General features: G+C 65.8%; 59 protein-coding genes (1 of these 59 cut by a window edge). 25 read left to right on the forward strand and 34 right to left on the reverse strand.

Features of this window, described 5'->3' with window-relative positions; all coding sequences use genetic code 11:
* Window positions 1-262 precede the first annotated feature (262 nt).
* The 10 genes from EA472_RS12000 to EA472_RS12045 form a co-directional block, all read right to left on the reverse strand.
* Window positions 263-979, reverse strand: a complete 717-nt coding sequence (locus EA472_RS12000) for a hypothetical protein (protein ID WP_124191759.1) — start codon at window positions 977-979, stop codon at window positions 263-265.
* Window positions 980-1,193: 214 nt separating this feature from the next.
* Window positions 1,194-1,862, reverse strand: coding sequence for a helix-turn-helix domain-containing protein (locus EA472_RS12005; protein WP_124191760.1), 669 nt, complete (start codon window positions 1,860-1,862; stop codon window positions 1,194-1,196).
* A gap of 128 nt (window positions 1,863-1,990) precedes the next feature.
* The gene (locus EA472_RS12010) at window positions 1,991-2,806 is read right to left on the reverse strand and encodes an ABC transporter permease (RefSeq protein WP_207891157.1); all 816 of its coding nucleotides are present in this window, start codon (window positions 2,804-2,806) and stop codon (window positions 1,991-1,993) included.
* A complete protein-coding gene (locus EA472_RS12015) occupies window positions 2,803-3,756 on the reverse strand; it encodes an extracellular solute-binding protein (protein ID WP_124191761.1) in 954 nt (317 codons plus the stop codon). Before EA472_RS12015 ends, EA472_RS12010 begins: the two co-directional genes overlap by 4 nt.
* 147 nt (window positions 3,757-3,903) lie before the next feature.
* Window positions 3,904-4,524, reverse strand: a complete 621-nt coding sequence (locus tag EA472_RS12020) for a molybdopterin-guanine dinucleotide biosynthesis protein B (RefSeq protein WP_124191762.1) — start codon at window positions 4,522-4,524, stop codon at window positions 3,904-3,906.
* A complete protein-coding gene (locus EA472_RS12025) occupies window positions 4,521-5,354 on the reverse strand; it encodes a TorD/DmsD family molecular chaperone (protein ID WP_124191763.1) in 834 nt (277 codons plus the stop codon). The genes EA472_RS12020 and EA472_RS12025 overlap by 4 nt, the downstream gene beginning before the upstream one ends.
* Before the next feature lie 14 nt (window positions 5,355-5,368).
* Window positions 5,369-6,562 (reverse strand): 4Fe-4S dicluster domain-containing protein, encoded by a 1,194-nt coding sequence (locus EA472_RS12030; protein WP_124191764.1) that lies wholly within the window; start codon window positions 6,560-6,562, stop codon window positions 5,369-5,371.
* Window positions 6,562-10,092: a molybdopterin-dependent oxidoreductase gene (locus tag EA472_RS12035; protein ID WP_124191765.1), complete on the reverse strand. Its 3,531-nt coding sequence runs from the start codon at window positions 10,090-10,092 to the stop codon at window positions 6,562-6,564. Before EA472_RS12035 ends, EA472_RS12030 begins: the two co-directional genes overlap by 1 nt.
* Before the next feature lie 266 nt (window positions 10,093-10,358).
* Window positions 10,359-11,666 (reverse strand): P-loop NTPase, encoded by a 1,308-nt coding sequence (locus EA472_RS12040; RefSeq protein ID WP_124191766.1) that lies wholly within the window; start codon window positions 11,664-11,666, stop codon window positions 10,359-10,361.
* 104 nt (window positions 11,667-11,770) lie between these two features.
* On the reverse strand, window positions 11,771-12,436 hold the full coding sequence (locus tag EA472_RS12045; protein ID WP_124191767.1) for an MBL fold metallo-hydrolase: 666 nt from the start codon (window positions 12,434-12,436) through the stop codon (window positions 11,771-11,773).
* Between the two features lie 141 nt (window positions 12,437-12,577).
* Between EA472_RS12045 and EA472_RS12050 the strand changes: the two genes are divergently transcribed.
* The gene (locus tag EA472_RS12050) at window positions 12,578-13,234 is read left to right on the forward strand and encodes a molybdenum cofactor guanylyltransferase (RefSeq protein WP_124191768.1); all 657 of its coding nucleotides are present in this window, start codon (window positions 12,578-12,580) and stop codon (window positions 13,232-13,234) included.
* A 70-nt stretch (window positions 13,235-13,304) separates the two neighbouring features.
* Here EA472_RS12050 and yqeC read toward each other — a convergent pair whose 3' ends face one another.
* Window positions 13,305-14,054 (reverse strand): selenium cofactor biosynthesis protein YqeC, encoded by a 750-nt coding sequence (gene yqeC, locus EA472_RS12055; protein WP_124191769.1) that lies wholly within the window; start codon window positions 14,052-14,054, stop codon window positions 13,305-13,307.
* A 168-nt stretch (window positions 14,055-14,222) separates the two neighbouring features.
* On the opposite strand from yqeC, the gene EA472_RS12060 reads away from it, so the two are divergent.
* A complete protein-coding gene (locus EA472_RS12060) occupies window positions 14,223-15,461 on the forward strand; it encodes an iron-containing alcohol dehydrogenase family protein (RefSeq protein WP_124191770.1) in 1,239 nt (412 codons plus the stop codon).
* A 213-nt stretch (window positions 15,462-15,674) separates the two neighbouring features.
* Here the strand turns inward: EA472_RS12060 and queC are convergent, their stop codons facing one another.
* The 4 genes from queC to EA472_RS12080 form a co-directional block, all read right to left on the reverse strand.
* Window positions 15,675-16,400 carry a 7-cyano-7-deazaguanine synthase QueC gene (queC, locus tag EA472_RS12065; RefSeq protein WP_124191868.1) on the reverse strand — a complete coding sequence of 242 codons (726 nt, stop codon included), beginning with the start codon at window positions 16,398-16,400 and terminating at the stop codon, window positions 15,675-15,677.
* 166 nt (window positions 16,401-16,566) lie between these two features.
* Window positions 16,567-17,391 (reverse strand): 7-carboxy-7-deazaguanine synthase QueE, encoded by an 825-nt coding sequence (locus EA472_RS12070; RefSeq protein ID WP_124191771.1) that lies wholly within the window; start codon window positions 17,389-17,391, stop codon window positions 16,567-16,569.
* A gap of 1 nt (window position 17,392) precedes the next feature.
* A complete protein-coding gene (locus tag EA472_RS12075; RefSeq protein WP_124191772.1) occupies window positions 17,393-17,881 on the reverse strand; it encodes a 6-pyruvoyl trahydropterin synthase family protein in 489 nt (162 codons plus the stop codon).
* A 185-nt stretch (window positions 17,882-18,066) separates the two neighbouring features.
* Window positions 18,067-18,417, reverse strand: a complete 351-nt coding sequence (locus EA472_RS12080; protein WP_124191773.1) for a winged helix-turn-helix domain-containing protein — start codon at window positions 18,415-18,417, stop codon at window positions 18,067-18,069.
* Between the two features lie 158 nt (window positions 18,418-18,575).
* Here EA472_RS12080 and EA472_RS12085 point away from each other — a divergent pair, with 158 nt between their 5' ends.
* Window positions 18,576-19,259, forward strand: coding sequence for a competence/damage-inducible protein A (locus EA472_RS12085; RefSeq protein WP_124191774.1), 684 nt, complete (start codon window positions 18,576-18,578; stop codon window positions 19,257-19,259).
* A gap of 10 nt (window positions 19,260-19,269) precedes the next feature.
* Here the strand turns inward: EA472_RS12085 and EA472_RS23240 are convergent, their stop codons facing one another.
* Window positions 19,270-19,395, reverse strand: a complete 126-nt coding sequence (locus EA472_RS23240; protein WP_279387175.1) for a hypothetical protein — start codon at window positions 19,393-19,395, stop codon at window positions 19,270-19,272.
* A 92-nt stretch (window positions 19,396-19,487) separates the two neighbouring features.
* Between EA472_RS23240 and EA472_RS12090 the strand changes: the two genes are divergently transcribed.
* From EA472_RS12090 to EA472_RS12115, 6 genes are all read left to right on the forward strand, one after another.
* A complete protein-coding gene (locus tag EA472_RS12090) occupies window positions 19,488-20,603 on the forward strand; it encodes an ATP-NAD kinase family protein (RefSeq protein ID WP_124191775.1) in 1,116 nt (371 codons plus the stop codon).
* 103 nt (window positions 20,604-20,706) lie between these two features.
* Window positions 20,707-21,738, forward strand: coding sequence for a phosphate signaling complex PhoU family protein (locus EA472_RS12095; protein ID WP_124191776.1), 1,032 nt, complete (start codon window positions 20,707-20,709; stop codon window positions 21,736-21,738).
* Between the two features lie 78 nt (window positions 21,739-21,816).
* Window positions 21,817-22,002, forward strand: coding sequence for a DUF7525 family protein (locus EA472_RS12100; RefSeq protein ID WP_124191777.1), 186 nt, complete (start codon window positions 21,817-21,819; stop codon window positions 22,000-22,002).
* Window positions 22,003-22,137: 135 nt separating this feature from the next.
* Window positions 22,138-22,362 (forward strand): DUF7123 family protein, encoded by a 225-nt coding sequence (locus EA472_RS12105; protein ID WP_124191778.1) that lies wholly within the window; start codon window positions 22,138-22,140, stop codon window positions 22,360-22,362.
* A gap of 73 nt (window positions 22,363-22,435) precedes the next feature.
* Window positions 22,436-22,876 (forward strand): SRPBCC family protein, encoded by a 441-nt coding sequence (locus EA472_RS12110; RefSeq protein WP_124191779.1) that lies wholly within the window; start codon window positions 22,436-22,438, stop codon window positions 22,874-22,876.
* A 1-nt stretch (window position 22,877) separates the two neighbouring features.
* Window positions 22,878-23,726: a carbon-nitrogen family hydrolase gene (locus EA472_RS12115; protein WP_124191780.1), complete on the forward strand. Its 849-nt coding sequence runs from the start codon at window positions 22,878-22,880 to the stop codon at window positions 23,724-23,726.
* 484 nt (window positions 23,727-24,210) lie between these two features.
* On the opposite strand, the gene EA472_RS12120 is transcribed toward EA472_RS12115, so the two are convergent.
* Together EA472_RS12120 and EA472_RS12125 are read right to left on the reverse strand one after the other, a co-directional pair.
* Complete coding sequence (locus tag EA472_RS12120; RefSeq protein WP_124191781.1) at window positions 24,211-25,746, reverse strand: aldehyde dehydrogenase family protein; 1,536 nt, start codon at window positions 25,744-25,746, stop codon at window positions 24,211-24,213.
* Between the two features lie 104 nt (window positions 25,747-25,850).
* Window positions 25,851-26,660 (reverse strand): RIO1 family regulatory kinase/ATPase domain-containing protein, encoded by an 810-nt coding sequence (locus tag EA472_RS12125; RefSeq protein ID WP_124191782.1) that lies wholly within the window; start codon window positions 26,658-26,660, stop codon window positions 25,851-25,853.
* Window positions 26,661-26,797: 137 nt separating this feature from the next.
* Here EA472_RS12125 and EA472_RS12130 point away from each other — a divergent pair, with 137 nt between their 5' ends.
* The 3 genes from EA472_RS12130 (at window position 26,798) to EA472_RS12140 (ending at window position 29,395) form a co-directional block, all read left to right on the forward strand.
* Window positions 26,798-27,946 carry a DUF7544 domain-containing protein gene (locus tag EA472_RS12130; protein ID WP_124191783.1) on the forward strand — a complete coding sequence of 383 codons (1,149 nt, stop codon included), beginning with the start codon at window positions 26,798-26,800 and terminating at the stop codon, window positions 27,944-27,946.
* A gap of 87 nt (window positions 27,947-28,033) precedes the next feature.
* Window positions 28,034-29,176, forward strand: a complete 1,143-nt coding sequence (locus EA472_RS12135; protein ID WP_124191784.1) for an acyl-CoA dehydrogenase family protein — start codon at window positions 28,034-28,036, stop codon at window positions 29,174-29,176.
* A gap of 3 nt (window positions 29,177-29,179) precedes the next feature.
* Window positions 29,180-29,395: a hypothetical protein gene (locus EA472_RS12140; RefSeq protein ID WP_243637836.1), complete on the forward strand. Its 216-nt coding sequence runs from the start codon at window positions 29,180-29,182 to the stop codon at window positions 29,393-29,395.
* Between the two features lie 159 nt (window positions 29,396-29,554).
* Here the strand turns inward: EA472_RS12140 and EA472_RS12145 are convergent, their stop codons facing one another.
* The 4 genes from EA472_RS12145 to EA472_RS12160 all read right to left on the reverse strand — a co-directional run bounded on the left by EA472_RS12145 (window position 29,555) and on the right by EA472_RS12160 (window position 33,319).
* Window positions 29,555-30,304: a DUF6517 family protein gene (locus EA472_RS12145; protein ID WP_124191785.1), complete on the reverse strand. Its 750-nt coding sequence runs from the start codon at window positions 30,302-30,304 to the stop codon at window positions 29,555-29,557.
* A 150-nt stretch (window positions 30,305-30,454) separates the two neighbouring features.
* Window positions 30,455-30,898: a DUF2062 domain-containing protein gene (locus EA472_RS12150; protein ID WP_124191786.1), complete on the reverse strand. Its 444-nt coding sequence runs from the start codon at window positions 30,896-30,898 to the stop codon at window positions 30,455-30,457.
* 73 nt (window positions 30,899-30,971) lie between these two features.
* Window positions 30,972-32,228 (reverse strand): Glu/Leu/Phe/Val family dehydrogenase, encoded by a 1,257-nt coding sequence (locus tag EA472_RS12155; protein ID WP_124191787.1) that lies wholly within the window; start codon window positions 32,226-32,228, stop codon window positions 30,972-30,974.
* Between the two features lie 224 nt (window positions 32,229-32,452).
* A complete protein-coding gene (locus EA472_RS12160) occupies window positions 32,453-33,319 on the reverse strand; it encodes an HpcH/HpaI aldolase/citrate lyase family protein (RefSeq protein WP_124191788.1) in 867 nt (288 codons plus the stop codon).
* A 43-nt stretch (window positions 33,320-33,362) separates the two neighbouring features.
* Here EA472_RS12160 and EA472_RS12165 point away from each other — a divergent pair, with 43 nt between their 5' ends.
* The 4 genes from EA472_RS12165 (at window position 33,363) to EA472_RS12180 (ending at window position 35,848) form a co-directional block, all read left to right on the forward strand.
* The gene (locus tag EA472_RS12165) at window positions 33,363-33,896 is read left to right on the forward strand and encodes a MaoC family dehydratase (protein WP_343205506.1); all 534 of its coding nucleotides are present in this window, start codon (window positions 33,363-33,365) and stop codon (window positions 33,894-33,896) included.
* Window positions 33,893-34,546 carry a PH domain-containing protein gene (locus EA472_RS12170; protein ID WP_124191790.1) on the forward strand — a complete coding sequence of 218 codons (654 nt, stop codon included), beginning with the start codon at window positions 33,893-33,895 and terminating at the stop codon, window positions 34,544-34,546. The genes EA472_RS12165 and EA472_RS12170 overlap by 4 nt, the downstream gene beginning before the upstream one ends.
* Complete coding sequence (locus EA472_RS12175) at window positions 34,539-35,144, forward strand: PH domain-containing protein (protein ID WP_243637837.1); 606 nt, start codon at window positions 34,539-34,541, stop codon at window positions 35,142-35,144. The genes EA472_RS12170 and EA472_RS12175 overlap by 8 nt, the downstream gene beginning before the upstream one ends.
* Window positions 35,145-35,233: 89 nt before the next feature.
* Window positions 35,234-35,848, forward strand: a complete 615-nt coding sequence (locus EA472_RS12180; protein ID WP_124191871.1) for a GNAT family N-acetyltransferase — start codon at window positions 35,234-35,236, stop codon at window positions 35,846-35,848.
* Window positions 35,849-36,015: 167 nt separating this feature from the next.
* Here the strand turns inward: EA472_RS12180 and EA472_RS12185 are convergent, their stop codons facing one another.
* Window positions 36,016-36,366 carry a DUF5658 family protein gene (locus EA472_RS12185; RefSeq protein WP_124191791.1) on the reverse strand — a complete coding sequence of 117 codons (351 nt, stop codon included), beginning with the start codon at window positions 36,364-36,366 and terminating at the stop codon, window positions 36,016-36,018.
* A gap of 150 nt (window positions 36,367-36,516) precedes the next feature.
* On the opposite strand from EA472_RS12185, the gene EA472_RS22535 reads away from it, so the two are divergent.
* A complete protein-coding gene (locus EA472_RS22535; RefSeq protein ID WP_165874879.1) occupies window positions 36,517-36,660 on the forward strand; it encodes a hypothetical protein in 144 nt (47 codons plus the stop codon).
* A gap of 26 nt (window positions 36,661-36,686) precedes the next feature.
* Here EA472_RS22535 and EA472_RS12190 read toward each other — a convergent pair whose 3' ends face one another.
* The gene (locus tag EA472_RS12190; protein ID WP_124191792.1) at window positions 36,687-38,468 is read right to left on the reverse strand and encodes an acyl-CoA carboxylase subunit beta; all 1,782 of its coding nucleotides are present in this window, start codon (window positions 38,466-38,468) and stop codon (window positions 36,687-36,689) included.
* A gap of 557 nt (window positions 38,469-39,025) precedes the next feature.
* Between EA472_RS12190 and EA472_RS12195 the strand changes: the two genes are divergently transcribed.
* Entirely contained in the window at window positions 39,026-40,255 is a 1,230-nt protein-coding gene (locus EA472_RS12195; protein ID WP_394341344.1) for a hypothetical protein, read from the forward strand.
* A 52-nt stretch (window positions 40,256-40,307) separates the two neighbouring features.
* On the forward strand, window positions 40,308-40,553 hold the full coding sequence (locus EA472_RS12200) for a hypothetical protein (RefSeq protein WP_124191793.1): 246 nt from the start codon (window positions 40,308-40,310) through the stop codon (window positions 40,551-40,553).
* Window positions 40,554-40,586: 33 nt separating this feature from the next.
* Here the strand turns inward: EA472_RS12200 and EA472_RS12205 are convergent, their stop codons facing one another.
* From EA472_RS12205 to EA472_RS12215, 3 genes are all read right to left on the reverse strand, one after another.
* Window positions 40,587-41,450 carry a class 1 fructose-bisphosphatase gene (locus EA472_RS12205; protein ID WP_124191794.1) on the reverse strand — a complete coding sequence of 288 codons (864 nt, stop codon included), beginning with the start codon at window positions 41,448-41,450 and terminating at the stop codon, window positions 40,587-40,589.
* Between the two features lies 1 nt (window position 41,451).
* On the reverse strand, window positions 41,452-42,246 hold the full coding sequence (locus EA472_RS12210) for a class I fructose-bisphosphate aldolase (RefSeq protein ID WP_124191795.1): 795 nt from the start codon (window positions 42,244-42,246) through the stop codon (window positions 41,452-41,454).
* Window positions 42,247-42,529: 283 nt separating this feature from the next.
* Entirely contained in the window at window positions 42,530-43,087 is a 558-nt protein-coding gene (locus EA472_RS12215; protein WP_394341345.1) for a hypothetical protein, read from the reverse strand.
* A gap of 195 nt (window positions 43,088-43,282) precedes the next feature.
* On the opposite strand from EA472_RS12215, the gene EA472_RS12220 reads away from it, so the two are divergent.
* Entirely contained in the window at window positions 43,283-44,137 is an 855-nt protein-coding gene (locus EA472_RS12220; protein WP_124191796.1) for a 3-hydroxyacyl-CoA dehydrogenase family protein, read from the forward strand.
* 253 nt (window positions 44,138-44,390) lie between these two features.
* Here EA472_RS12220 and EA472_RS12225 read toward each other — a convergent pair whose 3' ends face one another.
* Window positions 44,391-45,437, reverse strand: coding sequence for a phytoene/squalene synthase family protein (locus tag EA472_RS12225; RefSeq protein ID WP_124191797.1), 1,047 nt, complete (start codon window positions 45,435-45,437; stop codon window positions 44,391-44,393).
* A 153-nt stretch (window positions 45,438-45,590) separates the two neighbouring features.
* Between EA472_RS12225 and EA472_RS12230 the strand changes: the two genes are divergently transcribed.
* The gene (locus tag EA472_RS12230) at window positions 45,591-46,736 is read left to right on the forward strand and encodes an acyl-CoA dehydrogenase (protein ID WP_124191798.1); all 1,146 of its coding nucleotides are present in this window, start codon (window positions 45,591-45,593) and stop codon (window positions 46,734-46,736) included.
* Between the two features lie 54 nt (window positions 46,737-46,790).
* On the opposite strand, the gene EA472_RS12235 is transcribed toward EA472_RS12230, so the two are convergent.
* Both EA472_RS12235 and EA472_RS12240 read right to left on the reverse strand, forming a co-directional pair.
* On the reverse strand, window positions 46,791-47,084 hold the full coding sequence (locus EA472_RS12235; protein ID WP_124191799.1) for a PadR family transcriptional regulator: 294 nt from the start codon (window positions 47,082-47,084) through the stop codon (window positions 46,791-46,793).
* Window positions 47,085-47,174: 90 nt separating this feature from the next.
* Complete coding sequence (locus EA472_RS12240) at window positions 47,175-48,071, reverse strand: DUF3267 domain-containing protein (RefSeq protein ID WP_124191800.1); 897 nt, start codon at window positions 48,069-48,071, stop codon at window positions 47,175-47,177.
* A 137-nt stretch (window positions 48,072-48,208) separates the two neighbouring features.
* On the opposite strand from EA472_RS12240, the gene EA472_RS12245 reads away from it, so the two are divergent.
* Both EA472_RS12245 and EA472_RS12250 read left to right on the forward strand, forming a co-directional pair.
* Window positions 48,209-48,571, forward strand: coding sequence for a DUF7111 family protein (locus EA472_RS12245; protein WP_124191801.1), 363 nt, complete (start codon window positions 48,209-48,211; stop codon window positions 48,569-48,571).
* A gap of 235 nt (window positions 48,572-48,806) precedes the next feature.
* Window positions 48,807-50,228 carry a heme o synthase gene (locus tag EA472_RS12250; RefSeq protein WP_243637838.1) on the forward strand — a complete coding sequence of 474 codons (1,422 nt, stop codon included), beginning with the start codon at window positions 48,807-48,809 and terminating at the stop codon, window positions 50,226-50,228.
* 98 nt (window positions 50,229-50,326) lie between these two features.
* Here EA472_RS12250 and EA472_RS12255 read toward each other — a convergent pair whose 3' ends face one another.
* Window positions 50,327-51,331, reverse strand: a complete 1,005-nt coding sequence (locus EA472_RS12255; RefSeq protein WP_124191803.1) for an aldo/keto reductase — start codon at window positions 51,329-51,331, stop codon at window positions 50,327-50,329.
* 200 nt (window positions 51,332-51,531) lie between these two features.
* On the opposite strand from EA472_RS12255, the gene EA472_RS12260 reads away from it, so the two are divergent.
* Window positions 51,532-52,791, forward strand: coding sequence for an RNA-guided endonuclease InsQ/TnpB family protein (locus EA472_RS12260; RefSeq protein ID WP_124191804.1), 1,260 nt, complete (start codon window positions 51,532-51,534; stop codon window positions 52,789-52,791).
* Between the two features lie 163 nt (window positions 52,792-52,954).
* Here the strand turns inward: EA472_RS12260 and EA472_RS12265 are convergent, their stop codons facing one another.
* From EA472_RS12265 to EA472_RS12275, 3 genes are all read right to left on the reverse strand, one after another.
* Window positions 52,955-53,344, reverse strand: a complete 390-nt coding sequence (locus tag EA472_RS12265; protein ID WP_124191805.1) for a PIN domain-containing protein — start codon at window positions 53,342-53,344, stop codon at window positions 52,955-52,957.
* Window positions 53,341-53,586, reverse strand: coding sequence for an antitoxin VapB family protein (locus EA472_RS12270; RefSeq protein WP_124191806.1), 246 nt, complete (start codon window positions 53,584-53,586; stop codon window positions 53,341-53,343). The genes EA472_RS12265 and EA472_RS12270 overlap by 4 nt, the downstream gene beginning before the upstream one ends.
* Window positions 53,587-53,695: 109 nt before the next feature.
* Window positions 53,696-54,652, reverse strand: coding sequence for a TIGR03557 family F420-dependent LLM class oxidoreductase (locus tag EA472_RS12275; RefSeq protein ID WP_124191807.1), 957 nt, complete (start codon window positions 54,650-54,652; stop codon window positions 53,696-53,698).
* A 136-nt stretch (window positions 54,653-54,788) separates the two neighbouring features.
* Here EA472_RS12275 and EA472_RS12280 point away from each other — a divergent pair, with 136 nt between their 5' ends.
* A protein-coding gene (locus EA472_RS12280) for an ABC transporter ATP-binding protein (protein ID WP_124191808.1) crosses the window boundary here: on the forward strand, window positions 54,789-54,921 show its 5' end (the start). It continues 881 nt past the right edge of the window; 133 of the gene's 1,014 nt are visible here — the first part of the coding sequence; its start codon is at window positions 54,789-54,791; its stop codon lies off the right edge, out of view.

The raw sequence follows: 54,921 nt of genomic DNA on the forward strand, positions 1-54,921 counted from the left end.
TTTCGACCGCGCCCCGCGGTTTCGGATTCGAACCGAAACCGACTCGAGTTCCGCCGGGACGGACCGCTGTGGGTCAGTACCGGTGCAACCGTCGGGCGGTCGCGGTTGCATGGGTATGGGATAGCGTACGAGCAAACCGAACGGCTCGCAGCGCGCGACGATCGACCGACTGACGCCTCGAGACGGCGGATGGGGCGGAAAAACGAACGATTCTGAGAGTCGGTAGCGCCGACGGATTGCGTCGCCTCAGCGAGCCGCGGAGTTACGTATCGTCGCCGATGAGGTCGTCGTCGTCATCGTCGTCCATTAGGCCTCCGTCGTCATCGTCGTCCATTAGGCCTCCGTCGTCATCGTCGTCCATTAGGCCTCCGTCGTCATCGTCGTCCATTAGGCCTCCGTCGTCATCGTCGCCGATGAGGTCGTCGTCATCGTCGCCCATCAGGCCTTCGTCGTCATCGTCGCCGATGAGATCGTCGTCGTCGTCCATCACGCCGCTCTCGTCGCGCGTCCGCCGGTCGTCATCGTCGCCGATGATACTATCGTCGTCGTCCATCAGTCCCTCGTCGTCGTCGCCGATGATGTCGCCGTCGTCGTCTCCGATCAACTCGTCGTCGTCGTCCATCATCCCCTGGTCGTCGTCCATCACTCGGTCGTCGGAGCGTCGGTTCCCGTCGCCGGTCCCGGAACCGGCGTCGGTGTCCATTCCGGCCGTTCCGCCTGCTCCGGCGTCGGTTCCCGAGAGTTCTCGCTCGAGGCGGACCTCGTCGTCGGTCACGCGGGCGACCGACTCCTCTTGAAGGGGGTAGGCGTCCCCGTCGGTTCCGCCCCAGCCGAGTTTCGCCTTGATCGTGTCCGTGACGCCGGGATCGGGTTCGACGTGTGCTGTGCCGTGTTCGACCGCCGCGACGATTCCGACGTCGTCACCGTCCGCGTTGACGACCGTCTTTCCGACGTCGTCGTCTGTAAACTGGTGAACCATTGCGCTCCAACTAACGGCAACGCCGACCATGATGGTGGTGCTTGCTGTGGCTTGCGATTCGAAGGCCGGACGTCGTCGGGGATGTCCCGTGGCTGGAGAAGGTCGAACTCGAGTCGTGAAAACGACTACCGTCTCGGCGCGAACCGGGGCCGGACCGTCTGTGGGTGTGAGCGGTCGGTTCCGTTGTGATCGCCTCCGGCGATCGAGTGTGCGGTCAGTCGGACGGAAGCGGAGGCGCGGTCGCTTCCTCTTCGGTGACGTTGAGTTCGGACGTCACGAGCGCGCGGTAGGCCCGGCGAAGACGCTCGGAGAGCGCCTGATGCGAGATGTCGAGTTCGTCCGAGAGCTCCTGCATCGATACCTCGCGCGGAATTTCGAAGTAACCGTGATCGACGGCCGCGACCAGCGTCTCGTACTGGCGTGCGGTGAGACCGCACTGGGTGCGGCTCTCTTCGGATAAGTCGAACAGGCGGACGATCGTCGGCGAGACGTCCTGCTCGACGAGCCGGTCGTACAGCGTACTGACGTTCTCCCGTTCGACCACGCGAACGCTCAACAGCCACGAGCCGTTCGACGCCGACGCGCTCAGTACCGTTCCGTTCTGCTCGAGGACGACCTCGAACGGGTCGACCGTGTCCGGATCGAACTCGATGTCGTAGAGGAACCGCTCCTCCTCGTTGGTGATACACGAGTACGTGCCGATCGCTGACGCGTCCGTCAGTGCGTCCTCGATCTCCGGCTGCGTGTCCCCCGACAGCCAGAGCCCGTGTCCGCTCGAGGCGATCACACGCTCCATCTCACACGTTAGCGACGGAACTGCCTCGAAGAGCTCGCCCAACCCGGTTCCATCGGCCGGAATTTCGATGTCTGCGATCGATGTCATAGGTCTCACTCACGGATACACCAGCGACCGCATTAACCCCGTTTCCAAAGAGATTAGCGACGCCAATAGCGACTTTCTCCGAATCTGGACGTTTTACTCTCCGTCCAGGATCAAAAAGAAAATCACGTTCAGTGATGGGTCGGCGTCCGACCGAGAACCTGGACGAGTCCGACCACGACGAGCGTGATCGCGAGCAGCGCGAGCGCGATCGGAACCACCGGCTCGAGGCCCCGGGAGACGAACGAGACCCAGATTCGGGTCGGCATCGTCCGCGGATTGTACGCGACCATCATCGTCGCGCCGAACTCGCCGATCGCGCGGACGAACGTCAGCACGATCCCCGCGGCGATGGCGTTGCGCGCGAGCGGCAGCGACACGAGCCGAACCGTCTCGACGGGACCGTACCCCATCGTTCGAGCGGCTTCCTCGAGGCGACGGTCGACGCCGTCGAACCCAGCTTTCGCGGCAACGACGAGAAACGGGGCGGCGACGAACGTCTGTGCGAGAATCACGCCGATGTGGCTGTCGGTCAGGGGAACGCCCACTCTCGCCGCGGCGGACCCGAGTGGCGTGAACTGCCCGAGGACGCTCAACAGCACCGCTCCGCCGACGACGGGCGGCAACACGAGCGGGATCAGAACCGCCGCCTCGACGAGCCGTTTACCCCGGAACTGACCCCGCGAGAGGACGTACGCGAGCGGAACGCCGAAGACGGTCGCGACGAGCGTCGCGATCGGCGCCGTCACGAGCGAGGTTACGATCGCAGCCCGCGTCGCGGGTGCGCCGAGTTCGCCGACGACGTCGACCGCCCCCGCCTGCAGGAGGAAGACGACGAACGGGACGACGAAGTACGCGAGCAACACGCCGCCGAGGAGCGCGGGAATCACGACGGTGCGGTCGATGCGTGCAAGTCCGGTTCCGAACGCGCCGCTCGAGCCGCTCACTGGTGGACCTCCCCAGGGACCCGACCTCGCGTTCGTGGGAGCTCGTCGGGCACCCGGAGTCCGCAGTGCTCGAAGGGTGCTGTCCGCTCGAGCAGAAACGAGACGAACCGTTCGGCCTCCGCCGGACGATCGGCGTGAGAGAGGACCGTTCCGTTGTACACGACGGGCGAGCCGTGGACGACGTGGCCGTCCGCGGTCGTGTACGAGGCCCGTTCGTACTCGGACGCGCGCTCGGGGTTTCCGAAGTTGTAGCCGTCGGACAGCCGGTAGAACGGCAGGTCGCGATCGACGGCCATGCTTCGGTAACAGATCGCACACGCCCTGTTGCCGGCTTCGACGCCTCCTAGCAGCTGTCCGTCGCCGCCGTCGACGGACGCACGGTCGACCATCGTTTCGCGAAATCCCTCGATCTCGTGTCCTCGCTCGGCCAGCTCGAAGAGGTGGACGGCCCGGTAGCCGACCGGACTCCGATCGGGATCGCCGATGCCGACCGCTCCCTTCTCGGCGTCCGAGAGGACGTCGTACCACGGCTCTCCGGCCTCGAGACGGGTCCCGAGTTCCGTGGACGGTTCGTAAACGACGCCGACCTCGTTGCTCGCGAACTCGACGTCCCAGTTCGCGTGATCGGGATAGAGCCGCTCGCGAAGCAGCGCCACGTCGACGCCGAGGACGACGTCCGGTCGCTTGCGCTCCGTTTCGACCATCTGCAGGATCGCGTTCGTCCCGTGATACTCGCCGTCGAACCGGACGCCGTGTTCGGCCTCGAAATCCGGCCCGAGGTGTTCCTCGAGGGCGACGGCGAGACTGGCCGCAGCGAGCACCTGGATCCTGTCGGCGCTTGCGAGACAGCCCGACGCACCGACGGCTCCGGCGACCGCTCCGCTCGCGGCGACGAGGAGCGACCGTCGGCTCGCGCGGGGCGTCCGGACGCCGTCGCCGTCACGTTCCATACGTCGTCTTGGCGTTCGTCCCTAATATAACTACTTTCGGTTCCTTTTGAAGGGGATGGTCACCGAATGTGGTTTCATCTCGTCGTCACGGACCGGTCGTCCCCGTTCGTGACGACGAGCGAAACCGTTCGTCGTTGCGAACGGGTCTCACGGGGACGATTTCGAGTCGAGCCCCGTTCCACGGCCGGCGGTTCCTGGATTGGGCCGATCGCCACGCTCCGACTCGCGCGGTTCGGAGCGGAGCACCGACCGGGATTCGAGATCCTCGATCGTCTCGACGAGATCGTCGACGTCGTCGTCGCCGCGGGCGACGACCGTTCCCCCGACGGCCGAGCGATCGCGGTCGCCGACGAGAATCGTCGGCAGTGACGCGGCCGCGAACCCCTCGACGAGCACGACGTCGTATCCCCGTCGCTCGAGTCGAGCGAGCGTGCTCGCGAGCGCCCGCCGCTCCCGGCGGTCGGCGTCACCGTCGAAGCCGGGATCGCGAAGGGAGTCGGGGTCGACGCCGGACTCGCCGTCCGGCGGATCTCGCTTCCCGCGGCCGGTGATTTCGAACGTGACGTCCGGGGTGACGCCGACGACTGCCTCGGCGCCGGCGGTCCGGTGGCGGTGAGTGTCGGTTCCCGGCGTGTCGATCTCGACGGCGTGGTGGATCGACTTGACGGTCGCGACGCGGCGGCCGCGATCGGTCAGCCGCGGGACGAGCGCCTCCACGAGCGTCGTCTTCCCCGCGTCGCTCGGACCGGCGAGACTGACGACCTTCATCGCCGTTCGCCACCGTTCCCGAACTCGTCCGTCCGCGAGGGGCTCCCCGGAGCGTTCGTCGTCGCGGTCGGGTCCTGACCCGGCATCGATGAGATGCCACAGCCGTTACAGCGGAAGTCGCCGTCCTCGTCGTCGCCGAGGAACTGCTCGGTCGGCGACGGCGGCGTCTCCGGAAAGACCGTCGGCTCGACGCCGAACCGGTCTGCGTCCGCCGCGACCAGTTCGTCCGTGACGCCGGCGAGCGCCCGGTAGAACGAGTCGTTGGCCTCGGCCTCGACGGCTTCGCGAAACCGCGGAACCCATCGACCGAGGTGATCCTCGAGGAAGTCCGCCTGGGCGTTCTCGAGGACCGACACGCCCGTCTCGTCGCCGTCCAGGTGCAGGGCGGCGGTCTGTAGCGCGAGGTGAGAGCAGAACTCGAGTTCGAAACAGAGGTGGTCCGACCGGTCGCGGTAGCCGTCGACCTTCTCGAGGCCGAACGCCCGGTAAAATCCCGACAGGTCCGCGATCGTATCGGTGCTGGTCAGGACGGTTCCTGGGCCGTACTCGATCTCGTACTGCGAGATTTCGCCGCCGTGTTCGAACCCGAATCGCGTCGCGTATCGCTCGGTGAGCGCCTCGAGTTCGTCCTCGCTCGACGGACAGCGATCGGCGGCCGATTCGGCGCGGTCGATCAACGGCTCGCACTCGAGCGCTCGCGCCGATTCGACGAGCTGTCGTTCGAACGTTCCGGACGTGAACGCGCCGCGAAGTTCCTCGTCGGGGCGGTCGAACCCGAGCGAGGCGAGTTTGTACAGGCGAGCGCGGTGGACGTGAGCTTCTGGATACATCGTTCGTTCTCTCCTTACGTGACGTCGAGTCGGTAGACGTCGTTTCTCTCGTCGTACGAGTCCCGTTCGTACTGGGGTTCTTCCATCGGGACGCGGGCGACGGTCGAGCCGGAGCCGTCGTAGCCGACCGCCTCCTCGTCGGTCACCTCGAACGCTTCGATGCGCCACTCGGTCGATCCCATCAGGTGCAACAGTCCGCGGAGTTTCCGGTACTCCTCGTCGCCGCGCATGGCTGCCCGATAGGTCTCGACGGCGTCCTCGACGCCCGGTCCGAACATCTGGAACAGGTAGTCGGTCGGGACGTTGATCGGCGGGACGTAGTAGACGTTGGGCTCGAGTCCGAGTTGCGGGTACAGCGGGAGCGCGACCTCGACGTCGTGGACGAGGTAGTCGACGGGATTCGACGAGTCGTACTCGTCCGGCGGGTTGATCCAGCCGTGCTGGCGGAGCTTTCCGAGGCAGTTCTCGAAACACTGCGGGACGAGCCCTTCTTCGATCTTCGGGTAACAGCCCACGCACTTCTGGGAGACGCTTTCGGCCGGGTTGTACACCGACTTGCCGTACGGACAGGCCCGAACGCACTCCTGGAGGGCCTGACAGCTCTCCTGATCGATGAGGACGATCCCGTCCTGGGATCGCTTGTAGGCCGCCTGGACCGGACAGCCGCCGGCGCAGGCCGCGAACGTACAGTGGTTGCAGATCCGCGGAAGGTAGAAGAACCACATCGGGTGGGGATTCTCCCGGATGTGGGTGTCCGCTTCGATCGCTTCCCCGGCGGGTTCGTCCTCCCCCAGGTTCGGGTAGGCCCAGTCCTCGGCGTCCGGGCGGTACCCGTCGATCTCTTCGCCGTGGAAGTTCTGCGGATCGTCGTCGACCAGCATGTCCTCCCAGTCGACGTCGTTGGCCTCGAAGATCGTGTCGCCCTCGTAGACGCCATCGGAGCCCCACTCCTGATAGTCGAGCATCTCGAGGATCTCGACGTCCCAGCCCACGGGGTGGGAGCCGTAGGGCTTCGTCTCCACGTTGTTCCAGAACATGTGCTCTTGACCCTCGCCGTGGGTCCACGTGGTCTTACACGAGAGCGTACACGTCTGGCACGCGATGCACTTGTTGATGTCGAACACTGCGCCCCACTGCCGGTCCGGTCGGGACTCGGCGTAGGGGAACTCCATCTCCCGTCCGATCTGCCAGTTGTATACTTCTGCCATTAGCTGTCACCTCCCTCCGATCCGCTCACGAAGCCGCCGCTCAGATAGTCTCGCATTCGATCGTCCTCGTTCGCCGGACGCAGCCCCTTCCTGTCGGGCATCCAGCGCTCTTCGTCGTCCTCGTGGGCGGCGTCCTCCGCCTTCTCGACCTTGACGAACGCCTCCTTCGGCGCGCCGTTCGCGACGTGGACGTCCATCTCGAAGCCGACGTCGACGTTCTGGCCGCCGTAGTTCTTGCGGGCCATGTCGTCCGTCAGCAGGGTCGGCCGGAACCAGGTTCGGGTCGCGCTCTGGTGGCTCCCCTGTCGGTACAGGGAGACGTAGTCCGTCTCCTCGTTTTTCGCCAGTCCTTCGCCCTCGCCGTCTTCGGGCCGGTGTGCCTCGACGGTGCCGTGTGAGGCACCGTTCAGGTTCATCCAGCTCCGGGTGACGCCGCGAGGCATCGCCGGCTGACTGCGCACGCGCATCTTCGCGCGGGCGTAGTCGTCCTCGTCCCCGGCGTCCGCGCCGCGGTACGGCCGATCTTCGGGGTCGGCGTCGACCCACACGTAGTCGCCGTCGTTGAATCCCTCCGCTTCCATGTCCTCGGGGTTCATCTCGATGTACCCCTCGCCGTAGTAGGGACTGCGCTCGTCGTGGCGCTCCATGTCGCCGAAGGGTCCCCACCAGACCGCGATGTTGGGAAGCGAGTTCGCGAAGGTGTGGGTGCCGTGTCGGTACTTCGGCGTCATGTAGCTGTAGTCGTAGCCCTCGTCGAGCTCCTTCAGCGGGTGCTCGGTATCGACGAGTTCGGAGGGCGTGTAGATCCGGTTTCGAACCTGCCGGGCGTCGCCGTCGCGGCGGTCCTCGCTCCAGCCGAGGTCCTCGGGCGTGTCGGGATCGATGACCGGACTGTCCGCGCCCGCGACGATCGCGTTCGGCTCGTAGAACGTCCCGTCCATCGGCTCTCGGTGCAGCGGGATGTTCTCGCCGGCCTCCGCGAACATGTCCTCCTCTCGGAAGAACTCCATCCGACCCGTCTTCGTGTACCACGGCCGGTCGTCGAGCGCCTGCTCGGAACCGACCTTCTTCGGGTACGTACGGGTCTGGATGATCTTCGGGATTCCCTCCCTGGCGTCCTCGAGCATCTCGTCGACGTCGTAGCCTTTGACCGTGTTCGAGTGATCGACGATCCGCTGGAGATACGGGCGAGCGGTGTGCTCGTCGTCGATGAACGCCCAGTAATCATCGAATCGGTCGTCGTCGAGCAGGTCGCCGAGCGCTCGCGCGACGCCCGCGTAGATCTCGGCGTCGTTGCGGGTGTCGTAGATGCGCTCCATCTCCGTCGTGGGCATCGCCATCACGAACGGGTTCGTCACGGCGGCGGTGAGGTCGTTCTGGTGGTGTTCGGCCCACGAGTCCGCCGGGAAGACGATGTCGGAGTACTCGCAGGTCCCCGTCCACCACCACTCGTTGGTGAAAAAGGCCTCGATCCGGCCGGTGCGAAGCATGTTCTCGATGATGTCGTAGGACCCCTTCGCGTTGCCCAGGATCGAGTTCGAGCCGGACACCCACAGCAGCTTCGTGGGCGTCGGCATGTGCGAGTCGCCCATGTGGTACTCGCCTTCGATCTTCAGCGGGCGGTCGCCGTGGGAGTACCAGTGGGCGGACTGGCCCGTCGTCGTGTTCCGGATGTCGACGTCCGTCACGTCCGGATCGGTCTCGGGATCGAACGGGTCCTCGTAGATCCACTGGTCACGGCCGTTGAAGTACGCGCCGCGGTAGTTGCCGGCGTAGCTGCCGACGTTTCCCGCGTGCTGGCCGACGTTGCTCGTCAGCGACGCAAGCAGGAAGACGGCGCGATCCTTCTGGTCCTGGTTGGTGTAGTGGTTCGGCCCCATCCCGGTGAGGATGAGGGTCTCCTCCTGATTGTTCGCGCAGTCGGACGCGAGGTTCTCGACCGCCTCGGGCGAACAGCCCGTAACCTCGGCGACGTCTTCTGCGTCCCAGGTGTCCTCCAGGTGCTGTTTGATCAGATCGAAGACCGGGCGGACCTCGACGGTCTCGCCGTCGACCGTCTCGACGGTGAACGTGCCCTCGAGGCTGGCCGGGACGTCGAAGTCGTCGCCGATCTCGTCGCGCGTGACCGGCTCGAACTCGTCGGTGTCGGCGTTGTGGACGACGAAGTCGCCCCAGTCCTCGCGGAGGTCCTCGGTGAGGATCTGTTCCCAGACGTCCGTCGTTCCCTCTCTCGGGCGCTGGTCGTCGTCGCGGACGACGTTCGTCTTCTCGAGGCTCTCTGGCTCGTAGCCCTCGATCACGTCGCTCGCCCGGAGGAGTTTCTTCTCGTCGAGGCGGACGAGCATCGGGAGGTCCGTGTTCCGACGGACGTAGCCCTCGTCGTAGAGATCCTCCTCCATGATGATCTTGGCCGCACCGAGGAACAACGCCGAGTCGGTCGCCGGCCGGATGATCATCAGCTCGTCGCACTTCGAGGACGTGGCGTTGTAGTCGGTGAAGACGCCCGTGACTTTCGTGCCCTTCAGCCTGGCCTCGGTCAGCCAGTGGCAGTCGGCCATCTTCGTCGTCAGGAAGTTGATCCCCGCGAGCACGACGTGGTCGGCGTACTCGACGTTCACGAGGTCGAAGTCGACCGTCTGCTGGCCGGTGACCATCGTGTGCCCCGGCGGCAGGTCGGTGTGCCAGGAGTAGTTGTCCAGTCCGACGCCGCCGACGGCTTCGTCCTCGCTGACGCCCCGAACGTGCTGGTCGACCAGCGCCATCTGGTTCGCGACGCGGTACATACCCATCAGCCGGATCATTCCCAGCAGGGGCATCCCGCCGCGGAACTTCAGCGTCTGGGTCCCGACGCCGCCGGTCTCCTCGACGACCCGCTCGTCGTAGTCCTGTGCGAGCAAGTCCTGTACACCCGAGTCGCCGCCGTAGTGGTCGGCGATCTCTACGATCGCGCGGGCGGCGAGTTCGTACGCCTCGTCGAAGTCGACCTCGAGCCAGTCGTCTTCCCCGCGGTTCGCGTACTCCGCGGGCATCGAGCCGTCGGCCTCGCGGGGGAAGCCGTCTTCGACCCACTCCCGGAAGCCTTCGCGGACCATCGGTGCTTGAACCCGCTGGTCGCTGTAGAAGCGTTCGATCATCGCGAGCCCCTTGTTACAGACCCGCGGATCCCAGCGCTGGCTCGCCCGCTCGCCCTCGAGACCCTCGGCCTCGCCGTAGTTCATCGACGGACCCAGCCGGGTGATCTCGCCGTTCTTGACGGAGGCCTCGAGGTAGCAGTTGTGCGTATCGTTGGGGGTGCACGTCAGGACGTACGAATCGTCGCGCGCCCACACGTCGCGGTACTGATCCTCCCAGCCCTCGTTCGGATACTCCTCGAACGGGTTCAACGGTCCGTCGTCGTCGGCGGCCGTCGTGCCCCCGAGTCGACGGTAGCCGAGCAGTCCCAGTCCGGTCGCGCCGGCGACGCCGGCGGCCGCCGCACCGAGTTCGCGACGGGTCAGCTCGAGTCCGTCATCGCCACCGTCGTCGCTCATTCGGCCCACCTCGTTCGTGACGCCAGCGCCCGAGGCGGCGGCGTGGCGCAACCGTCGGTCGAGCGATCGGCCGTTCGCAGTGAGTCGTCCCTGTGCATACACTGAGGACTCCACGTTCCGGACGTAAACTGCCACGGACCGTTCCCAGCCGCTGGGGAGCGAGCGCCGGTTTCCCTCCCGATAGTGGGTCATTATAACTGGGTCCGATCGAAGACGTGCGGATCGGGACGACGAAAAAGCGCAGACGGTCGACTTCCGACGGGCGATCAGGCCGCGGACCGCGGATTCGATCGCTCCGCGACGTCCGTCTCGAGGTCGATCACCCACCCCTTTCGGCCGAGGTCGTCGACGGTCGCCGTCACCGAGCGACCGTCGCGCTCGAGCGCGTCCCCGACCGCCTCGACGAGGTCGTCGGGATCGCCCCGAAACAGGATCGAGGCGGAGCCGCTCCCGTCGGGTCCGAACTCGGTCAGCGCCTGCTGGTAGCCGGTCGCGGGCGGCAGCCCGCGGAGGTCGACCGCGTCGGCGGGAACGTCGGGCCCGCCACGCTCGGCGAGGAACGCTTCGACGCGCTCGGCGAGCGATGCCACGGCGGCCGCGCCGTCCGTGTCGGGGTCGTCGAACGATCGGACGAGCGGCTCCCGGAGCGCGGGATCGAACGGAATCGGATCGATCGACGTCAGGGCCTCCTCGTTTACCGACGTCTCGAGCGTCTCCGGGTCGATCTCGTGTCCACCTTCGGTTCCGTCGCCGTAGGGGCCGTCCGAACCGACCGCGTTCGAAACGACGCCGATCGTCGGGACGTCGTTCGCGGAACAGAGCGCGGCCGTCCGCTCGGCCGCGCGAACCGCCGCCGCGGTCGGCGTGCTCACGAGCAACGCGCCGTCGAGCGGCGCCTGCTGGACGACCGTGTAGACGGCGTCGCCGATTCCGGGCGGCAGGTCGACGAGCACCACGTCGCGGTCGTCCCAGGCCGCGTTCCCGAGCAGGTCGGTGACGACGTCGTGGACCATCGCGCCCCGCCAGGCGACCGGTCCGTCGTCCGCGATCAACTCGAGGCTCACGATCTGGACGCCGTCGGCGTCGATCGGCTCCGGCCTGCCCGACGGCGTCTGACGAACGGGTCCCTCCGCCTCGAGCAGCTCCGGCGCGTCCGGGGAGTGAACGTTCGCGTCGAAGACGCCGACGTCGAGTCCCGCCTCGTCGAGCGCGCGAGCCAGCGAGACGGTGATCGTCGTCTTCCCGACGCCGCCTTTCGAACTGGCGACGGCGATCAGCGAGTCGACGCCCGTGATCGGCAGTCCCGTCTCGGGTGCGCCGGCGTTCGTCGCTTCGATTCGGACGTGGTCGACGCCGTCACAGGCCAGCGCGGCCCCTCGCAACTGTTCGGAGAGTCGTTCGGCCATCGGACGATCCAGCCGATCGAAGACGACCGTGAACGTGACGACGCCGTCCTCGAGCGAGACGTCCTCGAGCAGTTCCTCGCCGATCGGGTCGCCGCCGGCTATCCGGACCTCGCGAATCCGGTCGACGACGCGCCGCCTGACGTCGTCCGCTCGTTCTGTCGTGGTCATACGCGGCGCTACGTCTCGAGGGCGTATTTCAGCCGTTGACTCTTCTCACGCCGCGGGAACTGTTCGAACGGGACGCACCGTTCGCCGGATACCCGGAGTCGCGATCAGAACAGTTCAACGCGAATGCCGTCGCCCTCGAGGTCGCCGACGAACGCGTCCGCGTCGGTTTCGATCGCCTCGAACGTGTCGTAGTGTTCGGGGAGGACGAGATCGGGATCGACGCTGCGGGCGAACGCCGCCGCCTCGTGGCGATCCATCGTGTAGTGTCCGCCGATCGGCGGGACGAACACGTCCGCCTCGATCGACTCGTGGTGGTCGAGGAAGTCGGTGTCCGACGGGAAGTAGACGGTCGTCCCCTCGAGCGAGAGGACGAGGCCGATCACCTCGCCCTCGGCGTGGAACGGAGCGCCCTCGTCGTCGACGTGTTCCCCGTCCGGATCGTTGTACGCGGGGACGGTTCTGACGGCGATCCCGTCGACGGTCGCCTCGCCGTCGTGTGGCAGGTCGACGACGTCGAACGCGAGGTCGGACGTGTCGACGGCCTCGTAGACCGCCACCGTGGCGTCTCCGCCCGCGACCGCTTCGATCGCGTCGGGGTCGTAGTGGTCGAAGTCGTCGTGCGTGACGAAGACGACGTCGCCGTCGCCCGGTTCGTCCGCGAGCACTTCGCTCCACGGATCGACGTAGACGACCGTTCCGTCGCCGGTTTCGAGGCGAACGCTCGCGTGTCCCAGCCGCTCGAACGTGAGGTCATCGTATTCGACGGACATGATCGCTCGAGACGTACTACGCGGATCGCCTTAACTTGGCGGGCACGGCTTCGGTCCGACTTCGTCAACGGTGCTCACGTCGACGGGTGATCGCTCCCGAGCGACCGGAACCTTATGGACGCGGTGGCCGAACCCTCGAGCATGGTCCGCCAAGGACGGGACGGAGACGACGTTCGGGCCGGCGTCGTCCTCGCCGGCGGCCACTCGACCCGGTTCGGCGACGAGGACAAGTCCGTCGCTCCGCTCGCCGGCACGCCGATGATCCGACGCGTCGTCGACCGGCTCGAGCCGATCGTGGACGACATCGTGGTCAACTGCCGGTCGGAACAGGTCCCGCGGATCGAGGCGGCGCTCGAGGGCGGTCCCGACGCGTCGTTCGCGATCGATCCGGTCGACGATCGCGGACCGATGGCCGGTATCTCGACCGGACTCCGAGAAACGACGGCGAGCTACGCCGCCGTCGTCGCCTGCGACATGCCTTTCGTCGACCCCGCGCTCGTCGACCACCTCTTCGAACGCGCCGACGGCCGCGACGCCGCCGTTCCACGACTCGAGGACCGGTGGTACCAGACGACCCAGGCCGTCTACCGGGTCGACGCGATGATCGACGCCTGCGAGCGCGCCTTGGCGCGCGACGAGCGCCGGATCGTCGCGCCGCTCGACGACCTCGAGTTCGTCGTCGTCGACGAGGAGGAAGTCCGAGCGCACGCGCCGCTCGAGGCGTTCGAGAACGTCAACACCCGCGAGGAACTCGCCGAGGCGAGAGAGCGACTCGAGACGGCTCGAGACGACGAGTAACGCCCAATCGTTCGGGAACTCGACGGGCGTCGACCGGAAACCAACCGGACGTGTCGCCGTTCGTTTCGCGTTAGGCCTCGACGACCTCGACCACCGGGTCGTCGTCGATCATCCGGGCGAGTACGACCCGCGGGACGCGCGGCGCTCGCTCGAGCACTTCCGTCGCGATCTCCCGTCCAATCGTCCGATCGTCCGGCTCGTCGACTTTGTTGAGCAACGGCACGACCGTCGCCCCGTCGGGGACGTCGGCCAGCCCGCCCCGATCGCTCGCGAGCACGCGGGCGACGTCCGTCGGTCGAACCGTCTCCCCGATTTCGCGGCCGGTGATCGCCGTCACCTGATCGGGTCGGTGAACCCGTCCCGACTCGAGGGGCGTCCCGACGACGCGCACGCTCGCGAGCGGGATCACGGTGTCGACGCGACCCGGAAGCTGGGGCTCGTGGTCGTCGGGCGCTTTGAGCTCCCGGGTCCGCGCGCCGTCGGCTTTGACGAGGATCGGATCCGCGACGCCGTTGGCCGCCGCCAGATCGTCGACGACGTCCGGATCGTAGCCGACGTACCGATCCTCGCTTTCCCGCTCGGGAACGACGCCAGCGGGCCACGTGTTCGTCTCCTCGAGCGCGGCGGCGGGATCGTCGGTGACGGTCACCTTCCCGACGTGGGGATCGAAGATCGGAATCCGAACCGTCGCGGTGACGACCGGTCGCCGCCCCTCGCTCGCCGCTCGCTCGGCCAGCGCGTAGAGCGTCGTCTTCTTTCCACCCGCGCCGACGACGGCGACGAGCCCCGACTCGGCCGCAAGTGCCTCGAGAACGTCCATACTCGAGCTACCGGCGCAACCGGCTAATCGTTTGCGTCCCGCCCTGTGTGGTCTCCCGTCCGGTCGCGCCGTTCGAGGAGTGGCTCGAGCGGCGGATGATGACCGCCGCCTTCCCGAACGGATGACCGCAATTCGCGGCTTTAACACCGATCCGCGCGTACGGCCACCATGACCGAGCGGACACCGACGACCGCGAGCCGCGACCGAGACCGAGCCGTGCGCTTCGAGTACGATCCCGCGACGATCAGGCTCGGGATCGGCTGCGTCGACGACCTCGCGGACGAACTCGAACACCTCAACCTCGAACGCGCGATGGTCGTCTGCGGAAGGACCGTCGGCTCGACGCCCGAGGTGATCGATCCGGTACGAGCGGGTCTGGGCGATCGGCTGGGTGGCGTGTTCGACGAGACGACGCCGGAAAAGCGACTGCACACCGCCTTCGACGGACTCGAGCGTCTCGAGGGGAACGACTGTGACGCGCTGGTCAGCCTGGGCGGCGGGAGCAGCCTCGACGTCGCGAAGGTGATCAGCACGCTCGCCGCGAGCGATCGCTCGCGGGAGGACGTGGCCGCCGAGTTCGTCGAACGCGGAACGATCACGGTCCCGGAGGAGGGGTTGATCCCGATCGTCGCGATCCCGACGACGCTCGCGGGCGCGGACCTCACGCAGGTCGCGGGCGTCACCGCCTCGCCCGAGTCGGGGCTGGTCGACGGGAAACTCGGCGGCGGGATCTCCGGCCGCGAACTGATGCCCGAAGCGGTCTTCTACGACCCGGAACTCGTCTCGACCACCCCGGAATCGGTGCTCGCGGCGTCCGCGATGAACGGCTTCGACAAGGGGATCGAGACGATCTACGCGAACAACGCCACGCCCGTGACGGACGCGACGGCCGCGCGCGGACTCGGCCTGCTCGAGAACGGCCTCCGTTCGTACGGCCGCGGCGACCGCGAGATGGAGACGTTCGAGACGCTGCTCGAGGGAATTCTGCTGGTTCAGTACGGCATCTCGCGTCCGGGCGAGACGACGCTCTCGGTCGTCCACGCCTTCGGCCACGGACTCACGCGCACGTACGACGTCCAGCAAGGTGCCGCCCACGCCGTGGTCGTCCCCCACGTCCTCGAGTACCTGCTCGCGGACGAGAGCGCGGACGCCCGTACGGACGTACTCGCCGACGCGCTCGGCGTCGACGCGGAGGGCGATCCGACGAACGCGATCGTCGAGCGGGTCACGGCCGTCCGCGACGCGCTCGGACTACCAGCTCGGCTGCGCGACGTCGACGGCCCCGAGCGCGACGAGTTTCCGGCGGTCGCGGAGGCGATCCTCGCGGACAAGTTCATGGCGAACGCACCGCCCGGACTCGATCCCGATTCCGAGGAGATCGAAGCGATCCTCGAGCGGGCGTGGTAACGGGAGCGCGGACGCCGCGGACGATTATCGCCGTCGACGCTCGCTGTTTCGCGCTCGCCAACTCGCGGGAAACGTTCACACCCTCGATTGCTCCCGGTCGCCGATCGGAATCGCGGCTCGGGCGAGCTTCGGTCGGACGACCTGTCGTCGGTCACCGACGGTGCGCCACGGATCGTTCGCGACCGCGCCGGTGTGCGGAGACGGCGGTCCGCATCAGTCCTCGAGGTACGACGGCCGCTCGGCGTACGGAATCGGGTCGCGAACGCCGATACGCTGGAACGCCTGGAGCCGGTAGGCGCAGGCGTCGCAGGTGCCACAGGCCGGTTCGCTCTCGCGGTAACAGCTCCAGGTGTGCTCGTACGGGACCTCGAGTTCGACGCCGCGTTCGGCGATCTCGGTTTTGGACCGTTCGACGAACGGCGCTTCGATCGAGATATCGGTGTCGGGTTTCGTTCCGTCCGCGACGAGCCGTTCGAACGCCTCGAAGAACTCGGGGCGGCAGTCGGGGTAGCCGGAGAAATCCTCGCTGTGAGCGCCGACGAACACCGCCTCGCAGCCGGTGGCCTCGGCGTATGAGACGGCCATCGACAGCAGGTTCGCGTTCCGAAACGGAACGTACGACGACGGGATCTCGTCGCTCCCGAGGTCCGCGTCGGCGACTCCTACGTTCTCGTCCGTCAGACTCGAGGCCCCGATCCGCGCGAGGTGGTCGGTCTCGACCCGAAGGAAGTCGCTCGCCTCGAGCAAGCCGGCGATCCGCCGGGCGCACTCGCACTCGCGGTCTTCGGTGCGCTGTCCGTAGGAGGCGTGCAGAGCGTGTATCTCGTAGCCGTGGTCGAGAGCCTCGTAGGCGGCGGTCGCGCTGTCCATGCCGCCCGAAAGGAGGACGACGGCCCCGCTGCGCTCGGATGCGGTTCGGGTGTCGGAGCCGTCGGTCATCGCGTCGCCGGCCCCGATGGGCGTGCCGTCGCCGCGTCCAGCGGGTGCGTGGGTCGGATCGCTCGGCGTTCGGTCGCCGGTCGGTACCTCGCGGTCGGTCGTCGCAGACGGTGGGTCGGTGGGTACGTCGGTCATCGGTGTTCGCTCGCGGTCGGTCTCGTTCGTCTCACGTCTCGGGGGCGTCGTTCCAGAGGTCGACGTGCAGTCGCGGCGTATACCGGAAGCCGTGTTCCATCGCGAGTTCGGCGGTGCGCTCGCGCGTTTCGGCCAGACGCTGTCGGTTGGCCCCCTCGGGCATCAGGAGGATGTCGTCGCTCCGAATCCCGGCGTCGGCGGCGTCCTCGAGCGCGTCGAGCAGCGCCAGAATCTCCGCCAGATCGTCGTCGCCGGTCACGACGAACTTCAGCTGGAACTCGTAGCGCTCGATGAGCGCCGAGAGCGCCGCGAGGTCGATCCGGTCGTCCTCGTGGCGATCGGCCCACTCGTTCGTTCCGGCGTCCGGCGTTCGTTCGCCGCGGCCGTCCGTCGCACGGGCCGGCGCTCGCTCGGCCGTCGGCGTGCTGGTTCGAAGCTTCGGGCTGATCGACGCGAGATCGATCGGCGCGTCCCGGTAGATCGTGCCGTTGGTTTCGACGGTCGTGTGGTAGCCGCGTTCGTCGAGCGCCTCGAGCAGATCGACGCAGGCTTCCTGGAGCAGGGGCTCGCCGCCGGTGAGTACGACGTGGTCGGCGTCGTAGGATTCGACCTCGGCGAGAACCTCCTCGAGTCCCAGCCAGGCGTGGGTCGGTTCCCAGGAGGTGTGATAGGAGTCACAGAACCAACACCGGAGGTTGCAGCCGCTCGTGCGGACGAAGACGGACGGGACGCCGGCCAGGACTCCCTCCCCTTGCAGCGAGTAAAAGAGCTCGTTGATCGGGAGGCGATCGCTCGTCGCGTTCGACCGATCGGCGACGAGTTCGTCCGATCGATCGACGGAATCGGAGACCGGCATCTCAGCGCCCGCGCCCCCCGCAGAGTTCGCTCGTCTCGCTGACCCGGACGGCGACGTCGCTGACGTTGTCGGGGAGCGCCGACTCGAGTTTCGACTCGAGGACGAGGCTCATCACCTCCGCAGTCGGCGGCTGATCGAGGACGACGAGCGCGTCCTCGTCTCCCGTCTCACGGAAGGCCCCACACAGCGGATCGCCCTCCTCGAGGAGGAACATGTGATCCCACTGCTGGATTACGTCGGTAATATCTCCTTTGTCGACGACCCATCCCTCGTCGGTCACGGTTCCGGCGACCGTGACGGAGATCTCGTAGTTGTGCCCGTGGGGCCGCGAGCACTTCCCGTCGTGGTGGAGAATCCGGTGTCCGGCGCTGATTCGTATCGGTCGATCGCGACCGACGCACAGGACGCGACTGGCACCGATCACGTCGGAGTCGTCGGCCGTCTGCTCCGACGTTCGACTCGAGCCATCTTCGGGTACCTCCAGGGACATACCACAGTATTATCGAGAGAATACTTAAATTCACAGGTCGACGGAGCCGAGGCGCGGACGGGTGAGCCGAGAGACCGTCACCGGGAACGCGAGGTGACGCGCACCGGGAACCGTGAGCGACGGGAACACCGGCGCATCACGCGACCGCCGAGGGTGACCTTTCCGCGAAACGGAGCCGCCCGATTTCAGTCCTCGAGCTGGTCCTGCAGGCGATTTTTCGCCTCGGTGCGCCGTTTCTGGGAAAACTGCGGTCGTTCGTCCGAGAAGTCGACCTCGAGTTCGTCGACCGTCCGACGGTAGATGTTCGTTCGACGACCTTCCTCGGAGAGCTGTCGTCCTTCGCACGTCAGCAATCCAGCGTCGACGAGTTCCTCGATTCGGCGATAACAGGTCGCGATCGGAATCTCGATATCCTCGCTCAGTGCCTGTGCCGACTTCGGCGTTCCTGCGGCACAGAGTATTTCTGCGCTGTACTTGCTCCCGAGTGCGGAGAGAACGCCGGTCGACTTCGATTCGATTCGTTCCGGACGAGACATCGATGCACTATTTCCAATTATCAAAAGTGAATCTTGCGGTTGGTGAGAGTCTCACGACCACTGACAACCGGCGGATAGTTTTGTCGCGGCCGGTTGGACCGCGACGAGGCGGCGGCTCCGAACGAGATGCATTTGACGCCCCGGACCGAACGAGTGGCATGAACGTCGCGGTCGTAACGGTCGGCGACGAACTGCTCGCCGGCCGGACGACGGATACGAACGCAACGTGGCTCTGTGCGCGACTCGACGAACGGGGTGTGAGCGTCGAGCGCGTAACCACGGTGCCGGACCGGGTGAGCGACATCGCCCGCGTGGTCAACGAGTACCGCGCCGAGTACGACGCCGTGATCGTGACCGGAGGGCTCGGGCCCACCCACGACGACGTCACGATGGAGGGGATCGCGGCCGCCTTCGGGCGATCCCTCGAGACGCACGAGGAGGCTCTCGTCTGGCTCGAGGAGGCGGGCTACTCGCGGTCGGACCTGACGGAGGGGACCGCGGCGCTTCCACGCGGCGCGCGCGCCCTCCACAACGAAGCCGGCGTCGCACCCGGTGCGGTGATCGACGGCGTGTACGTCCTCCCCGGCGTCCCGGACGAGATGAAGACGATGTTCGAGACGGTCGAAGCCGAGTTCTCGGGGACGCTCACCTACCGGGAGGTCGTCTCGATCGACGAACCCGAGAGCGCGCTGCTCGATCGAATCGAGCACCTGCGCGAGGAGTTCGACGTCTCCGTCGGGAGCTACCCGGGGGAGTCGGTCCGTCTCGTCGTCGAGAGCACCGACGAGGCGACCGCGTCGCGAGCGGCCGAGTGGCTCCGGGAGAACGCGGAAATCGTCTAACGTTGGTCGATCACCGATAGAGGTAGACGAGCCAGACGATGGTCACGATCAGGGCGAGCACCAGCGTTCCCCAGCCGACGACGTCCATCGGAAGCGCCGGTTCGGCCGCGAGAACGCCGTCCGTGAGTTCGTTCATGGTCGCCGGTGAGTACCGGTCCCTCTTAGTTTTATAGAAACGTACCGACGCGACACCAGACGCCTTTTGCACCGACCGTTCGTACGTCGACCATGGACGCAGTCGGCTTCGTCGTCAACCCCATCGCCGGAATGGGCGGTCGCGTCGGGCTGAAAGGAACCGACGACAAACTCGAGGAGGCGCGTCGACGCGGCGGGAAACCGCGATCGCCCGACCGTGCGCGCGAGGCGCTTCGGTCCCTTCGCCGTCGCGATCCCGACCTCACTCTCTATGCGGCTCCGTCGGTGATGGGCGAGTTCGCGGCCCGCGAAGCGGGGTACGAACCGGAAGTGGTCTCCGTCCCGTCGGTGCTCGAGGACGATCCGGACGCGGTCGATCCCGCGGCGCCCGGAACGTCCGCGGCCGACACGAAGGCGGCGGTTCGCGCGTTTCTCGAGCGCGGCGTCGATCTGGTGTTGTTCGTCGGCGGCGACGGGACGGCGGTCGACGTCGCATCCGTTCTCTCGGAGTCGTCCAACGGCCGCGGCGAGACGCCGATGCTCGGCGTCCCGGCGGGAGTCAAGATCTACTCGTCGGTTTTCGCCGTCACGCCAGCCGACGCCGGCCGGATCGCCGCCACGTTCGATCGCGTCGAATCCCGCGAGGTGACCGACATCGACGAGACGGCCTACCGCGAGGGGGAGGTCCGGACGCAACTCGAGGCCGTCGTATCGGTCCCCGTCGCGCCGGACGTCCAGTCGAGCAAGCAGGTCTCCGGCGGCAGCGTCGACGCGCTGGCGTCCGGGTTCGCCCGCGAGATCGACGCAGACCGCACCTACGTCTTCGGCCCGGGCGGGACCGTCGGCGCGATCGAGACGGAGCTCGGAATCGATCCCTCGCCGCTCGGCGTCGACGTCTGGCGAGACGGCGAACTGCTGGCTCGAGACGCCTCGGAGCGTGAAATCCTCGACGCCGCCGTCGAACCCATCACGATCGTCGTCTCCCCGATCGGCGGTCAGGGGTTCGTCTTCGGCCGCGGAAACCACCAGCTTTCGCCGGCGGTTATTCGGCGAGCGGACGAGATCGAGATCGTCGCCTCCGGGAAAAAGCTCGACGGCATCGACGCGCTGCGGGTCGATACGGACGACGACGAAGTCGACGAGCAACTGCGCGGCTGGGTCCGGGTCAGAACGGGCCGGTTCACGACGCGGCTGGTCAAGGTTGTTTAAGGTCCGAGTGGCCGGTTCGGCCGAGGTCAAGCATATTACGATTTTCGAGCGTCGTAATGTGAGTATAGACAATATTAAGGTCGTCAGCCGTCTACGGACTTCCATGGAAACGCGGAAAGTCCAGCGGCTCGGGCCGTCGACCCTGGCGATGACTCTCCCCGCGGAGTGGGCGTCCGAACACGACGTCGAGAAGGGCGACGAGGTGTCGCTTCGAACCAGCGGCAAGGGAACGCTGACGGTGATGCCGGAGTCGGCGAGTTCGGAGGAGACCGAGGCCATCATCCACACCGACGACCTCGACGCGAGCGCCGTCGAACGCGCGATCGTCGCCCAGTACGTGCTTGGCCGTCGCGTTATCAGAATCGAACGCGAGGAAGGCGCACTCGAGTCCGCCCACATCAACGCGGTCTACCAGGCCGAAACGCAGCTGATGGGACTCGGCGTCATCGAGGAGACGCCCGAGAGCATTGCGATCCGCTGTTCGGTCGATCCGGAAGACTTTACGCTCGACAACCTGCTCGAGCGACTCGAGCGAACCGGTCAGACGATGCGTGGCGAGGGGATCAAAGCGCTGGCCCACGGCAACCCCGACCTCGCACAGCGTGCGCTCAATCGGGAACGTCAGGCCAACAAGATCTTCGTTCTGCTGCTTCGGTTGATCTTCACCGCCTACCAGAACCCGAACCTCGCTCGCGCGGTCGGCTTGAACAGCGGCTTTCCGCTGATCGGCTACCGATCGATCGCGAAGAACCTGGAGCTGACCGCGGACAACGGCGAGGACATCGCCGAAATTGTGATGGAAACGGAGGGTCACACGCTGGACGTGGACAACTCGGTGATGCGAGACGTCCGCGAACTCAACGACCTGGTCGACGAAATCACGTCGCTCGCGGTCGAAGCGGCCGTCGAACGAGATTACGACAAGTCGAACGAGGTTCGGAGACTCTTTCACGAGATCGCAGACAGGGAAAAGGAGATTCTCGCCGAGCTGCCGGAGATGTCGAACGAGGAACTGCTCCGGGTCCGGGAGGTACTCGTCAGCCTCCAGCAGACAGCACAGTACGCGATGCGTAACGCCGAAATCGCGGCCAACCTCGCGCTCAACGAGGAGTCCGAACACACGACGATAATGTGACTCGGACTCCCATCGGCTGAACCGTCGCCGCCGGTCCAAACAAGTGCAATTAAGAGACCCCCGTTCGAATCGACGCGCATGGCCACGCAATCGGAATCGACGGACAAAGGCGTCGGACTGGCACTCGCACTCGGTGCGCTCGCGACCATCGGCGCGCTCCTGATGGTGACGGGCGCGCCCGACATCACGGCGGCGTGGGGCTTTGCCGCTGCAATTCTCTTTAGCTCGCTCGCTGTCGTCGGAATTCACCTCTACTGGGACTGATCGACCGCCTCGACCTCATCCTCTCGCGAACGATCCGGTCGATCCACACTCCTCGAGCCGACGGTTTCCGTGCGGTCGGCTTTCGCCGCAGTACAAGAGTTAAGACCGTCTACGTCCTATATGGGGGTACGGACGATGACCGACTACTCCGACGAAGAGCAACGGATCCTCTCGTATCTCCGCGAGAACGCCGCCCGCGGCGAACGGTACTTCCGGGCGAAGAACATCGCGGACGCGATCGGACTCTCGTCGAAACAGGTTGGCGTTCGCCTCCCACACCTCGCCGAAAAGTCGGACGAGGTCGACATCGAAAAGTGGGGGCGGGCCCGTTCGACGACGTGGAAAGTCACCCTCAGCTGAATCCACGCGGCGCTAGTGACCCGCTCGACTGCGGTCCACGGTCTTTTTACCCGACAATCGCCCAGGTAGAGGCATGACTGTACGGGTCGACCGGTCGTTCGAGTTTCAGGCGCCGCCCGAACGCGTCTGGGAGTTCATCGCCGATCCCGAAAACCGCGCCCGATCGATCAGCGTGGTGGAGCGATTCGAGACCACGGAGCGGAACGGCCAAAAGACGACGTGGTACGTCGAACTTCCGATTCCGCTGGTTCGACGGACGATCGCCGTCGAGACGGAAGACGTCGCTCACAGACCCCCGGAGTACGTCGAGTTCGTCGGCACCTCGAAAGTGATGACCGTCACGGGCGAACACGAGATTATCGAAACCGATCGCGGCTCGCGTCTCGAGAACCGGTTCGTCGTCGACGGGAAACTCCCCGGCGTCGAGACGTTTTTCAAGCGAAATCTCGACGACGAACTCGAGAATCTCCGGCGCGAACTCGAACGCTATCTGCGGCGGACGGGTGAGAACTGAGATGGTCGACCCGTTCGACTCGAACGGCCGTTCCGGGGACGAACCGCTCTCGGTCGGACTCGCCCAGATTCGAGTCGAACCCGGTGCAGTCGCGGAGAACGTCGATCGGGCGGTCGCCGCGGTCGAGACGGCCGCGTCGCGGGGCGTCGACCTCGTTGCGCTTCCCGAACTGTTCACCGTCGGTTACTTCGAGTTCGACCTGTACGAACGCCACGCGGAACCGCTCGAGGGGCCGACGCTGTCCCGACTCGGCGAGGCGGCCGTCGAACACGGGGTCGCCGTCCTCTCGGGAAGCGTCGTCGAGGACCTCACGGCGACGTCCACCGCTCCGAAGCCCGCCGACGAGGGGCTTTCGAACACAGCAGTGCTGTTCGATTCGAGCGGCGAGCGCGTACTCGTCTACCGGAAACACCACCTGTTCGGCTACGAATCCGCGGAGTCGGAGCTACTCGTCGCCGGTGAACGCCTCGAAACCGCCGATATCGGCGGCGTGACGGTCGGCGTGACGACCTGTTACGACCTCCGGTTTCCGGAACTGTACCGGCGGCTCGTCGACGCGGGCGTCGAACTCGTGCTCGTCCCGAGCGCGTGGCCGTACCCCCGAGTCGAACACTGGGAGACGCTCTCACGGGCGCGAGCGATCGAGAACCAGTGCTACGTCGCGACGATCAACGGCTCCGGAACGTTCGACGACGCGACGTTGCTCGGCCGGTCGACCGTCTACGATCCGTGGGGCGTCGTCCGCGCCTCGAGCGGAGACGATCCCGAACTGGTCACGGCGGAGGTCGACCCCGACGCGGTCGAGACCGTCCGGACGGAGTTTCCGGCGCTACGGGATCGACGCCTCTGATCGAGAAACGGCGTTTCGGATCGGGGGCGTGACGCGGACGACCGACCACCGATCGTCGCGGTCGCTGCTACGGTCGGTTGTCCGTCATCGCCGCTGCTACGGTCTGTTTGTCCGTCGTTGCCGCTCATAGATCTGCTGTCCGCGATTGTCCGTGCAACCGCGAACCGTCCGCGGTTGCACCGCCACGTCGGAACGGCACTCCGTACGAAACGACTTCGATCACTGACAGCCGACCGCTGACTTTTTATTTAACCAGATACTTTTAGTCGATGCCGGTACACGGCGCTTTTCACGTCTACACCGGCATGCGCGTCGCTCCGGCCGTCGCGGCTCGTTTCCCGGGAACGAGCCACCACTCCCGTCCTCTCGCCTCCGTTCATCCTTTCCGTCACGAAAGTTCGTCACGACCGACCGGTCTGGCCCGCGCGACTCGCTGGCGTCCACTCGAATTCGCACACCGTCACCGGCGTTCGGCCGATCCCCGTCAGTCGTCTCGAGTGACGATGTCGGCAGACAGCCCCTGTGCCATCTCGATCTCGCTTGAGTTGTTCATCGTCCAGGCCGTTCGCTCGGTGACGGCTTCGATGGCCTCCCGGGCGGACGGATAGCCGTTGCCCGACTTTTTGACCCCGCCGAACGGAAGCTGGACCTCGGCACCGATACACGGCAGATTCGCGTAGGCCAGCCCGAGGTCGGCGTGATCGCGGAAGTAGTTGAGCTGGCGATAGTCTTCGGAGACGATCGCCCCCGCGAGACCGTACGGCGTGTCGTCGTGGATTTCGACCGCCCGTTCGACGTCGCCGTCGTACTCGAGGAGCGCGACGTGTGGCCCGAAACACTCCTCTTTCAGACAGCGCAGGTCGGGATCGTACTCGATCTCGTAGACGAACGGACCGACCCAGTACCCGTCTTCGTGGCCGTCAGGAACCTCGCGTTCCTCGAGTTCGAACCGGTCGACCAGCACGTCCGCCCCCTCTTTTCGGGCGAGTTCGTTGTGTTTGCGGATCTTCTCGACGTGACCGGCCTCGATCGCCGGCCCCATGAACGTCTCCTCCTCGAGGGGATCGCCGACGGCGACGCGTTCGGCGAGGTCGACGAATCGCGTTTTGAACTCGTCGTAGACGTCGGTGTGGACGATCAGGCGTTCGGAGGAGACACAGCGCTGGCCGGTGGTCTTGAAACTGGACATGACGGCCGAGTGGACGGCGACGTCGAGGTCTGCCTCCTCGGTGACGACGACCGCGTTCTTGCCCCCCATCTCGCAGGCGGCGAGCGTGCCGGGTTCACCGCCGACTTTGCCCGCGATCTCGTGGCCGACCTCGGCCGAGCCGGTAAAGAGGACGGTGTCGACGCGGTCGTCGTCGACGATCGCCGCGCCGGCGTCGCCGAAGCCCTGGACCATGTTGAAGACCCCGTCGGGAATCCCGGCGTCGTCCATCATCTCGGCGATGATCTGGCCGCACCAGGGCGTCTGTTCGGCGGGCTTCCAGACGACGACGTTCCCCTCGACGAGCGCGATCGCCATGTGCCAGAAGGGGATGGCGACGGGGAAGTTCCAGGGAGTGATACAGCCGACGACGCCGCGGGGTTTGCGGCGCATGTACGCGTCCTTGCCGGCGACTTCGGAGGGGACCACGTCGCCGTGTGGATGCCGGGCGTTGCCGGCGGCCCACTCGACCATGTGCCAGGCCTCGGTGACGTCGGCTTTCCCCTCGGAGATCTCCTTGCCGCACTCTCTGGTGACGATCTCGCCGAGTTCGTCGTGGCGGTCGCGCAACTCGTGGTGGATATCCCAGAGGTACTCGGCGCGGTCGATGTAGGAGAGGCGACGCCACTCCTCGAACGCGTCTGCGGCCGCCGAGAGGGCGGCGTCGACGTCGTCGACCGTCGCACGCCGGAACGACGCGAGCGCCTCGCCGGTCGCCGGATTCTCGCTGTCGAAGGCGTCCGAGCCGCTACCGTCGATCCACTCGCCGCCGACGTAGTGGCCGTGTACCTGCTCCGTGGCTTGCTGGGACATGCCCGAGGGTACCACGAAGTGGGTGAAAAGTACCGGTGGTGGTCGATGCGAATCCGTCCGCTCGAGACGATTTCGTCACCACCAGCCTCGCTCGAGCGACCGCGCTAGCGCCGTCCGAGATCGGCCGCCTTCTCGAGTTCGCTCCGGAGCCGCGTCGAGTCGAACTCGTGATCGGGACGGAGTCTGACGAAATCGAGAAACCGACGCGCCGACAACAGTTCCGACGGATCGTACACCGTCGAGGCCGCCTGCACGGCCTGTCGTGGTCCGATTCGAGGTTCGAGAACGGCGAGCGCGCAGGCGAGGTCGTAGGCGGTCGTTTCCGGAACACGGTCCTCGTGGACGCTCGTAGCGTCGATGAAAAAGAGGTCGCCGTTACATAGCAGGATGTTCTCAGCGCGCAGGTCGCCGTGAGCCAGTTCGTGCTGGTGCAACGTCGCGAGCATCTCGAACAGTTCGGGTGCGACTCGCTCGACGTCGGCGTCGGAGACCGACTCGAGGGTCTCGAACTCCGGGAGGTACTCGAGGACGAGCACACCCAGCCCGTTCACCTCGAAGGCCTCGATCGGCTGGGGGGCGTTCACCCCGATCTCGCGCATCCGCAGGGTCGCTTCGTACTCGTGTTCGACCATCTCCCGCGGGGTGTCGAAACGATCGAAGAAACCGCCGGTGCCAGCCGAGACCGCGCCCACGTTTCGGCCGGTCGTCAGGAGGGCGTGGACCAGCGCGTTCTGTCTGGAGACGATCTTGACGAACCACTCGTCGTCGATGACACAGGGCGTCGACAGCCAGTTGTCGGCTTCGAGAAATTCGACGCGCACCTCCTCGCGATCGTTCCGGTCCGCCAGCGACCGGATCACGCGCTCGATGCGATCCCACTCGACCGTTCCTCGAGCGAGCTGGCGGATGTCCATACGTCGAGAAAACGGCCCTGGGGGTTAAATGCGTCTCGAAGTGTCGGAGGGTGAACGTCTCCGTCGAACGCGAATTGAGGCCCACTTCGAACGTCAGAACAGAATTATTTTCATCTATGCGATGAAACCGGGTGGATATGGACGCCGTTGACGACCTCAGTGACGCGATCGACGTAACGCGGAATCTCCTGTTACCGATTCGAGCGAAGCTGTGGCTGAAACTCGCCGTCGTCGTCTTCTTCGTCGGCGGAATGGGGATGAGCGGTGGAACGCCCCCGACCGGGGACGTCACCATGTTCGCCGAGAACGTTCCCGGCGACGTCGCCGACGAGGGTCTCGACGCGATACCGGAGGACGTGTTGCTCATCGCCGGTGCGATCATCGTCGTCGTGTTGGTCCTCTGGCTTCTGTTTGCCTTACTCGGGGCGCTCATGGAGTTCGTCTTCATCGAATCGCTCCGATCGAACGAGGTCCACATTCGACGCTACGCCAAAGAGAACCTCGGGCGGGGGCTCCGACTGTTCGGCTTTCGCCTCGTTCTCGGACTGGCCGCGTTCTCGGTCGTCGTCGTTCCGCTCGTCTTTCTGTTCCTTTCGGCTCCGGACGTGGAAACGGTCGTCGGGAGCCTCCTCCTGCTCGCTCTGTTCTGGATCGCGGTCTTTCTCGTGTACGCCGTCGTGATGCGGTTTACCTCCGAGTTCGTCGCGCCGATCATGCTCCTCGAGTCGCGAGGCGTCCTCGACGGCTGGCGACGCTTCCTGTCGACGTTCAAGGCGAACTGGTCGGAGTACGTCGTCTACCTGCTTTTGGTGTGGATTCTTCAGCTCGTGATCAACTTCGCCGCCGGCATTCTCATCCTCTTTGCGGCGATCATCGTTGCGATCCCGTTCGTCATCATCGGGATCGGCCTGCTCGCGCTCGGCGACGTCGGGCTGTGGCTGGCGATCCCGGTCGCAATCGTGGCGTTCCTGCTGATTTTGCTCGTCGTCGCTCTCATTGAGACCCCGATCCGCTCGTACTTCCAGTACTACGCGCTGTTGTTGCTCGGCGACACCGACGCGGAGCTCGATCTCATCCCCGAACAGCGCGCCGAAGTTCGAAGCGACGGCGGCGAATCGGTCGACCGCGACGACGAACCGCCGACCGGCGACCGGTGGGACGACGAGGCTCGCCGCGACGACGGTGAGGACCGGTGGGACGACGACACCGACTCGAGTTACTGGGACGAGCCGGACGAGGGAAGCGACTGGGACGACGACCGAGACGACCGCGACAGGGGCTGGTAGCGCCTGGCGCGATTCCGCGATCGAAACGGTTTCGATCGCCGACGGGTTCGTCGGTGCGTTTATTCCACGCGCCGGCAAGTATTGCGTATGGACTTCGAGCTACCTGACGAACACCGAATGATCCAGGAAACCGTCAGGGACTTCTGCGAGACGGAGATCGAGCCGATCGCCCAGGAGATCGAAGACGAACACCGGTTTCCGGCGGCGGTCTTCGATCAGCTCGCCGAACTCGACGTGATGGGCGTTCCGATCGCCGAGGAGTACGGCGGCCTCGGCGGCGACACGCTCATGTACTCGCTGGTGGCCGAGGAGATCGGTCGCGTCTCCGGCTCGGTCGGCCTCTCGTACGTCGCGCACGTCTCGCTGGCCTCCAAGCCGCTCGAGCTGTTCGGAACCGACGAGCAAAAGCGCCGGTGGCTCCGGCCGCTCGCGGAGGGGGAGTACTTGGGCGGCTGGGCGCTGACCGAACCCAAAAGCGGTTCGGACGCCTCCGATATGGACACGACCGCCGAACGGGACGGCGACGAGTGGATCCTCGACGGGACCAAACAGTTCATCACGAACGCCTCCGAGGCGGGTTCGATCCTCGTCAAGGCGGTCACCGATCCCGACGCCGGCTACGACGGCATCTCGACGTTCATCGTCGATCCCCGCGAGGACGACGGCTTCGAAGTGACGACGGTGTGGGACAAGCTCGGACTCAACGCGTCGCCGACCTGTGAGATCCGACTCGAGGACGTTCGCCTCCCCGAAGACCGTCTCCTCGGCGAGGAGGGCGACGGCTGGGAACAGACCAAAACGACGCTCGACGGCGGGCGGATCTCGATCGCAGCGCTCTCGACGGGGCTGGCACAGGGCGCGTACGATCACGCGAGAGCGTACAGCAACGAGCGCGAACAGTTCGGCCGGCCGATCTCGAAGTTCGACGCGATCCGGGACACGATCGTCGACATGCACCGCAAGACCGAGCGAGCGCGATTGCTCACCTACCGGGCGGCACGCACGTACGACGCCGGCGAGCCGGTGACACGGGAGTCGGCTCTGGCGAAACTCGACGCCAGCGAGGCCGCCCGCGAGGTGGCGGAGGACGCCGTTCAGGTGCTCGGTGGCTACGGCTACACCACCGACTTCGCACCCCAACGATTCTACCGGGACGCGAAGCTGATGGAGATCGGCGAAGGAACGAGCGAAATTCAGCACCTCGTCATCGGCCGGGAGCTCGGCCTGTAACCCGTGATCGTTCCCACCGCCGGTCTGATGCTCGTCGCACTCGGCGTCGCCGGCGTCCGGTACGCGCCCGCGATCGTCGAATCCCAGCACCGCCAGGGGATGGCCCCCCTCGAGGACGAGACGATCGACGACGCCGATCGCGTCCGCGCGACGAAGGGAACGGGACTGGTCGTCGCGCTCGTCGGCGTCGGCCTGCTCGCGTACTGGTTCGTCGGATGATCCGCGTCTTCGTTCGACCCACGCCCCGTCCCTGAGGGGTAACGACGGTATCGTCGCTCGGAGGGAGTATCGGAGCTGTCCATAGATTTCGGGTGACGAACCGAGACGCGATGTCGAAGGATCGACTTCGAAACCGCCGGGTGGCTACGACAATCCATATCAGTCGTCGAGGTGGTCGTCCGCGACCGCTTCCTCGAGGACGCTTTCGTCGTCCGCGTCGAACTCCGCGTTCGCGTCCGCATCGACGGCGGGGACGACGCCCTCCGCGAGCGTCCGGACGGTCTCGAGTTCGCCGTCCCGGAGCCGCCGCGGGTAGACGCCGACCGTCGCCACGAAGTCGTCGTCCGTTTCGACCGCCTCGCTGACGTGGAGGTCGGCGTCGACGCTTCTCCCGAAGCGGTCGATCTCGCCGACGTATCGCGAGTGCACCGTCGACTGATCCAGGACGGTTACGGTGCGTTCGGTTTCGAACTGCACGTCGTCGAGGGGATCGACGGCTCGTTCGATCTCGGCGACGAGTTCGTCCGCCGACATCCCTCCGACGGGGTTGTACTCCCTGCCGACGAACTCGACTCGCGGCGTCGACAGGACCACGAACGCGGCGGTGCGTTGTTCGCCCAGCGGCCCCGCGTCGATCGATTTGCCGTACTCCGTCAGGTAGTTGATCGCGGTGACGTCCTCGGTGACGGGACCGACGCCGACTTCGCGCTCGGACGCGACGGACTCGACCACCACTGGTTCGTAACCGGTCTCCTCCCAGACGCTCGAGTCGACGCCCGCCGGCGACGATTCGTACTCGGTCAGACTGGCGCGTTCGAGACAGCCGGCGACGCACCCGAGCGTCGCCGCCGCGAGCGCGCCGATGGTTTCCCTGCGTCCGATCGTCTTCCAATCCGGGTGGTCGGTCATACGTGTGCGATCGATCGGACCCAACGGACCACGCCTCGACAGGTAAAGTCGGTCCCTGCGCTCGCGCCGATATCGGAGTCGCTCGGAGGGTTGAGACCGCCCTTTCGAACCGTCGCGTCGGCCGTCTCCGGTGACGACACCGATCCGCCGTCACTTGCGGCGTCGGTTCGTCCGGGTCAGGTACAAGACCACGACGTAGCCGATCCCCGAGAGCGCGAGCGCGATCAGAACGTTCCCGATGAGCAACTGCTGGACGACCGTCCAGGCCGATTCGGTGACGGTCTCTCCGTCCGGGATCGGATCAGTCCCGAGCACCGTCGCGCCGACCTGGAAACTCGCCAGATACACTGCCGGCTTGACCGCCGGGTTGAGCACCGCGACGGAGGCGAAGATGGCGGGCTTGCTGATCCACGACCACACCGAGACGAGGACGAAAAACAGTCCGATTCCGAGTCCGCCCGTCGGCATCGCCGTAACGAAGATCCCGATCGCGAAACTCGAGGCGACCTGATGCGGCGTGTGTTCCGCACGAAATGCTGCCGTCAGTTCGCGTCGAATCCGATCGCGGTACACGGCGAGCCGTTCCCCCAACATCCTCCTGAACAGTACAGAAACCCTGACGGCAAAAAGATGTCGAGACGAACCGAGAGATTCCCGAACGGGTCGGTTACGGGAAGCTTCCGGCTTCGTCGAACGCGTCGGCTACCCGCTGCATCGCGACGACGTAGGCCGCGGTGCGCGGGTTGTCGAGGTCGTTCTCCTCGATCGTCTCGACGAGTGCGTCGAAGGCGTCGACGATGACTTCCTCGAGTTCGGCGTTGACTTTCTGTTCGGTCCAGTAGAACCGCTGGCGGTTCTGGACCCACTCGAAGTACGAGACGGTGACGCCGCCCGCGTTGGCGAGAATGTCGGGGATGACGAAGACGTCCTCGCTCTCGAGTACGCGATCGGCCTCGGGCGTCAGCGGCCCGTTCGCGGCCTCGGAGATGACGTCGGCGGTGACGTCCTCCGCGAGGTCGCCGTCGATCGCGTTCTCGAGGGCCGCGGGGATCAACAGATCGACGTCGAGGGTCAGCACCTCATCGTTGGTGAGTTCCTCCTCGCTTTCCGGGTAGCCGACGACGCTTCCGGTTTCGTTCTTGTGATTCTTGGCCGCCACGGGGTCGAAGCCGTCGGGGTTGTAGATGCCGCCGCTCGAGTCGCTCGCGGCGACGACGGTCGCACCCATCTCGTCGATCAGCTTCGCGGCGATCCAGCCGGCGTTCCCGTAGCCCTGGACGGCGACGGTCGCGCCCTCGAGGTCCTTGCCGAGGTAGTCGAACGCCTCGCGTGCCGCGATGACCGTCGAGCGACCGGTCGCCTCGACGCGGCCCTCGCTGCCGCCGCTGGCGAGATTCTTGCCGGTGATGACGCCGGGTTCCGTGGTGTTTTCGAGCGTCTCGTACGTGTCTTTGATCCAGTTCATCTCGCGCTGGCCCGTGTTCACGTCGGGTGCGGGGATGTCTCGGTCCTCGCCGATCATCGGCCGCAGCTCTTTCGCGAACGCGCGGGTGAGCCGTTCGAGTTCGCTCTCGGAGTACTCGTCGGGATCGACGACGATGCCGCCCTTGCCGCCGCCGAGCGGAATGTCGACGATCGCGGTCTTGTAGGTCATCCAGCCTGACAGCGCCTTGACCTCGTCGCGCGAGACCTGCGGGTGGTAGCGAATTCCGCCCTTGTACGGGCCGCGGTCGCCGTTGAACTGCGAGCGAAACGCCTTGAATCGCTCGAGCGAGCCGTCGTCGAGTTCGACGGTCAGGTTCGTCTCGAGCACCCGCTCGGGGTGTTTGAGACGCTCGATTACGTCGTCGTCGATCTCGAGGTACGACGCAGCCTCGTCGATCTGCGACTGCAGACTTTCGAACGGATTTGCACTCTCGGACATTACGCGTGGATTTCGCGGAAACTAAAATAAGCGTGACGAATGCCCATGATAGTCTCTATCCAATAATTTAAGGAATATTAAGACGGTCGTATTTCGCAAAAGCCGCTATTTTTCGACTCACGACGGATGTGATACCGAGGCTGCGTCGGCGGCTGGTTCGATGGCAACCGCGAGCGGGTCGAGATCGGCGAACGGCTCCGGTCGAACCGCACCTGGTTCGGGAATCAGTTCGTCTCCGTCCCGTCGGCCGCTCGAGCACGGCGGCGAATTCGTTCGGCCCGCTCGATCAGGGGTCGGTCGATCATCTCGCCGTCGACCGCGAACGCGCCGGCTCCCTCGACGTCGGCCTCGCGTTTCGCCTCGAGGACTGACTCCGCCCACTCGCGTTGGGACTCGTCCGGAGTGAACGCGTCGTTGATCGGACCCACCTGCCCCGGATGGATCGCCAGCTTCCCGTCGTAGCCCAGTTGGACCGAGAACGCCGCGTCTTCACACAGCAGTCGGTCGTCCTCGAAGTCGGTGACGAGCGTGTCGATGGCGTCACAGCCGTGAGCGGCCGCAGCCACGACGACGCGTTCGCGCGCGTAGAGAACCTCGGTCCCCTCGTCAGTCCGCGTCGCGCCGACGTCGGCCGAGAGATCCTCGGCCCCGAAGACCAGCGCGTCGGTCGCCGGCACTGCCGCGATCTCCGGCGCCGCGAGGACGCCCCGGGCCGTCTCGATCAACGCGAGGACCGGATACTGGGCGTCGTAGCAGTCGACGTTCGCAACGAGACGCTCGACATCCGCCGACGAGTCGACTTTCGGAAGCATCAGGCTGTCCGGACCGTTCTCGTCGTCCGCGTCGAGGAGTTCCGCGAGATCCGCTTCGATCTCCGACGGCGTCGCGTTCACCCGAACGCAGACCTCCGCCGACGGATCGAACGCCGGATCAGCGAGGATGGACCGGACCGCCCCTCGAGCGTCGTCTTTTCGCTCCGGGGAGACGGCGTCCTCGAGGTCGAAGACGATCACGTCGGCACCGGACCGCGGCGCTTTTCGGAGCATCTCCGGGCGGTCGCCCGGTGTAAAGAGAACGCTTCGTCGAACCATACGCGACGTAAGCGGGCGACCACCGTGAAAGTACGCGGCTTCGATCGAACCATCGGACGTTCGAGCCGCCGGGCCCCACACGTTTTTATCGACGCTGGCCCACTCGAATCTCATGAGCGGACTGTACTACGAGGAGTTCGACGTCGACGAGACGATCGAGCACGATCGCCGCCGAACGATCTCCGAGAGCGACAACCAGCGATTCTGTGATATGACGATGAACCAGCAACCGCTGCACCTCGATCGGGAGTTCGCCGCCGAGACCGAGTTCGGCGAGCGGCTGGTCAACGGTCTCTACACCATGTCGCTTGCCGTTGGCCTCTCGATTCCCGAGACGACCGACGGCACGATCGTCGCGAACCTCTCGTACGACGACGTCAGCCACCCGAACCCGGTCTTCTGTGGCGACACGATCCGCGCACGATCGACGATAGCGGACAAACGCGAGACGAGCGACGGCGAGCGCGGCGTCGTCACCATGCGCGTCGAGGTCTTCAACCAGCGCGACGACCTCGTCTGCGAGTTCGATCGTACCGTCCTCTCGCTGAAACGCGAGCACGCGGAGGGCGACGAATGACCGACTCGAGTTCCGCCCCCGACGGCCGCGCCGACTCGATCGACGACGACCTCGAGTGGCTTCCCCTGGACGACGGCGAGACGATCGTCTGGGCGGACGGCCCCGACAGGCGAACGCTCGTGCCGGCGTTCGTCGTCGGTGTTCCGCTCGCCATCGTCCTGATCGGGATTCTCATCATCGTCGGGGAGTACCTTCGGGTCACGAACACCCACTACGTCGTCACGGATCGCGCGCTCTACCGGAAAACCGGCGTCTTCTCGCGCGACGTCAAGCGCATCGAACACGAGAAGGTCCAGGACATCTCCTACTCACAGTCCGCACTGGGCAACGTCTTCGGCTACGGGACGGTCGAGGTCAGCACGGCCGGCGGAGCCGGCGTCGAGCTCTCGTTCAAATCCGTTCCCGACCCCCGGGCCGTCCAGCGGTTGATCAGCGACCGGATCGAACGCGATCACCGCGACGAGTCCGGACAGCGAGCGAAAGGAGACGTTCTCGAGGAGATACTCGCGGAACTCAGGGCGATCCGGACGTCGCTCGAGGAGGACGGTCGAGACGACCGACGGGACGACTTCGAGTGGGCCAGCGGCGACGACGCTCGTAGCGGGAACGACGAACCGATCGACGACGGGGCGTCTCCCCGCCATGACTGAGGACTGTCGCGACCGCGACGGATGCGTCGATGACGAGCGACTCGAGTGGCTTGCCCTGGACGCGAGAAACGACGGGACTGGCGAGACGGTCCACTGGCGTGGCGGACCGCGCATCCAGACGGCGTATCCGTGGCTCGCGATCGCGGTCATCGTCGCCGCGGGCGTGCTCGGGGCGGCGGCGCTCTCGATCGTCTCCCCGCTCGCGCTGGTCTGGCTCCCGATCGTTGCCCTCCCGGCGGCGTGGGCGTTCCTCCGCGTGAGCAGAACGGAGTACGTGATCACGTCTCGACGGATCGCGATCAGACGGGGCGTCCTGGGCGTCTCGGTCGACGTCGTCGGGCTCGAGCGCGTCCAGAACACGACCGTCACGCAACACCCGATCGGACGAGCCATCGGCTACGGGACCGTCGCAATCGAGGCCGCCAGCGGCGCGACGTTCGCGTTCAGAACCGTCGAGAAGCCGACGGCCGTCCGCGAGCGACTCGAGAGCCGACGGGCTCGCACCCGCCCGGACGAAGCTCCGGGAACGGTCGCCGAGTGGGAGGCGATCCTCGACGAGGTCCGCCGGTGGCGACGAGCGGTCGAACGACCGGCGTGAGCGGCGGGTTCCGACGAACGCCGCGTTCCGCCGTCGCACACCACCGGAATCGTCTTTCGCGAGCGCTTCGACGGAGACGTATGGGCGACCTGTTTCCCCAGTCGATCGAAACGGATCGTCTGCGACTCGAGTCGATCCGATCGGATAGGCTCGACGTGCTCGAACTCTACGAGATCTGTTCGTCCGATCCGGGTATCGACGAGGTGACCGCCCACCTGACGTGGAGCCCGCACGAGACGCCGAAGGAAACCCTCGAGTTCGTCACCGAGGCCCGGACGAACCACGAATCAGGCGAGACCGGAACGTACGTGATTCGTCCTCGAGACGGGGAAGCCGGTGCTGGCGAGATCGCCGGCCTCTGTGGGTTCGAAACCGACTGGAAGCGCCGGACGATGTCTCTCGGCATCTGGCTTCGCAGGCGGTTCTGGGGCCGTGGCTACTCGAGCGAGCGGGCGGCGGCGTTCGTCGCACTCGCGTTCGAGCGGCTCGGTCTCGACCTCGTCTCGGTCTCCGCGGACGTCGAGAACGAACGATCGAATCGCGCGATCCGAACGTACGTCGACGCCCACGGCGGCCGACGCGACGGCCTCGTTCGAAACTGGATCGTCGTAAACGGCGAGCCGACCGACTGCTACCGGTACAGCATCTCCCGGACGGAGTGGCGAGAGAGCGGCGCAGACGTCGCGGTGACGTTCCTCGAGTGACGGACTCACACTGACGTGAGGACGACGAAATTGGCCCGCGAACGTTCCTCGCAGTCGGTCGCTCGGGACCGGGGGACGTCCCGTGGGATTCGTCGATTCGAAACCGTCGAGCTCGGTCTGCTGCGGCCGCCTTTCGTCCCGACGTACGTTTCGCGACGGAGCGCCACTCAGACGACCAGCGAGATCATGTAGAGGTTGATGCAGACGGCGAGCACCCACGGAACGGCGAGGCCGGCCGGGACGATCGGACGGTACGCCGCCGGAAGTAACGGTCGACAGAGGAGTCCGACGGCGACCGCGAACGCCTTCAGAGCGAGCATTCCGGCGAGGCCGTATCCCTCGATTGCGCTGCGGGCGATCGGGTTCGACTCGGCCAGCCCGAGGTGAAGCCCGACGAACGTCGTCACGATATCTCCGATCAACGAGACCGCGACGAGCACCCAGAGCAGTCGCTCGAGGTCGTGGGGCTCGAGGGAGACGGGTAGTCGGTGATGGGAGTACGCACCGTCTGAACTCATAAACTCCCCGCCGGAGTCGAACCGGACGTGGGGCCACCGGGAGCGCCGCGAGGCTGTACGCGGCGGTTCCACCACTCCCGGTATTGTTATGCAAAGCGTAGCGACTGCAAGCCGGTCGGTAGGCAGCGACAACTTCGTCGGTAGGCACCGATGACCGGCGTCGATCGAACGGTTGTAGCGGCGACCAACGGCGGAACGTCGCTGTCGGGAACGACCGTCTCGCGAACGCTGTTATTGGTGAGGGCGGATCCACCGGTCGACGGCTCGAACGCGCCGTCGTGGAAGCCGCCCTGAGTGACCGTCCGCTCGGTTCGAGACGGCTACAGTATCGTTCCGTGTTTCTTGTCGGGGAGTGACTTCTCGACGTCCTCGTAGAAGGCAAAGCGGGCGGCCAGCTCCTCGCGAAGCGTACTCGGCGGGACGATCTCGTCGATGACGACCTCGCTGGCCATCCGGTGGACGTCGATGTCCTCGCGGTACTCCTCCCGGAGTTCTCGCTCGCGGCGCTCTCGTTCGTCGGGATCGTCGATCTCCGAGAGCTTTCGCGCGTAGACGGCGTTGATCGCGGCCTCCGGGCCCATGATCGCGATCTCGCCGGAGGGGAGTCCGATGACGCTTTCCGGATCGTAGGCCGGTCCCCCCATCGCGTAGATACCGGCACCGTACGCTTTGCGGACGACGACCGTCTGCTTGGGGACCGTCGCCGACGAGGTCGCGTAGATCATCTTCTTTCCCTTCTCGAGGATGCCGTTTTTCTCGACCTGCGAGCCGGCCATGAATCCCGGCGTGTCACAGAGGTACAACAGCGGAATATTGAACGCGTCGGACTTCCAGATGAACTCGGCTGCTTTCTCGGCAGCGTCGGGGAAGATCGCCCCCGCGCGCTGGGAGGGCTGGTTGGCGACGATTCCGATCGGCCGGCCGTCGATGCGCGCGTAGGCGGTGACGATCTCACCGCCGTAGTCGGGGCGCAACTCGAAGTACGAGCCGGCGTCGACCATCCGATCGATCACCTCGCGAACGTCGTACCCCTTGTTCGGATGCTGGGGGATCACGGCGTCGATTCCGTCCGGAGAGCGCTCGGGCGGGCTCGGCTCCCATCGCGGCGGGTTTTCGTCCGCGTTGTTCGGCAGGTAGGTGATCAGTTTGGCGACCAGTTCGCGGGCGTGTTCTTCGCTCTCGGCGACGAGGTCCGCCGATCCCGACTCGCGAGCGTGCACCTGCGGGCCGCCAAGTTCGGCCAGATCGATATCCTCGCCGGTGACCATCCGAACCATCCGGGGTGAGGCGATCGCCATCGCGGACATCCCCTCGACCATGATCGTGAAGTCCGCGAAGACGGGCGTGTAAGCCGCGCCCGCGATACACGGGCCGTAGAGGACGCAGATCTGGGGGACGCGTCCCGAGAGCATCGAGTGATTGTAGTAGTACTTTCCGATCCCCTCGCGGTTGGCGAAGAACCCGGACTGCTGATCGATGCGACCGCCGGAGGAGTCCATCAGGTAGAGCACCGGCCGGCCGGTCTTCAGCGCACGCTGTTGCATCCGGAGGAACTTCTCGACGCCCTTGGCGGCCATGCTGCCGCGTTTGACGGTGTAGTCGTTGGCCATGACGTGAACGTCGCGCCCCTCGAACGTCGCCGCACCCGTGATGAGTCCGTCGGCCGGCAACCGGTCGTCCGTCTCCTCGCCCGTCCCGTCGGGGTGCCAGTCGTCGAACGCCGCGAACTTCCCGTCCTCGAAGAGGAACGCGTCGTCCTCGCCGCCGAACCAGAGGTCGAGTCGATCGCGAACGAACAGCTTGTCCTCCTCGGGGAGTTGCTCTCTGTACCGCTCGGGACCGCCCTCGAGAATGTCCTCGATCTCCGCCCGGAGTCGTCGTTCGCGGTCTGTCGGCTCGAGCGCTCGACCGTCCTCTTTCGCCGAAACCCCGTCGCTTCCCGCCGTCGATTTCGTCGTTTCCCGTTCGAACTCGTGGACGACGGTCGGTTCCGTTTCGTCGCCGACGTACACCTCGACGTCGTCGCGGAGATGTTCCGCCAGGGCTGCGGCGATCGCGGACGCTTCGTCTTCGGTCGCGGCCGCGGCGATACGGACGTTCATACCCGTTCGTGCGTGGAGCGCTGTAAAAAAGCCAGCGCGAACGCGAGCGGTTTCGTTCGGCCGCGACGGGGTTTCGTGACGTCTGAAGACCGCGAGCGCGAGGGCGGGACGTCCACCGGTGAGTCGGTATCTCTCGAGCCGCCGCCGCGCAATCCCAAGGAGAGTTGTCCCCGCTAGCCTCGATACCGCGGTCGGGCTCACCACGACGGGTGAGGAGAGGAGGGGGGCATCGCGGGGCCAGCGCGGACGGGATAGAGAGTGGGTCGCTGTCCCCGTGGTCACCAGCACGGAGACACCCGAACGTGAACGACCGGGATACACGAACGCTCGCGTTCAGTCGTTCACTCCTTTTATCGGGGTGATACGTTCGAGCGGTCCGGACGGAGTGGCCGATCGACGCGATCGTCCGGTCGCAGCTACGGACAGTTATATGAGAAGTATAATATGATTGTATCGTCCGGGTAGATCGGCGGCACGTTAAGCAACGGCACCTGCAGGCAGAACCGGTATCGATCGTATCGCGTTATCTACGGTTAGCTATCGGCGATCCCGTGTTCGTGAACAGTCGCTTCACCCGGCGGACGTGTCACAGCCAGTCGTACTCGAGCAGTGACACGTCCGCGAGTGGTGTCGATCGGCTCGTCCACCGGCTTTCGAACATCCGCCGCCGACTCGAGCCCGAGATGGACCGCCGGGAGTTCGTCCGAACCGTCGCCGCCGGGGGGTACGCCGTCGGGATGGCGCACCTCCTCGGCGTCGACGACTTCCTCGCGGCCGACGACGGCGAAGTGCCGATCGTGACCGCGCTGGTCAGGGAGGACCCGAACGATCCCTTCTCGCTCGAGGAACGAACGCGGTACGTTCCCGCGGGGTGGTACGCCGCAGTCGAGAAGGCCTTCGAACTCAACGAACGGCTCGCTCGCCTCTCGTTTACGGGCTATCTGGGCAGTGCCGTCGTTCCGGGCGACTACGAGAGTGAAACCGCGACCGTCTCCATCGGCGTCTCGAGCGAGGAGGATTCGTTTCTCGAGATCGTCAGGGATTTCACCGACGGAATTTCGATAAGCGCCGAGACGATCGTCGAGATCGACGACCTCGAGGACGGCTTCGAGTTCGCGGAGCCGAGATACCTCGATGCGGTCGAGGACGACCACGTTCCAAGCGGCGTCGCGTGCGAGACGCCCTCGAGTCTCGCGACGCTCGCTCCGGCGTTGCACCACCCCGACGGCGAACGGTCGTTCTTTGCGACCGCCGAACACGCGTTCAAAGACGTCTCGACCCCGAACGGCGAGGTGCTCGCGGTTCCCGTTTCCAGCGGAGAACGAATTCCGCTGGGTACCGTCGTTCACTCTTACCCCGTCGAGGACGTCGTCGCCGTCGAGCCGACGGGTGACGTTTCGCCGTCGAACCTGATCGACGTTCCGTCGACGGTTCGCGTCCGCGGACAGTACACCAGGTTCGGCCTCGCCGATCTCATCGCCCGCGGCGAGCCCCTGGAGAAAGTGGGTGCGCTCACCGGCCACACGACGGGACGAATCCAGGGAATCGACGCCGTCACGTGTTTCACCGACGACTTCTGTCGGCGCGGCCAGATCCGCTGGGGCGGCGAGATGGACCTCACCGACGGCGACAGCGGCTCGGTGAGCTATCATCACGATCCCGAGGGCGACGACGGCGACGTGCTCGTTGCGGGCTTCAACAACGCCCGGACGTGGTGGCCGGGCCAGAGCTACGTCTGGGGTGTCTCGGCGTACAGAATCACCGAGGAGCACGGCTACCACTTCTGATCGACCGACGACCACTACGACCGCACCGACGACGAACGCGAACCCACAATCGATGTCCAACCCACCGTCCGACGCCGCGACCCGCGACCGATCCGACGACGAATCCGACGGACGTCGTTCCATCGCGAACACCGGCGTCCGCCTCGTTCTCGACCTCGCGGTCGTAACCCTGTGGGTTCTGTTTCTCGCGTTGCTTTTCCTCCAGACCGCCTGGCCGCGATGGGCGTTTTACGCGGCGCTCTTGCTCGGCGTCGCCGCCTACGTTACCGTCACCGCACCCTGGACCGACGAACGATAATCGCGACCGTCGAAATTCGACCGTCGTGGTTCTTCAGTCGAGGGTTTCCTCGAGCCGATCGATCAACTCGGTGTTACCGACGTGCAGGGGGACCCTGTCGTGTAAGTCGGTCGGTTCCACCTCGAGAATCGACCGGCTCCCGTCGGAGGAGCGACCGCCGGCCGCCTCGACGAGGTACGCGATCGGGTTCCCCTCGAACTGCAGTCTGAGCTTTCCACGGGGACTGTCCTCGAGGGCCGGGTAGGCGAAGATCCCGCCGTAGGTCAGCACCTGGTTGACGTCGCCGATCATCGCGCCGCCGTACCGGAGTTTGTGTTCCGGATTCGACTCGATCTCGCGGACGTACTCGCGGAACTCGTCGTGCCAGTGTGGAACCCGGCCACCGAAGCCGTAGACGAGCGGATCCTCGGGTAGGGTAACGTTTCGTTCGACGACGGTTCGCTCGCCGCCGGTGAGTTCGTACTTCGTGACCGTCCCGTCGCGGGCACACGTCATCGTCGTGATCGGTCCGTACAGGATCCAGCCCGAAGCGACCAGCGCCGATCCGGGAGCCGGGAGCGGTTCCTCGTAGATGCCGAACACCGTCCCCATCGTGTTGTTCGACCGCAGGTTCGACGAGCCGTCGAGGGGATCGACGGCGACGTACACCGTCTCGTCCCCGCCGTCGATGATCTCGGATCGCTCCTCGCTCGCGTACTCGCCGACGCCGTCGATCGACGACAGCCGGTCGGCGAGCAACTGGTCGGCCCACACGTCCGCCTCGATCTGGGTCTCGCCGCTCGGGTTTTGCTCGTCGGCTTTCCCTCTGCGACCGACCAGTCCCTGGCGGATCTCGGTCGCCGAGCGAGCGATCGTGGCGACGACGTTCTCGACGGGATCGGGATCGGTGGCTGACATCCTATTCCGTGGCCTCGAGCGCAGCGTCGGCCGTCTCTTCCTCGTAGATCACTTTCTCGAGGGCGTCGAGGATCCGGGTCGGGTTCTCGCGTTGCCAGACGTTGCGACCGACGGCGAGGCCGTTCGCACCGGCGTCGATGACGGCTTCGACGGTCGAGAGGAACTCGTAGTCCGACGTCTTCGAGCCGCCGCTCATCACGACTTTCATGTCGCCGGCGCAGTCGACGGCGTGGGCCATCGCCTCCTTACTGCCGGGATATTTGACCTTCGCGATGTCCGCGCCGAGCTCGAGGGCGAGCCGAGAGGCGTAGGAGATCGTGCTCGGCTTCGTGTCGTTTTTCAGCCCCTGCCCGCGCGGGTACGACCACATGACGACGGGGAGGTCGTACTCGCGGGCGTCCTCGTGGACGTCGCGGAACTCCTCGACCATCTCGATTTCGTGGTTGGAACCGCCGTAGACGGTGAAGCCGACGGCAGATGCGCCGAGTTCCGCGGCGTAATCGACCGAACAGTTGACCGCCGAGTCCGGCTCGCCCATCCAGAGATTCGAGGTGCCGTTGATCTTCAACAGCAACTCGACGTCGTCCTCGAAGCTGGGATAGTAGCCCTCGGCAATTCCCTTCTGGACGGCCATGGCCGTGACGGCGTCGTGTGTTGCCGTCTCGAAGACCGTTGCGGGATCGAGTTTTTCGGGGACCTCCTCGAAGTCGACCGGCCCGTGCTCGAGGCCGTGGTCCATCGCGAGGATCAGTGACTTCCCATCACGGACGATCGGGGAATCGTCGATCGGAATCATCTGATAGATGGTCCAACAGTCGTCTATAAATCTCTGGTGATCCTAATTATCGAAATTACTAATTATCGTAGTTAAGATGTCTGCACACCGGTTCCGTTCGGGAGTATCGGACCGCTTTCCCGCCCCGAGTCGCGGGCTCTCGAGGGGGGCGTGTGCGACTCGAGCGAACGACCAGTCGCAGCCAACCGGGCGCGGCCGTCGGTCCCCGGAGCGATCGATCGCCGGGGTTCGCCGCGGCGACGCGGGTTCTCGTCGACGCGATCCCCTCGAGGAGCGATCGCGCTCAATCGACCAGTTCCCGCGCGTTGTACCGCCACGTTCGGACGTGGCGCACGTCGAGATCGAGCAACGCGGCGACCTGCGCGGCGTCGATCGTCGCCAGTCGCTCGGCGGAGATGATGCCGGCTTCGGCCAGCGCGTCGGCGTCGTCGGGACCGACGCCGGCGACCGCCCGAACCGGCGTGGGACGCGGCCAGGGGCGTTCGGTCCGCTCGTCGTCTTCGCTTTCCGACGCCCGCGATCGGGCGTGTTCGAACGCCTGCCATTCCTCGTCTTCGCTGGCGGCGATCCACGCCCGTTCGGCCTCGCCGAGGCCGCGAACCTCGTTCGATCGCCGATCGAGATCGCCGTCCGTCTCGAACGACCACGGGAGCGAAAATCGCCTGCGGAGCGTGTCGGCGACGGATTCGTCGACGCCCGCGTCGAGCAACGCCCGGTAGGAGTACTCCTTGCTCGCGACGCGGTCGGGATCGAGGTCGGCGACCTCGAGGGACTCGCGTTCGTCGAGGGCGAGTTCGTCGTTCGCCGTTGTCGAGTCGTCGACGACGTATTCTTTGCTCACGCGACTCACCGATCGTCCGTACCTCACACCCGTCGGTCTTGAAGCTTTTCCTCGCGCGGTCGGCCGCTGAAACGGACCGGGAATCGCGTTCGACGAAACGGACTGAACGTGGGCGAACGGCGTCCAGAAGACGCACGCGAGGCGGCTTCGATCCGACCCCGAGATACTTCACTTCCGGCCGTCGTACCCCGTCGCATGGTTCGCGATCGCATCGACCGGATCGGCGTCGTCGGCGCGGGAACGATGGGAAGCGGCATCGCACAGGTCGCCGCCACGCACGGGTACGACGTCGTGATGCGCGACGTCGAACCCGAGTTCGTCGAGGACGGCTTCGACGCCATCGAGGGGAGCCTCGAGCGCCTGGCATCGCGGGACGACCTCGACGGGCAGCCGGAGGCGGTACGGGAACGGATCGAGGGCACGACGGTCCTCGACGATCTCGACGACTGCGATCTCGTCGTCGAGGCCGTCCTCGAGGACCTCGACGTCAAACGGGACGTCTTCGCCGATCTCGAGGCGGTCTGTGCCGACGACGTGCTCCTCGCGACGAACACGAGCACGCTGTCGATCACGTCGATCGCCTCGGACCTCGAGCGGCCCGAACGCGTCGTCGGTCTCCACTTCATGAATCCCGTGGCGATCATGGAGGGCGTCGAGGTCGTCGTCGGCGAGAAGACGACCGACGAGGCGACGGCGCTGGCCCACCGGATCGCCGACGATCTCGGGAAGACGACGTGGGAGGCCGACGACAAGCCGGGCTTCGTCACGAACCGCATTCTCATGCCCTGGATCAACGAGGGAATCCGCGCCTACGACGAGGGCGTCGCCACCAGGGAGGACATCGACGCGGGGATGGAACTCGGGACGAACGTTCCGATGGGACCGCTGAGGCTCGCGGATCACATCGGACTCGACGTCTGTCTCCACGCCTCCGAGACGCTCCACGAGGAACTCGGCGATCGGTACAAGCCCGCCTACCTGCTCAAACGCAAGGTCGCAGCCGGCGACCTCGGGAAGAAGACGGGACGGGGATTCTACGACTACGAGTGACCCCACTCGCCGAGAATCACTTCGAGCGTCGTCGAAACGCCACTGGTTGAAGCTCGTCCACTCGCGGCGCCGGATCGACGACTATCCCGGGAAAACCGATCCCGTCGCCGCGATCCGGCTCGCGCGTCGCGTTGTGCCGGCCAAACGGGTCGAACGTCGTGGGTGCCGTCCCAGAGCCAGCCCTCACGATGTCGTGAGTGGCCGGCCTCTACTCACTCGACCTCGAGTCGGCGCTGCGAGAAACGAGCGACGGTCACTTGTGAAGCGGCTGTTCGGCCATCTGGCGGCGGAGTTCGTCGAGGTGCGACCGCGAGACGCCCTCTTCGAACGCCTGCAACAGCGCGTACACCTCCGCTCGAGGAACTTTCACGTCGCCGTCTCGAACGACGTCTTCGGGACGCTCGCGGAGTTCGCGCATCGTGCCGACGGCGAGGAGGTACGGAATCGCCCACGCCGAGAGTCGGTTGCCGTGGTGTTCGGGGATGACCTCGAGATAGCGCTGGGCGTCGTCGAGGTACGTCTCTGCCCGCCCGGTGACGCGCCGGATGACGTTCGTGACGCCGCTTCGGTTCTCCTCGTCGGTGACGGCGTCGACGCAGACGTCTTCCTCCGCGAGCCACTCCGCGGGCAGGTAGACGTTGTTCTCCTCGCGGTAGTCGGCGTCGACGTCCTTGGCGATGTTGACCAGTTGCAACAGCAGCGCGAACGACCGCGCGTTCGCCCGCATCTCCTCGGCGCGCTCCTGGGAGGCACCGCGGGCGACCAGTCCCGTGATGAGCGTGCCGACGGTGCCGGCTGCGTACCAGCAGTACTCTTCGAGTTCCTCGAGCGTCTGGAGCCGCAGGCCGCCTTCGTCGGCGTACCTGGCGGTGAACATCGCCATTCCGTCGACCAGCTCCCGAACCGGCTCGCGCATGATCTCGCGGGGCTCGTCCTCGAGTGATTCGAACGTCCGCAGGACGCGCGGCGTCTCCGCGACGACGGTCCAGTCTTCGTTCGGATCGTCGGGAATCCACGGCTCGACGTCGTCCATGAACGCCGAGACCGGCGCGTCCACCTCGGGATCGAGGAGGCGGTCGTACGCCGTGAGCAGCTCAGCCTGCGTCTCCGGCGGAATGTGTCCTGCGTCTTCGACCGTATCAGCGATGCGACAGAGGAGATATCCGAGACAGATGTGTCTCGCCATCGGCTCCTCGAGTCGGTCGATCGTGATCGAGAAGGTCCGCGAGACGCCGTGAACCGCGTCGTAACACCACTCGATATCGGCGTCGGTTGTGAGTTCTGACCGTCCGGAAGTCATCTACTGCGTTTCCGTTTGTGCGCATCCGGGAAAAACACCCCGGTCCCGGCGAGAGCGTTTCGAATTGAGACGAAACGCTTCGTCCCACCCCGTCCAGTTGAACGGGACGGCCGTGGCCCAACAGTCAAGAGCGAACCCATCGAACGATTCGGCATGGACTTCGCGCTCTCGGCCGAACAGACCCAGATTCGAGAGATGGTCTCGGAGTTCGTCGACGAAGAGATCGTCCCCGTCGCCGGCGAAATCGACCACGAGGACGAGTTTCCCCGCGACCTCGTCGACGAGATGGCCGAACTCGGCTTGCTCGGGATGCCCTTCCCCGAGGAGTACGGCGGTGCCGGTCTCGATTACCACTCCTACGCGATCGGCCTCGAGGAGATCTCTCGGGGGTCGGGCGGACTCGGAACCGTCGTCGCCGCACACACCTCGCTCGCGGGCAACATGCTCTACGAGTTCGGGGACGAGCGTCAGAAGGAGGAGTACCTCACGCCGCTCGCTGCCGGCGACGACATCGGCGCGTTCGCCCTCTCGGAAGCAGGAGCGGGAAGCGACGTGCCGGCGATGGAGACGACCGCCGAGCGAAACGGAGACGAGTACGTCGTCGACGGCGGAAAACTCTGGATCTCGAACGGCTCGGTCGCGGACACCGTCACGTTGTTCGCCAAGACCGATCCCGACGCCGGCAACAGCGGGATCTCCTCGTTCGTCGTCCGCCCCGAGGAGGACGACGGCTTCTTCGTCGAGGGCACGGAGGATAAACTCGGGGACAAGGGCTGTCCGACGGCAGAACTCCGGTTCGACGACCTCCGTCTCCCGGAAAATCGTCTGATCGGCGAGGAGGGGGAGGGATTCATCCAGGCGCTGAAGACGCTCAACGGCGGCCGGATCACGATCGCCGCCCGCGGCGTCGGCATCGCTCGAGCCGCCTTCGACGAGGCCGTCTCCTACGCGAACGAGCGCGAACAGTTCGGCCAGCCGATCGGCGAGTTCCAGGCGATCAAACACAAACTCGCGGACATGGACACGAAGATCCAGGCCGCGCGCATGCTGATGCACAGAGCCGCCGACAGGAAGATGCGCGGCGAGGACTACGTCACGGAGGCGGCCCAGGCTAAACTGTACGCCAGCGAAATCTCTCGAGAGGTCGCCAACGAGGGGATCCAGATCCACGGCGGCTACGGCTACACGACGGACTTCCCCGTCGAACGGTTCTACCGCGACGCGAAACTCAACGAGATCTACGAGGGGACGAGCGAGGTGTTGCGGAACACGATCGGCGATCGGCTGCTCGACGGCTGACGTGGCTATCGGACGAACGCGAGTCGTTGATCTGCACACCGGCGCGAGCCGATCTCACTCCGGGTTCTCCACCATCTCGAGGCACTCACGAACCCACTCGTAATGATCGTGCAGGCGCTTCTCGCCGGCATCGGTGAGCGCGTAGACGTCGTGCAGTCCCTCGGTTCGCTTCTCCACGAACCCCGAATCGACGAGCGCGGACAGCGAGCCGTAGAACGACTTCGGCTCGAGCCGGTCGTCGTAGTGGGACTCGAGGTGCGATTTCAGTTCCTGGCCGCGTAACTCGCCGCCGGCCGCGAGCAGGAAACAGATATCTCGGCGACGCCCGCTCTGGAGCCACTTGGACATACTCGGTGTCGACGATTGTTCCGGCGTCCGCTCGAGCGTTTCGGTTCCCGTCGTCGCCGGTCGTCGCGCTCAGCCGAGAATCTCGACCGATTACGGCGAGCGTCCGAAGAGTCCGCACAGGATCGCCCAGGCCGTCCCGCCGGCGACCGCGGTCAGCGCGACGAACGATGCGCCGACCTCGAGGTGGGCGACGCCGTCGCGCAGCTCGTGGCGAACGAGAAACGGGCGGCCGGTCGGATCGCCGATCACGACGGTTCCGGAGCCGAACGCGAGCGAGACGAGAACGGCGACGAGCGCCACCGCGACGAGCAGCGTCAGCGTCCCGATCGAGCCGGCCGCCACCCTCGAGAACGGTTTCGCCAGGGAACGCCGATCGATCGACCCGCCGTCCGGGGCGACGAGCGCGAATCCCCGCTGGCCGCCGGGCAGGTCGATTACCCGCGCGTCGGCGGGATACTGCCACAGGATCGCGGCCGTCCAGAGGTCGCCGACGGAGCCGGCCGCGTTCGCCGCGAGTGCGACTACCAGCAGCGGCGTCGGGTAGACGATCATCACGGCGAGTCCGGCGGCGGTGATCGCCACGAACGGGGCGACGAGCACGACGATCAGCTGGGTGCGGGCGTAGTCGACGCCCTCCGACGCGGCGTAGGCGGCGGGAAAGACGAACTGCGAGACGCCGACGCCGAAGCTCGCCGCGCCGCCGTAGCGTTTCATCGCCGCGCCGTGGAGCAACTCGTGGACCACCACGACGACGCCGACGAGGACGATCGAGGTGACGGCCATAAACAGCGCGCTCGAGGCGGTCGGCGGGGCGATCACGATCGGCTCGAGCGGTCGGCCGTGGACGAACGCGAGGGCGCGAGCGAAGCAGTAGGCGGACGCGAAGAAGCCGACGACGGAGACGATGAGCCACCGCAGAGCGACCGCGCGGGTGAGTCGCACCGCCCCGATCGGGGGCCGTTCCGCTGGCGCGTCCGTTCCGTTCACGCACCGCACTGCAGACGCGGACGAAAAAGCGGTATCGATCTCGGGTCGTCGAGGCGGGCTCGCGGTCGACGCCGACCGCCGTCCATTCGCGGGCCGGAACCGACAGTTTCCCGGTCCCCCGTCGACGAGTGAGACACATGCCGACCACCGACGGCGGATCGAACGCCGACGCGGACGACGGCGAGGGATCGGGAATCGAACGGACCGCGACGGCCAACGGAATCGTTGCGACCTACGACGAGACGGACGCCGAACGCGTCCTCGAGTTCGCCGTCGCCGACGATGCACCCGCCGAGCGCAGGTCTGGAACCCGAACCACCGCCGCGATCGCCCAGAACGTCGATGGATACGCGATGTTGAAGGTTCGCCCGACCGCGGACGGCGACGAACTCGAGCGCTACTACGGATTCGACGTGGCGCTCGACCACGCCGCCGAACTGCTCGGCGTCGCGCCCCACGAGTTGCCGGTCCCCGCTGCGGCCGAGGACATGGGGATGTGACCGGCGAGTTAGAGGACTCGAGCGGCGAAAGCGCCGTCTTTCGGGAGCTCGAGCGACGAGACGTCGCGTTCCGGCCGGACGTCGTCCGTCCACGACGTCGATGGCGAACCGGTCGTTCGGGGGGACGCCGAACCCGTTCGGCAGCAGATCCTCGCGACCGGGGCGTCGGGGACTCGAGCCCGGAAAAAGCGGGAACCCTAAATACGCGGAGTGGAAGGATCCAGACGAGAATAGCGTGACAGCCGAGTCGTTTCCCCGTCCGATCGACACGCAACGGCGCTTTTCGGGACTGCTCGCAGCGACCGCCCTCGGCGTCTACCTCCTGTTGATCGTCGGAGCGACGACCTCGCTCGCGGACGCGGGATCGGCGTGTTCGACGTGGCCGGCCTGTCATCCGCCGGCCGATCCGCTGAACCAGACCGAACTCGCCATCGCCTGGGGACACCGCCTCGCCGCCGCCGTCGTCGGCGGGCTGTTCGCCGCGACCGCCGTCGCCGCGACCCTCGGTGACGCCTCGAGTCGCGTTCGCGCGGCGGTGCTGGCCGGGGCGGGCCTCTACGTCGTCCAGGTCGGGATCGGCGCGGCCACGGCGACGCTCGGACCGGCGGCGATCGCACCGGGACTGCACCTCGGACTCGGCGTCGTCGTCTTCACGACGATCGTCCTCGCGCTGGCCTGGGACCTCGAGTTCGCCACCGGCGAGGACGACGACGCGATCGACGCGCCCGAGCCCGAACCGCTCGGGAGCGAGGCGACGCCAGCGCCGAGGTCGCTCCCCTCCGGCGGGCTCGAACGCGCCCGACTCACCGCCTTCGCGTACTTCAAGATGATGAAGCCGCGGCTGATGTGGCTGCTCTGTCTCGTCGCCGCGGCGGGGATGGCCCTCGCGGCCGGTCCGGACCTGACCCCCGGCGTGATCGTCGCCACGCTCGGCGGCGGCGTCCTCGCCATCGGCGCGTCCGGAACGTTCAATCACGTCCTCGAGCGCGACGTCGACCAGCGGATGTCTCGCACGGCCGATCGGCCGCTCGCGACCGAACTGATACCGGTTCGAAACGCGATGGCGTTCGGCGTGCTGTTGACCGTGGCCTCCGTTGGCGTCTTTCTCACGATCAACGCGCTGGCGGCCGCACTCGGCCTCGCTGCGATCCTCTTTTACAGCGTCGTCTACACGCTGTTGCTCAAGCCCAACACGGTCCAGAACACCGTCATCGGCGGACTCGCCGGTGCGCTCCCGGCGTTGATCGGCTGGGCCGCCGTCACGAACGAGATCGGATTGCCGGCGCTCGCGCTGGCCGGCGTGATCTTCCTCTGGACGCCCGCACACTTCTACAACCTCGCGCTGGCCTACCGCGACGACTACGCACGGGGTGGATTCCCGATGATGCCGGTCGTCCGCGGGGAGACCGAGACGCGAAAGCACATCGTCTACTACCTCGCGGCGACGCTCGTCGCGACGGTCGGGCTGGCCTGGATCACCGACCTCGGCGCGCTCTACGCGGCGACGGTCGCGATCTTCGGCGGGATCTTCCTCTGGACGGCCGTCGTCCTTCACTTCGAACAGACCGAGTCAGCGGCGTTCCGGTCGTTCCACGCTTCGAACGCCTTCCTCGGTGCCGTCCTCGTCGTGATCGTCGTCGACGCGCTGGTCCTGTAACTCCGGCCTCGAGCGCGACGTTCGGTCCGAAGGCAGGACTCTCGGGAGGGGGTTCGCCGAAAATAGCGATCGGTCGTCGAGCGAGACGTACGGCTCCGCTACTCCGCGTCGTCGGTTCCGCGAGCGGCGTCGATGCGCTCGAACTGGTCGTCGGTGAGGTCGACGTCGACCGCGCCGACGTTCTCCTCGAGTTGCTCGGGCGTCCGAGCGCCGACGATCGGAACGCAGGTGAACTCGTCGTGGCCCATCAGCCAGCGAACCGACACCTGTGCGGGCGTCGCGTCGACCTCGTCGGCGACGGACTCGACGACCTCGAGGACGTCCCAGGCCTGCTCGGTCGCGTACCAGTCGTCGAACATCTCGTCGAGGCTTCCGCGGGAGCCGTCGGGAGCGATCACCGATCCGTCGTCCGCGCGGTCGTACTTGCCGGTCAGGAAGCCGCCCGCGAGCGGGGAGTACGGACAGACCGCGAGATCCTGATCGGCGCAGACGTCGAGGTAGTCCGACACGTCGTCGTACTGTGCGGCGTTGACCCGCGGCTGGGTGACGTCGAAGCGCTCGAGTCCCTCCGCGTCGCTGGTCCAGAGCGCCTTGGTCAGCTGCCAGGCCGCCATCGAACTCGCGCCGAGATAGCGGACTTTCCCCTCGTCGACGAGGCGAGAGAGCGTCCGAAGCGTCTCGCGGATGGGCGTGTCCTCGTCCCAGCGGTGGATGTAGTAGACGTCGAGGTAGTCCGTGCCGAGTCGCTCGAGGGTGCCCTCGATCTGCGCCCGAATGTGCTTGCGGCCGAGCCCGGAGTCGTTCGGACCGGGTTCGCCCCAGCCGTCGAACGGGAAGTAGACTTTCGAGGCGACGACGAAATCCTCCCGATCGTAGTCCTCGAGCCACTCTCCGATCCACGTCTCGCTCGTGCCGTCGGGGTCGCCGTAGACGTTCGCGGTGTCGATGAAGTTGATCCCGCTGTCCCAGCACGCGTCGAGCAGTTCGTGGGCCTCCTCGCGGTCGGTCTCGACGACGCCGCCCGTGTTCCGTCCGAACCGCCAGGTGCCGTAACAGAGTCTCGAGACCGTCGTGCCGGTGTTACCGAGAGTGGTGTACTCCATACCGAGTAAACCCGCCCGCGAGGAGAAAAATGAATTGATAGAGACCGCTAGCGCATACCTGCGTCTTTAGGCGCAGATCGAGCGATAAGCAGTGTTCGGCCAGTGTCTGAGAGTGGCGACGACTGGATTTCCCACGTTTACTTTCACTCCGCATGGCTGACGTATATCCCATCACGGAGCGTAGTGAGCACACAGAACGGATGTCTGCAGTCACGAAAACGCTGGAGTTGCGTCTCGTCGACCCCAACTCACACAAAGAACGCAAGTTGTGTGAGACCCGCAAGGCGTACCAGCAGGCACTGCAGGCAGCCTTCGACGCCGAATGCACTACTCAGTCAGCTACCAACGACGTCGTCGTCGAGTACGATCTCTCCGGCTATGCGAAAAACGCGCTCAAACAGTATGTCCCGCAACTCTGTGGTGACAGTTATCACGCCGATGAACTCCACGACGACCACCCGGTGAAGTTCACTAACGACGGTATCCAACTCGACCACCAGCCACAGAACGCTCTCGAGTGGTACGTCAAAATCCCGCACCACGAGGATTACCACCTCTGGATCCCGACACACGTCAATCCCGACCAACGAGAGTGGCTGGAAGCGGTATACGCTGACGACGCCGAAATGGGTGAAAGTCGGCTCTTCGAGCGAGATGGAACGTGGTATCTCCACGTCACCGTCACTCGCGACGTGGAGGTCCAATCCGGGACGTCCGCCGACGAGCGGACGCCTATTGGCGTGGACATCGGAGAAGCGAGTCTCGTCACGGTGTGTCACCGCGATGAGAGCGAATCTCCGGTTCGCCCCAAACTGTGGGCCGACGAGGGCAAGACCGTTCGTCGGCTCCGTAAAACCTATTTCACCGCTACAAGACGGCTTCAGCGCCATGGTAGTGAGCGAATCGTCGAATCCTACGGTGACGCGCTGTGGAACCAGATTGACGACGTGTTCCACCGTGTGACCCGCGAGGTCGTAGAGTACGCTGAGTCTGTCGAGAATCCAGTACTGATACTGGAAGACCTGACCTACATCCGCGAAAACATGGACTACAGCGCGTACATGAATCGGCGGTTGCACGGATGGGGCTTTGCGAAGCTCCACGCACAGATTCGCTACAAAGCCGCCGAGAGGGGGATTCCTGTTGAGACGGTGAATCCCCAGAACACGTCGAAAGTATGCCACGCCTGCGGTGAACACGGCTCCCGGCCACGACAGGCGACGTTCCGTTGCTCGAACGACAATTGTTGGGTCGGTGAGTACCAAGCCGACGTAAACGGGGCGATAAACATCGCAGACCGCTACCGTAGTGGAGAGAGTCACCGCCGAAGCGCCCGAACCTCCCGGCAGAAGGCAGGTGACGATGACTCGGCTACGGATGGGGCCCCTTTGACCGGGCCACAAGACAGCCACGCAGACGCTGCAACTCAGCAGGAGACACGTGGAACGTATGCGTCTTGAAACCAACAGGCCGCGTCGCTCGGCTTGAAATCCCGTGGTGGGATTCCTCCGCGTGAACGCGGAGGAGGAGGTCAAACGTGACACCTTCGCCGCGTCCGTCCCGGTCGACGCGACCAGGGAGCAGCCGAATCGATCGGATCGTCTCCAGAGACGCTCGAGGCCGTCAGTACGTGAGGATCTCGAGGCCGTCGATTCGCCCGAAGTGATCGACGTTTTTCGTCACGACGGGGACGTCGTGAACGAGCGCCGTCGCGGCGATCATCACGTCAGCAGCCTCGATTGGCGTCCCGTTACGGTGAAGTCTCGCGTTGATTTCGCCAGCGGTCGTTGCACAGTCCCGGTCGAACGGGACTTCTCGGACGTCCTCGAGGACGTTTTTGACGATCGCTCGCTGATTCTCGGCCGAGTCCGCGAGGTGAACTCCCTCCCAGAGTTCCATCACCGTCACCGAACTCACCCGTGCCGTTCCACGTTCGTCGACCGTCCGAATCGCTTTTTTAACGGTCTCTTCCCCCCGCAGGACGTCGACGAGAAACGAAGTGTCGAGGATCATTCGAACGCGTCCGCAATCTCTTCGACCCGTTTGCGGTGTTGGTTCGTTCGCTCTTCGCGCCGCTGCGTGATCGCATCCTCGAGCTCGTCAGCCACCTCTTCGCTCAACGCGCCGTGATATTTTTCCAGGGAGGTGCCTTCGGTCAACCGTCGTACGACGTCGCTGAAACTCTCGTTTTCGCGCTTTTCGGCCCGAAGGCGCTCGTACGCATCGTCCGCCAGTGAGATCGTCTTCGTCCCCATGTCTGTGTACGTGTACGTACGTGCACCATAAAAATATGCGGTGCAGAAGCGTTCCCGACGGCGGTTCGGACTCGCTACCTGCGAGAGGGACGAGACGGCCGGCGTGGACTCACCGGAACGACGGCAGCACCTCCTCCTCGTAGAACTCGAGTGCGAGCTCCTGGTTCGGGCCGATCTGGTGGAAGTAGACGTGATCGTAGCCGGCGTCGACGGCCTGCGCTATGCTATCGACGTGGGCCTGGGGGTCCGGATCGGTGGTCGTTCCGGACTCGGCGACGTCTTCCCGATCGACCATCTGGGCGGCCTGCTCGAAGTGTGCGGGCGTGGGCAGCTCCTGTCCGAGCTCGCCGGGGAGCGAGCCGTTGGGCCAGTACTCGTAGACGGTGTCGACCGCCTCCGCTTCGGTTTCGGCGTAACAGCCGTGGAGCTGGGTGTATCGTGGTCCGTCGCCGCCGGCGTCCTCGTAGGCGTCGACCGGCTCCGCTTTCGGGCCCGAACACCAGAGGCCGTCGGCGCGATCGGCCGCCCACCGGGCGGTTTGCGGGCCGAACGCGCTGGCGATCGTCGTCGGCTGCTCGTCCGGAACCGTGTAGAGGCGTGCGTTTTCGACCGTGTAGTGCTCGCCGCGGTGGCTGGTCGTCTCGCCGGTCCAGAGCTTTCGCATCACGTCCATCGCCTCCTCGAGCATCTCGAGACGGACGTCGTGTTCGGGCCAGCGATCGCCCGTGACGTGTTCGTTCAGGTTCTCGCCGGTGCCGACGCCGAACGTGAAGCGATCGCCCAACATCTCGTCGACGGTGGCGACGGCCTGGGCGACGTTGACGGGGTGGATGCGGATCGTCGGGCAGGTGACGCCGACGCCGACTTCGATCTCGTCGGTCGCGGTCGCGATCGCGCCGAGCGTCGACCAGACGAACGGCGACTCCCCCTGTTTCGAAACCCACGGGTGGAAGTGATCGGAGATCGAGACGAAGTCGAAGCCGGCCTCCTCGGCCCGACGGGCGTACTCGACGAGTTCGTTCGGGCCGTGTTCCTCGCTCGAGAGGGTGTAGCCGAGCTGTGTCATGCCGGTCGGGCTACCACGGACGTGTCGGTAACGGTTGAGCCTGCGACGGCAACACCGGGGAGCGATCGAGCCCGCGACGGCGACGCCGGACGGTCGAATCGAACTTCTTACCAGCGACCGGTGGCTACCGGCGCGCATGGAAACCGTCGTCGTGGCGGAGGGACTCGAGAAGACCTACGGCGAGACGGTCGCCCTCTCGGGGGCCTCGCTGTCGGTCGAACGCGGCGAGGTGTTCGCGCTGATCGGTCCGAACGGGGCCGGAAAGACGA

It is taken from the genome of Natrarchaeobius oligotrophus, from assembly GCF_003841465.1.
Taxonomy (GTDB): domain Archaea; phylum Halobacteriota; class Halobacteria; order Halobacteriales; family Natrialbaceae; genus Natrarchaeobius; species Natrarchaeobius oligotrophus.

Excerpts from the sequence above, each read along its gene's own strand:
- EA472_RS12155 (WP_124191787.1), bottom strand. The coding sequence starts at position 32,228 with ATGTCCGAGAGTGCAAATCCGTTCGAAAGTCTGCAGTCGCAGATCGAC.
- EA472_RS12030 (WP_124191764.1), bottom strand. The coding sequence starts at position 6,562 with ATGGCAGAAGTATACAACTGGCAGATCGGACGGGAGATGGAGTTCCCC.
- EA472_RS12200 (WP_124191793.1), top strand. The coding sequence starts at position 40,308 with ATGTCCAACCCACCGTCCGACGCCGCGACCCGCGACCGATCCGACGAC.
- EA472_RS12040 (WP_124191766.1), bottom strand. The coding sequence starts at position 11,666 with ATGACCACGACAGAACGAGCGGACGACGTCAGGCGGCGCGTCGTCGAC.
- EA472_RS12175 (WP_243637837.1), top strand. The coding sequence starts at position 34,539 with ATGACTGAGGACTGTCGCGACCGCGACGGATGCGTCGATGACGAGCGA.
- EA472_RS12205 (WP_124191794.1), bottom strand. The coding sequence starts at position 41,450 with ATGTCAGCCACCGATCCCGATCCCGTCGAGAACGTCGTCGCCACGATC.
- EA472_RS12255 (WP_124191803.1), bottom strand. The coding sequence starts at position 51,331 with ATGGAGTACACCACTCTCGGTAACACCGGCACGACGGTCTCGAGACTC.
- EA472_RS12265 (WP_124191805.1), bottom strand. The coding sequence starts at position 53,344 with ATGATCCTCGACACTTCGTTTCTCGTCGACGTCCTGCGGGGGGAAGAG.
- EA472_RS12115 (WP_124191780.1), top strand. The coding sequence starts at position 22,878 with ATGGTCGACCCGTTCGACTCGAACGGCCGTTCCGGGGACGAACCGCTC.
- EA472_RS23240 (WP_279387175.1), bottom strand. The coding sequence starts at position 19,395 with ATGAACGAACTCACGGACGGCGTTCTCGCGGCCGAACCGGCGCTTCCG.
- EA472_RS12185 (WP_124191791.1), bottom strand. The coding sequence starts at position 36,366 with ATGAGTTCAGACGGTGCGTACTCCCATCACCGACTACCCGTCTCCCTC.
- EA472_RS12100 (WP_124191777.1), top strand. The coding sequence starts at position 21,817 with ATGGCCACGCAATCGGAATCGACGGACAAAGGCGTCGGACTGGCACTC.
- EA472_RS12020 (WP_124191762.1), bottom strand. The coding sequence starts at position 4,524 with ATGAAGGTCGTCAGTCTCGCCGGTCCGAGCGACGCGGGGAAGACGACG.
- EA472_RS12275 (WP_124191807.1), bottom strand. The coding sequence starts at position 54,652 with ATGACACAGCTCGGCTACACCCTCTCGAGCGAGGAACACGGCCCGAAC.
- EA472_RS12120 (WP_124191781.1), bottom strand. The coding sequence starts at position 25,746 with ATGTCCCAGCAAGCCACGGAGCAGGTACACGGCCACTACGTCGGCGGC.
- EA472_RS12070 (WP_124191771.1), bottom strand. The coding sequence starts at position 17,391 with ATGCCGGTCTCCGATTCCGTCGATCGATCGGACGAACTCGTCGCCGAT.
- EA472_RS12245 (WP_124191801.1), top strand. The coding sequence starts at position 48,209 with ATGCCGACCACCGACGGCGGATCGAACGCCGACGCGGACGACGGCGAG.
- EA472_RS12145 (WP_124191785.1), bottom strand. The coding sequence starts at position 30,304 with ATGACCGACCACCCGGATTGGAAGACGATCGGACGCAGGGAAACCATC.
- EA472_RS12210 (WP_124191795.1), bottom strand. The coding sequence starts at position 42,246 with ATGATTCCGATCGACGATTCCCCGATCGTCCGTGATGGGAAGTCACTG.
- EA472_RS12095 (WP_124191776.1), top strand. The coding sequence starts at position 20,707 with ATGGAAACGCGGAAAGTCCAGCGGCTCGGGCCGTCGACCCTGGCGATG.
- EA472_RS12090 (WP_124191775.1), top strand. The coding sequence starts at position 19,488 with ATGGACGCAGTCGGCTTCGTCGTCAACCCCATCGCCGGAATGGGCGGT.
- EA472_RS12130 (WP_124191783.1), top strand. The coding sequence starts at position 26,798 with ATGGACGCCGTTGACGACCTCAGTGACGCGATCGACGTAACGCGGAAT.
- EA472_RS12005 (WP_124191760.1), bottom strand. The coding sequence starts at position 1,862 with ATGACATCGATCGCAGACATCGAAATTCCGGCCGATGGAACCGGGTTG.
- EA472_RS12230 (WP_124191798.1), top strand. The coding sequence starts at position 45,591 with ATGGACTTCGCGCTCTCGGCCGAACAGACCCAGATTCGAGAGATGGTC.
- EA472_RS22535 (WP_165874879.1), top strand. The coding sequence starts at position 36,517 with ATGACCGGCGTCGATCGAACGGTTGTAGCGGCGACCAACGGCGGAACG.
- EA472_RS12260 (WP_124191804.1), top strand. The coding sequence starts at position 51,532 with ATGTCTGCAGTCACGAAAACGCTGGAGTTGCGTCTCGTCGACCCCAAC.
- EA472_RS12220 (WP_124191796.1), top strand. The coding sequence starts at position 43,283 with ATGGTTCGCGATCGCATCGACCGGATCGGCGTCGTCGGCGCGGGAACG.
- EA472_RS12150 (WP_124191786.1), bottom strand. The coding sequence starts at position 30,898 with ATGTTGGGGGAACGGCTCGCCGTGTACCGCGATCGGATTCGACGCGAA.
- EA472_RS12270 (WP_124191806.1), bottom strand. The coding sequence starts at position 53,586 with ATGGGGACGAAGACGATCTCACTGGCGGACGATGCGTACGAGCGCCTT.
- EA472_RS12000 (WP_124191759.1), bottom strand. The coding sequence starts at position 979 with ATGGTTCACCAGTTTACAGACGACGACGTCGGAAAGACGGTCGTCAAC.
- EA472_RS12235 (WP_124191799.1), bottom strand. The coding sequence starts at position 47,084 with ATGTCCAAGTGGCTCCAGAGCGGGCGTCGCCGAGATATCTGTTTCCTG.
- EA472_RS12050 (WP_124191768.1), top strand. The coding sequence starts at position 12,578 with ATGGTCCGCCAAGGACGGGACGGAGACGACGTTCGGGCCGGCGTCGTC.
- EA472_RS12225 (WP_124191797.1), bottom strand. The coding sequence starts at position 45,437 with ATGACTTCCGGACGGTCAGAACTCACAACCGACGCCGATATCGAGTGG.
- EA472_RS12190 (WP_124191792.1), bottom strand. The coding sequence starts at position 38,468 with ATGAACGTCCGTATCGCCGCGGCCGCGACCGAAGACGAAGCGTCCGCG.
- EA472_RS12105 (WP_124191778.1), top strand. The coding sequence starts at position 22,138 with ATGACCGACTACTCCGACGAAGAGCAACGGATCCTCTCGTATCTCCGC.
- yqeC (WP_124191769.1), bottom strand. The coding sequence starts at position 14,054 with ATGGACGTTCTCGAGGCACTTGCGGCCGAGTCGGGGCTCGTCGCCGTC.
- EA472_RS12170 (WP_124191790.1), top strand. The coding sequence starts at position 33,893 with ATGACCGACTCGAGTTCCGCCCCCGACGGCCGCGCCGACTCGATCGAC.
- EA472_RS12160 (WP_124191788.1), bottom strand. The coding sequence starts at position 33,319 with ATGGTTCGACGAAGCGTTCTCTTTACACCGGGCGACCGCCCGGAGATG.
- EA472_RS12015 (WP_124191761.1), bottom strand. The coding sequence starts at position 3,756 with ATGGAACGTGACGGCGACGGCGTCCGGACGCCCCGCGCGAGCCGACGG.
- EA472_RS12060 (WP_124191770.1), top strand. The coding sequence starts at position 14,223 with ATGACCGAGCGGACACCGACGACCGCGAGCCGCGACCGAGACCGAGCC.
- EA472_RS12125 (WP_124191782.1), bottom strand. The coding sequence starts at position 26,660 with ATGGACATCCGCCAGCTCGCTCGAGGAACGGTCGAGTGGGATCGCATC.
- EA472_RS12075 (WP_124191772.1), bottom strand. The coding sequence starts at position 17,881 with ATGTCCCTGGAGGTACCCGAAGATGGCTCGAGTCGAACGTCGGAGCAG.
- EA472_RS12045 (WP_124191767.1), bottom strand. The coding sequence starts at position 12,436 with ATGTCCGTCGAATACGATGACCTCACGTTCGAGCGGCTGGGACACGCG.
- EA472_RS12080 (WP_124191773.1), bottom strand. The coding sequence starts at position 18,417 with ATGTCTCGTCCGGAACGAATCGAATCGAAGTCGACCGGCGTTCTCTCC.
- queC (WP_124191868.1), bottom strand. The coding sequence starts at position 16,400 with ATGACCGACGGCTCCGACACCCGAACCGCATCCGAGCGCAGCGGGGCC.
- EA472_RS12085 (WP_124191774.1), top strand. The coding sequence starts at position 18,576 with ATGAACGTCGCGGTCGTAACGGTCGGCGACGAACTGCTCGCCGGCCGG.
- EA472_RS12035 (WP_124191765.1), bottom strand. The coding sequence starts at position 10,092 with ATGAGCGACGACGGTGGCGATGACGGACTCGAGCTGACCCGTCGCGAA.
- EA472_RS12025 (WP_124191763.1), bottom strand. The coding sequence starts at position 5,354 with ATGTATCCAGAAGCTCACGTCCACCGCGCTCGCCTGTACAAACTCGCC.
- EA472_RS12110 (WP_124191779.1), top strand. The coding sequence starts at position 22,436 with ATGACTGTACGGGTCGACCGGTCGTTCGAGTTTCAGGCGCCGCCCGAA.
- EA472_RS12135 (WP_124191784.1), top strand. The coding sequence starts at position 28,034 with ATGGACTTCGAGCTACCTGACGAACACCGAATGATCCAGGAAACCGTC.